The sequence below is a fragment of the Achromobacter sp. MUI-25009338 genome, from assembly GCF_057359325.1.
In genome coordinates this window covers 3,595,911-3,650,235 of record NZ_CM170627.1, presented here as the reverse complement: position 1 = coordinate 3,650,235, position 54,325 = coordinate 3,595,911, and the positions used below count along the sequence as shown (strand labels likewise).

Annotated in this window: 53 protein-coding genes (2 of these 53 only partly in view); 22 read left to right on the top strand and 31 right to left on the bottom strand. The window is 70.5% G+C overall.

The window, feature by feature from the left end:
• Positions 1-1,117: the 5' portion of a PepSY-associated TM helix domain-containing protein gene (locus tag AC1IQ6_RS17305; protein ID WP_111825472.1), read on the bottom strand. Its footprint begins 59 nt before the window's first position; only the first 1,117 of its 1,176 coding nucleotides appear in the window; it begins with the start codon at positions 1,115-1,117; the stop codon falls past the left edge of the window.
• 214 nt (positions 1,118-1,331) lie between these two features.
• Between AC1IQ6_RS17305 and AC1IQ6_RS17300 the strand changes: the two genes are divergently transcribed.
• Positions 1,332-2,033 carry a metallophosphoesterase gene (locus AC1IQ6_RS17300; RefSeq protein WP_111825578.1) on the top strand — a complete coding sequence of 234 codons (702 nt, stop codon included), beginning with the start codon at positions 1,332-1,334 and terminating at the stop codon, positions 2,031-2,033.
• 18 nt (positions 2,034-2,051) lie between these two features.
• Here AC1IQ6_RS17300 and AC1IQ6_RS17295 read toward each other — a convergent pair whose 3' ends face one another.
• Positions 2,052-4,655: a penicillin-binding protein 1A gene (locus AC1IQ6_RS17295; protein WP_485865021.1), complete on the bottom strand. Its 2,604-nt coding sequence runs from the start codon at positions 4,653-4,655 to the stop codon at positions 2,052-2,054.
• Between the two features lie 98 nt (positions 4,656-4,753).
• Entirely contained in the window at positions 4,754-5,560 is an 807-nt protein-coding gene (locus AC1IQ6_RS17290; protein ID WP_209164825.1) for an AraC family transcriptional regulator, read from the bottom strand.
• A gap of 167 nt (positions 5,561-5,727) precedes the next feature.
• On the opposite strand from AC1IQ6_RS17290, the gene AC1IQ6_RS17285 reads away from it, so the two are divergent.
• Entirely contained in the window at positions 5,728-6,966 is a 1,239-nt protein-coding gene (locus AC1IQ6_RS17285; protein WP_102771601.1) for an MFS transporter, read from the top strand.
• A 10-nt stretch (positions 6,967-6,976) separates the two neighbouring features.
• On the opposite strand, the gene pgaD is transcribed toward AC1IQ6_RS17285, so the two are convergent.
• The 4 genes from pgaD to pgaA are packed head-to-tail and all read right to left on the bottom strand — an operon-like array spanning position 6,977 to position 12,753.
• On the bottom strand, positions 6,977-7,420 hold the full coding sequence (gene pgaD / locus AC1IQ6_RS17280; RefSeq protein ID WP_102771600.1) for a poly-beta-1,6-N-acetyl-D-glucosamine biosynthesis protein PgaD: 444 nt from the start codon (positions 7,418-7,420) through the stop codon (positions 6,977-6,979).
• Positions 7,417-8,754, bottom strand: coding sequence for a poly-beta-1,6-N-acetyl-D-glucosamine synthase (gene pgaC / locus AC1IQ6_RS17275; protein ID WP_102771599.1), 1,338 nt, complete (start codon positions 8,752-8,754; stop codon positions 7,417-7,419). The genes pgaD and pgaC overlap by 4 nt, the downstream gene beginning before the upstream one ends.
• A complete protein-coding gene (pgaB, locus tag AC1IQ6_RS17270) occupies positions 8,751-10,787 on the bottom strand; it encodes a poly-beta-1,6-N-acetyl-D-glucosamine N-deacetylase PgaB (protein ID WP_485865020.1) in 2,037 nt (678 codons plus the stop codon). Before pgaB ends, pgaC begins: the two co-directional genes overlap by 4 nt.
• Before the next feature lie 10 nt (positions 10,788-10,797).
• Positions 10,798-12,753, bottom strand: a complete 1,956-nt coding sequence (gene pgaA / locus AC1IQ6_RS17265) for a poly-beta-1,6 N-acetyl-D-glucosamine export porin PgaA (protein ID WP_485866579.1) — start codon at positions 12,751-12,753, stop codon at positions 10,798-10,800.
• A gap of 970 nt (positions 12,754-13,723) precedes the next feature.
• Here pgaA and AC1IQ6_RS17260 point away from each other — a divergent pair.
• Positions 13,724-14,932: a GGDEF domain-containing protein gene (locus AC1IQ6_RS17260; RefSeq protein WP_485865019.1), complete on the top strand. Its 1,209-nt coding sequence runs from the start codon at positions 13,724-13,726 to the stop codon at positions 14,930-14,932.
• Here the strand turns inward: AC1IQ6_RS17260 and AC1IQ6_RS17255 are convergent.
• The 3 genes from AC1IQ6_RS17255 to AC1IQ6_RS17245 form a co-directional block, all read right to left on the bottom strand.
• Complete coding sequence (locus tag AC1IQ6_RS17255; protein WP_479730068.1) at positions 14,922-16,838, bottom strand: alpha/beta hydrolase family protein; 1,917 nt, start codon at positions 16,836-16,838, stop codon at positions 14,922-14,924. The two genes, AC1IQ6_RS17260 and AC1IQ6_RS17255, sit on opposite strands and share 11 nt — an antisense overlap.
• A 111-nt stretch (positions 16,839-16,949) precedes the next feature.
• Positions 16,950-17,915: a Bug family tripartite tricarboxylate transporter substrate binding protein gene (locus tag AC1IQ6_RS17250; RefSeq protein WP_485865018.1), complete on the bottom strand. Its 966-nt coding sequence runs from the start codon at positions 17,913-17,915 to the stop codon at positions 16,950-16,952.
• Positions 17,916-17,946: 31 nt separating this feature from the next.
• Positions 17,947-19,989 carry a metallophosphoesterase gene (locus tag AC1IQ6_RS17245; protein ID WP_485865017.1) on the bottom strand — a complete coding sequence of 681 codons (2,043 nt, stop codon included), beginning with the start codon at positions 19,987-19,989 and terminating at the stop codon, positions 17,947-17,949.
• A gap of 109 nt (positions 19,990-20,098) precedes the next feature.
• Here AC1IQ6_RS17245 and AC1IQ6_RS17240 point away from each other — a divergent pair, with 109 nt between their 5' ends.
• Together AC1IQ6_RS17240 and AC1IQ6_RS17235 are read left to right on the top strand one after the other, a co-directional pair.
• Positions 20,099-20,914: an IclR family transcriptional regulator gene (locus tag AC1IQ6_RS17240; RefSeq protein WP_102771592.1), complete on the top strand. Its 816-nt coding sequence runs from the start codon at positions 20,099-20,101 to the stop codon at positions 20,912-20,914.
• Between the two features lie 62 nt (positions 20,915-20,976).
• Positions 20,977-21,435, top strand: a complete 459-nt coding sequence (locus AC1IQ6_RS17235) for a BPTD_2524 family lipoprotein (protein WP_102771591.1) — start codon at positions 20,977-20,979, stop codon at positions 21,433-21,435.
• 9 nt (positions 21,436-21,444) lie between these two features.
• Here the strand turns inward: AC1IQ6_RS17235 and AC1IQ6_RS17230 are convergent, their stop codons facing one another.
• The gene (locus AC1IQ6_RS17230) at positions 21,445-21,867 is read right to left on the bottom strand and encodes a PaaI family thioesterase (protein ID WP_102771590.1); all 423 of its coding nucleotides are present in this window, start codon (positions 21,865-21,867) and stop codon (positions 21,445-21,447) included.
• Positions 21,868-21,970: 103 nt separating this feature from the next.
• Between AC1IQ6_RS17230 and dinB the strand changes: the two genes are divergently transcribed.
• Positions 21,971-23,017, top strand: a complete 1,047-nt coding sequence (dinB, locus tag AC1IQ6_RS17225; RefSeq protein ID WP_485866578.1) for a DNA polymerase IV — start codon at positions 21,971-21,973, stop codon at positions 23,015-23,017.
• A gap of 40 nt (positions 23,018-23,057) precedes the next feature.
• Here the strand turns inward: dinB and AC1IQ6_RS17220 are convergent, their stop codons facing one another.
• The 18 genes from AC1IQ6_RS17220 to AC1IQ6_RS17135 all read right to left on the bottom strand — a co-directional run bounded on the left by AC1IQ6_RS17220 (position 23,058) and on the right by AC1IQ6_RS17135 (position 38,329).
• On the bottom strand, positions 23,058-23,519 hold the full coding sequence (locus tag AC1IQ6_RS17220) for a GatB/YqeY domain-containing protein (RefSeq protein ID WP_102771588.1): 462 nt from the start codon (positions 23,517-23,519) through the stop codon (positions 23,058-23,060).
• A gap of 69 nt (positions 23,520-23,588) precedes the next feature.
• Positions 23,589-24,812: a beta-ketoacyl-ACP synthase gene (locus AC1IQ6_RS17215; protein ID WP_485865016.1), complete on the bottom strand. Its 1,224-nt coding sequence runs from the start codon at positions 24,810-24,812 to the stop codon at positions 23,589-23,591.
• Entirely contained in the window at positions 24,812-25,543 is a 732-nt protein-coding gene (fabG, locus tag AC1IQ6_RS17210; protein ID WP_111825462.1) for a 3-oxoacyl-ACP reductase FabG, read from the bottom strand. The genes AC1IQ6_RS17215 and fabG overlap by 1 nt, the downstream gene beginning before the upstream one ends.
• Complete coding sequence (locus AC1IQ6_RS17205) at positions 25,540-25,995, bottom strand: hotdog family protein (protein WP_102771585.1); 456 nt, start codon at positions 25,993-25,995, stop codon at positions 25,540-25,542. Before AC1IQ6_RS17205 ends, fabG begins: the two co-directional genes overlap by 4 nt.
• The gene (locus tag AC1IQ6_RS17200) at positions 25,992-27,191 is read right to left on the bottom strand and encodes a beta-ketoacyl-ACP synthase (protein ID WP_485865015.1); all 1,200 of its coding nucleotides are present in this window, start codon (positions 27,189-27,191) and stop codon (positions 25,992-25,994) included. Before AC1IQ6_RS17200 ends, AC1IQ6_RS17205 begins: the two co-directional genes overlap by 4 nt.
• The gene (locus AC1IQ6_RS17195; RefSeq protein WP_111825577.1) at positions 27,188-27,727 is read right to left on the bottom strand and encodes a hypothetical protein; all 540 of its coding nucleotides are present in this window, start codon (positions 27,725-27,727) and stop codon (positions 27,188-27,190) included. Before AC1IQ6_RS17195 ends, AC1IQ6_RS17200 begins: the two co-directional genes overlap by 4 nt.
• Positions 27,724-28,968, bottom strand: coding sequence for an NAD(P)/FAD-dependent oxidoreductase (locus AC1IQ6_RS17190; RefSeq protein WP_485865014.1), 1,245 nt, complete (start codon positions 28,966-28,968; stop codon positions 27,724-27,726). Before AC1IQ6_RS17190 ends, AC1IQ6_RS17195 begins: the two co-directional genes overlap by 4 nt.
• Before the next feature lie 13 nt (positions 28,969-28,981).
• On the bottom strand, positions 28,982-31,309 hold the full coding sequence (locus AC1IQ6_RS17185; RefSeq protein WP_485865013.1) for an MMPL family transporter: 2,328 nt from the start codon (positions 31,307-31,309) through the stop codon (positions 28,982-28,984).
• Positions 31,293-31,901 (bottom strand): outer membrane lipoprotein carrier protein LolA, encoded by a 609-nt coding sequence (locus AC1IQ6_RS17180; RefSeq protein ID WP_485865012.1) that lies wholly within the window; start codon positions 31,899-31,901, stop codon positions 31,293-31,295. The genes AC1IQ6_RS17185 and AC1IQ6_RS17180 overlap by 17 nt, the downstream gene beginning before the upstream one ends.
• Entirely contained in the window at positions 31,898-32,341 is a 444-nt protein-coding gene (locus AC1IQ6_RS17175) for an acyl-CoA thioesterase (RefSeq protein ID WP_102771580.1), read from the bottom strand. The genes AC1IQ6_RS17180 and AC1IQ6_RS17175 overlap by 4 nt, the downstream gene beginning before the upstream one ends.
• Positions 32,334-33,257 (bottom strand): lysophospholipid acyltransferase family protein, encoded by a 924-nt coding sequence (locus AC1IQ6_RS17170; protein ID WP_485865011.1) that lies wholly within the window; start codon positions 33,255-33,257, stop codon positions 32,334-32,336. The genes AC1IQ6_RS17175 and AC1IQ6_RS17170 overlap by 8 nt, the downstream gene beginning before the upstream one ends.
• Positions 33,254-34,006: a glycosyltransferase family 2 protein gene (locus AC1IQ6_RS17165; protein ID WP_102771578.1), complete on the bottom strand. Its 753-nt coding sequence runs from the start codon at positions 34,004-34,006 to the stop codon at positions 33,254-33,256. The genes AC1IQ6_RS17170 and AC1IQ6_RS17165 overlap by 4 nt, the downstream gene beginning before the upstream one ends.
• The gene (locus tag AC1IQ6_RS17160; RefSeq protein WP_485865010.1) at positions 34,003-35,682 is read right to left on the bottom strand and encodes an ApeI family dehydratase; all 1,680 of its coding nucleotides are present in this window, start codon (positions 35,680-35,682) and stop codon (positions 34,003-34,005) included. Before AC1IQ6_RS17160 ends, AC1IQ6_RS17165 begins: the two co-directional genes overlap by 4 nt.
• Before the next feature lie 3 nt (positions 35,683-35,685).
• The gene (locus AC1IQ6_RS17155) at positions 35,686-36,222 is read right to left on the bottom strand and encodes a COG4648 family protein (RefSeq protein ID WP_308810265.1); all 537 of its coding nucleotides are present in this window, start codon (positions 36,220-36,222) and stop codon (positions 35,686-35,688) included.
• A gap of 8 nt (positions 36,223-36,230) precedes the next feature.
• On the bottom strand, positions 36,231-36,485 hold the full coding sequence (locus tag AC1IQ6_RS17150; RefSeq protein ID WP_102771575.1) for an acyl carrier protein: 255 nt from the start codon (positions 36,483-36,485) through the stop codon (positions 36,231-36,233).
• 17 nt (positions 36,486-36,502) lie between these two features.
• On the bottom strand, positions 36,503-36,763 hold the full coding sequence (locus AC1IQ6_RS17145; RefSeq protein WP_102771574.1) for a phosphopantetheine-binding protein: 261 nt from the start codon (positions 36,761-36,763) through the stop codon (positions 36,503-36,505).
• Positions 36,744-37,625 carry a lysophospholipid acyltransferase family protein gene (locus AC1IQ6_RS17140; protein WP_485865009.1) on the bottom strand — a complete coding sequence of 294 codons (882 nt, stop codon included), beginning with the start codon at positions 37,623-37,625 and terminating at the stop codon, positions 36,744-36,746. The genes AC1IQ6_RS17145 and AC1IQ6_RS17140 overlap by 20 nt, the downstream gene beginning before the upstream one ends.
• The gene (locus AC1IQ6_RS17135) at positions 37,601-38,329 is read right to left on the bottom strand and encodes a beta-ketoacyl synthase chain length factor (protein ID WP_111825455.1); all 729 of its coding nucleotides are present in this window, start codon (positions 38,327-38,329) and stop codon (positions 37,601-37,603) included. The genes AC1IQ6_RS17140 and AC1IQ6_RS17135 overlap by 25 nt, the downstream gene beginning before the upstream one ends.
• 110 nt (positions 38,330-38,439) lie before the next feature.
• Between AC1IQ6_RS17135 and AC1IQ6_RS17130 the strand changes: the two genes are divergently transcribed.
• From AC1IQ6_RS17130 to AC1IQ6_RS17110, 5 genes are all read left to right on the top strand, one after another.
• Positions 38,440-39,108 (top strand): 4'-phosphopantetheinyl transferase family protein, encoded by a 669-nt coding sequence (locus AC1IQ6_RS17130; protein ID WP_485865008.1) that lies wholly within the window; start codon positions 38,440-38,442, stop codon positions 39,106-39,108.
• Between the two features lie 89 nt (positions 39,109-39,197).
• A complete protein-coding gene (gene hmpA, locus AC1IQ6_RS17125; protein ID WP_102771571.1) occupies positions 39,198-40,415 on the top strand; it encodes an NO-inducible flavohemoprotein in 1,218 nt (405 codons plus the stop codon).
• Positions 40,416-40,471: 56 nt separating this feature from the next.
• Positions 40,472-40,909 carry an Rrf2 family transcriptional regulator gene (locus tag AC1IQ6_RS17120; protein WP_102771570.1) on the top strand — a complete coding sequence of 146 codons (438 nt, stop codon included), beginning with the start codon at positions 40,472-40,474 and terminating at the stop codon, positions 40,907-40,909.
• 116 nt (positions 40,910-41,025) lie between these two features.
• Positions 41,026-42,276, top strand: coding sequence for a D-amino acid dehydrogenase (locus tag AC1IQ6_RS17115; protein ID WP_485865007.1), 1,251 nt, complete (start codon positions 41,026-41,028; stop codon positions 42,274-42,276).
• Positions 42,277-42,407: 131 nt separating this feature from the next.
• Positions 42,408-43,310, top strand: coding sequence for a DMT family transporter (locus tag AC1IQ6_RS17110; RefSeq protein WP_102771568.1), 903 nt, complete (start codon positions 42,408-42,410; stop codon positions 43,308-43,310).
• Here the strand turns inward: AC1IQ6_RS17110 and AC1IQ6_RS17105 are convergent.
• Complete coding sequence (locus tag AC1IQ6_RS17105) at positions 43,307-43,963, bottom strand: flavodoxin family protein (RefSeq protein ID WP_209164842.1); 657 nt, start codon at positions 43,961-43,963, stop codon at positions 43,307-43,309. The genes AC1IQ6_RS17110 and AC1IQ6_RS17105 overlap by 4 nt on opposite strands.
• A gap of 125 nt (positions 43,964-44,088) precedes the next feature.
• Between AC1IQ6_RS17105 and AC1IQ6_RS17100 the strand changes: the two genes are divergently transcribed.
• The 10 genes from AC1IQ6_RS17100 to AC1IQ6_RS17055 all read left to right on the top strand — a co-directional run bounded on the left by AC1IQ6_RS17100 (position 44,089) and on the right by AC1IQ6_RS17055 (position 52,835).
• Complete coding sequence (locus AC1IQ6_RS17100; protein ID WP_485865006.1) at positions 44,089-44,979, top strand: LysR substrate-binding domain-containing protein; 891 nt, start codon at positions 44,089-44,091, stop codon at positions 44,977-44,979.
• Positions 44,976-46,025 carry an AraC family transcriptional regulator gene (locus AC1IQ6_RS17095; RefSeq protein WP_485865005.1) on the top strand — a complete coding sequence of 350 codons (1,050 nt, stop codon included), beginning with the start codon at positions 44,976-44,978 and terminating at the stop codon, positions 46,023-46,025. The genes AC1IQ6_RS17100 and AC1IQ6_RS17095 overlap by 4 nt, the downstream gene beginning before the upstream one ends.
• An 89-nt stretch (positions 46,026-46,114) precedes the next feature.
• A complete protein-coding gene (locus AC1IQ6_RS17090) occupies positions 46,115-47,083 on the top strand; it encodes a tripartite tricarboxylate transporter substrate binding protein (RefSeq protein WP_102771564.1) in 969 nt (322 codons plus the stop codon).
• A gap of 110 nt (positions 47,084-47,193) precedes the next feature.
• Complete coding sequence (locus AC1IQ6_RS17085; protein ID WP_102771563.1) at positions 47,194-48,249, top strand: beta-keto acid cleavage family enzyme; 1,056 nt, start codon at positions 47,194-47,196, stop codon at positions 48,247-48,249.
• Between the two features lie 54 nt (positions 48,250-48,303).
• On the top strand, positions 48,304-49,290 hold the full coding sequence (locus AC1IQ6_RS17080) for a Bug family tripartite tricarboxylate transporter substrate binding protein (protein WP_485865004.1): 987 nt from the start codon (positions 48,304-48,306) through the stop codon (positions 49,288-49,290).
• A gap of 8 nt (positions 49,291-49,298) precedes the next feature.
• On the top strand, positions 49,299-49,757 hold the full coding sequence (locus AC1IQ6_RS17075; RefSeq protein ID WP_102771561.1) for a hypothetical protein: 459 nt from the start codon (positions 49,299-49,301) through the stop codon (positions 49,755-49,757).
• Positions 49,754-50,116, top strand: coding sequence for a hypothetical protein (locus AC1IQ6_RS17070; protein WP_485865003.1), 363 nt, complete (start codon positions 49,754-49,756; stop codon positions 50,114-50,116). The genes AC1IQ6_RS17075 and AC1IQ6_RS17070 overlap by 4 nt, the downstream gene beginning before the upstream one ends.
• Before the next feature lie 105 nt (positions 50,117-50,221).
• On the top strand, positions 50,222-51,109 hold the full coding sequence (locus tag AC1IQ6_RS17065) for a LysR family transcriptional regulator (protein ID WP_485866577.1): 888 nt from the start codon (positions 50,222-50,224) through the stop codon (positions 51,107-51,109).
• 107 nt (positions 51,110-51,216) lie between these two features.
• Positions 51,217-51,855, top strand: a complete 639-nt coding sequence (locus AC1IQ6_RS17060) for a glutathione S-transferase family protein (RefSeq protein ID WP_485865002.1) — start codon at positions 51,217-51,219, stop codon at positions 51,853-51,855.
• Positions 51,856-51,872: 17 nt separating this feature from the next.
• A complete protein-coding gene (locus AC1IQ6_RS17055) occupies positions 51,873-52,835 on the top strand; it encodes a pyridoxamine 5'-phosphate oxidase family protein (RefSeq protein ID WP_485865001.1) in 963 nt (320 codons plus the stop codon).
• Here AC1IQ6_RS17055 and AC1IQ6_RS17050 read toward each other — a convergent pair.
• Positions 52,832-53,281: a winged helix-turn-helix transcriptional regulator gene (locus tag AC1IQ6_RS17050; RefSeq protein ID WP_111825444.1), complete on the bottom strand. Its 450-nt coding sequence runs from the start codon at positions 53,279-53,281 to the stop codon at positions 52,832-52,834. The genes AC1IQ6_RS17055 and AC1IQ6_RS17050 overlap by 4 nt on opposite strands.
• 91 nt (positions 53,282-53,372) lie before the next feature.
• Between AC1IQ6_RS17050 and AC1IQ6_RS17045 the strand changes: the two genes are divergently transcribed.
• Positions 53,373-54,325, top strand: the 5' portion of a protein-coding gene (locus tag AC1IQ6_RS17045; RefSeq protein WP_485865000.1) for an MFS transporter. It continues 271 nt past the right edge of the window; the window shows 953 of its 1,224 coding nt (coding positions 1-953); it begins with the start codon at positions 53,373-53,375; its stop codon lies beyond the right edge, outside the window.

Genomic DNA, 54,325 nt, shown 5'->3' with positions numbered 1-54,325 from the left:
TGCGGGCTTCGGTGGCGCGGCGGCGCGCCAGCCAGAGGTAGAGGCCGCTGGCCAGCACGATGATGGTGATGACGTCCAGCAGCGCCCAGATGATCTTCAGCGGCAGGCCGGCGTAGTCGCCGAAGTGCAGCGGGCGCGACAGCTCCAGCGCGGTCAGGTACCAGGGCATGCGGGCCACGGTGGTGAGCTCGCCGCTGCGGCCGTCGACCAGCACCGGCGTGTTCAGGCGCGAGGTCAGCGGCGTGTCGCCGCGCATCCAGACGATGTAGTGGTGCGGGCTGCCGAAGGCGTTGCCGGGGAAGGCGATGAAACCGGCGATGGTGCCCGGCACGGCCTTGAGCGCGGTGTCGGCGGCGCCCTGGACCGAGGCCAGCTCGGTGGGCACGCCCGCGCCCTTGTAGGGCTCCAGGATGCGCGGCAATTCGGTGGACTGCCATAGCCGGAAGAGCGGCGTGGACAGTTCGTTGATCACGCCCGTCACGCCCACCACGAAGGCCCAGACCAGCGTCACGATGCCGAGCAGGTTGTGCAGGTCCAGCCACTTCAGGCGGGTCGAGCGGGCGGCGCGGACCGTGCCGAACTCCAGCTTTTTCATGAAGGGGCCGTAGAGCACCACGCCGGAGACGATGGCCACGCAGAAAAGCAGGCCCATGAAACCCAGGAACAGTTCGCCGGCCAGCCCCGCGAACAGGTCCACGTGCAGGGCCAGCATGATGTTCATGAAGGTGAAGCGATCGTCCACGTACGGCGGCCCGTCCAGCAGGACGTCGCCGGTGCGCCCGTCCATGCGCACGGCATGGCCCGACACCAGGGCGTCGCCGGGCTTCTTGGCCATGCCGACGTAGACCTGGGGTTCGTCGGGGTCGACGTAGACGTAGTCCACGACTTCGCCCGGGTACATGGCGCGGGCGGCGCCGACCAGCTTGTCCAGGCTGGCCGGCGGGGTGGAGGCCGGCACGTCCGACAGCGGCTTGGCGTCGTCCAGCCAGTGCTCGATCTCGTGATGGAACACCAGCGGCAGGCCGGTCAGGCAGATGATGAGCAGGAAGATCGTGCAGACCAGGCTGGTCCACTTATGGACCAGATACCAGGTTTTGATGGTGGACGCGGCTGTCATGGTGCGAGGCGCGGGCAGCGCAGTGAAAGCGGTGCGGGAGCGGTTTCCGGAGGGCGTATTAAGCCCTGGGTAAGAAACATGCAAAGTTATCACGAATAAGACTGATTCGCGTCATCTATTTTTTCAGGGCCGGATAAGAACTGTGCGCGGGGGCCGCGCCAAAGCGGGTTAAAAAGGAAAGGTCGTGTATCGATAAAGTGGTGGTTTGCAGGCCATGGAGCAGCGTTTTCTCAAAGTTCCGCGCAATACGCAGGGCCGCGATTTCGCGGTGGGCGATCTGCACGGGCATTTTTCGCGCCTGGAGGACAGCCTGGGCGAGCTGGGTTTCGAGCCGTCCCGGGACCGGCTGTTCTCGGTGGGCGACCTGGTGGATCGCGGCCCGGAAAACGAGGCGGTGCTGGACTGGCTGGCGCGGCCCTGGTTCTATGCGGTGCAGGGCAATCACGAGGACTACGCCATCCGCCACGTGCGCACGGGCCGGGTGGATGTGAAGAACTGGCGGGAATACGGCGGCGGCTGGTTCCTGGATCTGCCGCGCGAGCGGCAGGAGGCTTTTGCCGAGGCGTTCGAGCGGCTGCCGATCGCCATCGAGGTCGAGACCGAGGCCGGCACGGTGGGCCTGCTGCACGCCGATTGCCCGGTGCTGTTCTGGCCGCGGCTGGAGTCGGCGCTGCAGGACCGCTACCGGCGCACCGCCGAGACCTGCCAATGGTCGCGCGAGCGGCTGCGCCTGATGAACCGTAGCGGCATCCAGGGCGTGCGCGCGGTGGTGGCGGGCCACACCCCGGTCGCCGCGCCGCTGGCGCTGGGCAATGTCTACCACATCGACACCGAGGGCTGGCGCTCGGGCTACTTCACTTTCCTGGAGCTGGAGTCGCTGCAGGCCTGGCCGCGCGACGTGGTGACGGAGCTCTGATCCCGCGCGGCGCGGCGATTACAGCGGCCGCGCAGGCAGCGCGCCGGGGCCGCTGACGGCGCCGGCCTGGGCCTGGGCCGGGGCCTCGGCATCGACGCGCGGCACCGGGATGGGCGGGAAGGAGGCCGCGCCGGCCGGCGGCGCGCTGCGGGCCTGGGGCACCGGGATGGGCAGGGCCTGCGGCATCTGGATCGGCGCGTCGGCGCCGCCGCCCGGCGCCGGAGGAGGCGGCAGCGGCTTGACCGAGGTGTCCACGCCATCGGTGGAGCGGCGGTTGTTCAGGAAATCCGTCAGCTCGTCGCCGGACGACAGGTCCAGCGAGGCCACGGCCTGGCCCGGCGGGAATTCCGAGAAATAGTATTCGCCGTTGTCCACCAGCAGCCCGTCGGGCCGCGGCGCGGGCTTGCTTTCCGGCATGCCCTTGAGCGCCGGCTGCATGTAGTCCAGCCAGGTGGTCAGCGCCAGGCCGCTGCCGAATTCGTTGGTGCCCAGCGAGCGCGGCTGGTCGAAGCCCATCCAGACGGTGGTGGCCAGCTTGGGCGTGAAGCCGGAGAACCAGACGTCCACCGCCTCGTTGGTGGTGCCGGTCTTGCCGCCCACGTCGTTGCGCTTGAGCACCTGGTGCGCGCGGGCGCCGGTGCCGCTGACGGTCACGTCGCGCAGGATATCGTCCATCACCCAGGCGGTGCGCGGGTCGATGGCGCGCGCCTGCTCGTCGCCGGCGACCACGGGCTGGGCCTGCATCAGCACGTTGCCGGAACGGTCGGTGACGCGGTCGATCAGGTAGGGCGTGACGCGGTAGCCGCCGTTGGCGAACACGCTGTAGGCGTTGACCACCTGCAGCGGCGTGGCGCCGCCGGCGCCCAGCGCCAGCGGCAGCACGGCGGGCCAGCGCGCCTTGTCGAAGCCGAAGCGGGTCAGGTAGTCCTGCGCGTACTGCGGCGTGATGGCCTGCAGGATGCGGATCGACACCATGTTCTTGGAGCGCACCAGGCCCTGGCGCAGCGTCATCATGGGTTCGTACTTGTTGCCGTCGTTCTTGGGCTGCCAGGCCTTGGAGCCGGTCTGCTCGGCGGTCAGCATGAAGGGCTGGTCCGAGACCTGCGTGGCCGGAGTCAAGCCGCGCTCCAGCGCGGCCGCGTAGACGAAGGGCTTGATGTTGGAGCCGGGCTGGCGCCAGGCCTGCGTGACCCGGTTGAAGCCGCCGCGGTTGTAGTCGAAGCCGCCGATCATGGCGCGGATGGCGCCGTCCTCGGGCTGCATGGACACCAGCGCGGCCTGCAGCGCCGGCATGTTGATGATTTCCCAGTTGTCGCCGTTCTTGTGCAGGTACACGACCGAGCCGCGGCGCAGGCGCTGCTTGTCGCCGGCCTTGGGGTTGAGCGCGCGCGCCACGACCGCCAGCGCCTTCTTGTCGGAGATCGTGATGATCTCGCGGGCGCTGCGGGCCACGGTGACTTCCGTGGGGCTGGCGGCCAGCACCACGGCGGCCAGCAGGTCTTCGCTGTCGGGCGTTTTTTCCTGCACGCCGTCGAGGATTTCGTCGAGCGCGACCGGGTCCTGCTCGACGTTGGCGGGCAGGTCGATCTGGTCCTCGGGGCCGGGATAGGGGGCGCGGCGCGTATAGGCCAGCACGCCGTCGCGCACCGCGAGATAGGCGGCCTCCTGGTCCCTGGAATCGATGGTGGTGTAGACGTCGATGCCCTTGGAATAGGTCTGTTCCTGGAACACCCCGTACATCAGCTGGCGGGCCAGTTCGGCGGGATAGTCGCCGTGGATGGCGAAGCCGCGCGCGCTGGCGCCGTCAGCGCCGCGGACGGTCAGCTGCTGGTTGATGGCCTCGTCGGCCTGTTCCGGCGTCAGGTAGCCCAGGGTCTTCATGCGGCCCAGCACGTAGTGCTGGCGGATCTGGGCGCGCGCGAAATTGGTGATGGGGTTGTAGCGCGAGGGCGCCTTGGGGATGCCGGCCAGCATGGCGGCCTCGGCCGGGGTCACCTCGGACAGGGGCTTGCCGAAATAGGTGCGCGAGGCGGCGGCGAAGCCGTAGGCGCGGTGGCCCAGGTAGATCTGGTTCATGTAGAGCTCCAGGATCTGGTCCTTGGTGAGCTCGGATTCGATCTTGAAGGTCAGCAGCAGCTCATAGAACTTGCGCGAGTACGTCTTTTCCGACGACAGGTAGAAATTGCGCGCCACCTGCATGGTGATGGTGCTGCCGCCCTGGGTCTTGGACTGCTTGACGATATTGGTCAGCACCGCGCGCGCCACGCCCATCCAGTCCACGCCGCCGTGGCTGTAGAAACGGTCGTCCTCGGCGGCCAGCACCGCCTGGCGCATGACCGGCGGGATTTCGTCGATGCGCAGCACGTTGCGGTGTTCTTCGCCGTATTCGCCGATCAGCACCTTGTCGGCGGTATAGATGCGCAGCGGCACGCGCGGACGGTAGTCCGTCATGGCGTGCAGGTCGGGCAGGCTGGGCCAGGCCAGGGCCAGCGCCAGGCCGAGCGCGACGGCGCCGCACACGGCCACGCCGGCGGCGGCGATGCCCGCCTTGACGAGGTGTCGTTTCCAGGGGAAACCCGGTTTGCCGCCCGGGGTGGCGGGAGATTGCTGGGGGGTGCTCATTGCAGGCGATTCTAGGACATAACCGTATAGACCGCCCAGCGGGCAATAAGGTTTCGGTAACGAAAAATGTAACTCGGGCGGTGCCCGCCGGCCGGCTTTCAGCCCTGGGCGGCCGGGCGCAGGTAGCGCTGCGGCGGCGCGCCCAGCGCGCGGTGGAACATGGCGGAAAACGCGCTGGCGCTACGGTAGCCCAGATCGGAGGCGATGCGCGCGACCGGCTCGCCCTGGGCCAGGCGGCATACCGCGTCGGCCAGCCGCACCTGCTGCACCCACTGGCGGTAGTTCAGGCCCAGTTCGGCCTGGAACAGCCGGATCAGGGTGCGGGCGCTGGCGCCGACCTCGCTGCCCCAGTCCTCGATGCCGCGCTGCAGGCCGGGCCGGTCCAGGATGGCGGCGCAGATGGTCTGCAGGCGGCGGTCGCGCGGCCACGGGATCTGCAGGGGCGCTACGCGGGCGGCGGCCAGTTCGGACAGGGCCAGCGCGGCGATCTGCTCGGCCCGCCCGCCCAGCGGATAGTCGATGGGTTCGGCGGTGAGCGCCAGGATCAGCTCGCGCAGCAGCGCACTGACCTCGACCACCTGGCATTGCGGCCAGTAGCCGCGCGCGGCCTCGGCCTGCAGGTAGAGCGAGCGCATGGAGACCGCGCTCACCATGTCCACGCCGTGCGGCACCCCGGCGGGCACCCACAGCGCGCGCATCGGCGGCAGGGCCCACAGGCCGGTGGGCGTGGTCACACGCATGGTGCCGCCGACCGCGTACACCAGCTGGGCGCGCGGATGGGAGTGAGTGCCCGTGCGCGCGCCGGCCGGGAATTCCTTGGCCATGGCCGTGACCACGCGCGGGCGGTCCTGGTAGTCCTGGGCGTTGACGCTGCGGCCGGGATCGGGAAGGGTGCGGGTCAGCATGGCTGTCACTTCCGGCATGAGAATGAGTCAGGCGACAAAAGGATGATTCACGCATTTTGTCACTTTCAAGACGAAAAATGGCAGATCGGGACGGGACGCGCTTCCTACACTGGCTACAGGTCCCGGCATCGCGCCGGGAAAGCCGTCCCCTTTATTTCCCGAGATCCATGAACCCCGCCCAGAATCCCGCGGCCGCGATGGCCGACGCCCAACCCGCCGCGCCCGCCGCTTCAGACCCGTCCACCGCCTTCAAGGTGCTGGGCGCGATCAGCGTGGCGCACCTGATGAACGACATGATCCAGTCGATCCTGTTGGCCATCTACCCCATGCTGAAGGAGTCCTTCACGCTGTCGTTCGCGCAGATCGGGCTGATCACGCTGGTGTACCAGCTGGCGGCCTCGCTGCTGCAGCCGTTCATCGGCTTCTACACCGACCGCAATCCCAAGCCGTATTCGCTGCCGGTGGGCATGGGCTTCACCCTGGCGGGGCTGCTGATGCTGGCGATGGCGCCGTCGTTCGGCTGGCTGCTGGCGGCCGCGGTGCTGGTGGGCACGGGCTCGTCGGTGTTCCATCCGGAGTCGTCGCGCGTGGCGCGGATGGCCTCGGGCGGGCGCCACGGGCTGGCGCAGTCGCTGTTCCAGGTGGGCGGCAACGTGGGCTCGGCGCTCGGGCCGCTCGCCGCGGCGCTGTTCATCATTCCGCACGGGCAGCGCAGCGTGGCCTGGTTTTCGCTGGCGGCGCTGTTCGGCATCGTGGTGCTGACCGGCATCGGGCGCTGGTACAGCGCCAACCGCGAGCGCCTGAAGCCGCGGGCGCGCGGCGCGGCGGCCGGCAATGCGCTGTCGCGCCGGCAGGTGCTGGGCGCGCTGGCGGTGCTGGGCGTGCTGGTGTTCTCCAAGTATTTCTACCTGGCCAGCCTGAACAGCTATTTCACGTTCTACCTGATCGACAAGTTCGGCCTGTCGGTGCGCGAGGCGCAGCTGTACCTGTTCCTGTTCCTGGCCGCGGTGGCGGTGGGCACGGTGGTGGGCGGGCCGGTGGGCGACCGCATCGGCCGCAAGATCGTGATCTGGGTGTCCATCCTGGGCGTGGCGCCGTTCACGCTGCTGCTGCCGTACGCCAACCTGTTCTGGACCGGGGCGCTGGTGGTGGTGATCGGCGTGGTGCTGGCCTCGGCGTTCTCGGCCATCGTGGTCTATGCGCAGGAACTGGTGCCGGGCAAGGTCGGCATGATCGCCGGCCTGTTCTTCGGCTTTGCGTTCGGCATGGGCGGCCTGGGCGCGGCGGCGCTGGGCAAGCTGGCCGACGCGACCAGCATCGCCCATGTGTACCAGGTGTGCGCCTATCTGCCCCTGCTGGGGGTGGTGGCAGTCCTGCTGCCGGACGTGGAGAAGAAGAAGGCGTAGTAGCCCGCGGTCAACCCGTGTGCACCGCGGTAAGCAGCGGGCTGCGCGTCTCGATGCCGGTGATGCGTCCGTCCGGCCCGTGGTGGATGACGGCCGTGCGCGATGCGCGCAGCTCCGCCAGCTGCGCCGGCGTGAGCCCGAAGCTCATGGCCAGCCGGCGGTCGCCAAGCGGCTTGATCGGCTTGCGCCGGTCCTTGCCCGCGAAGCGCCGGTGGTTGTAGACCGCCCAGGCCACCAGCAGGGCGGCGTTGGCCAGCGCCAGCAGCGCATAGCCCGACAGGGTGCGCAGCGTGGGCACGAAAGCCGGCAGCGGCGACAGCCCCGGGCCCTGCGCGTCGCGCAGGATGGCCAGGATGCCGGCGCCGAACAGGTACACGAAGGCGAACCAGCCCAGGGCGGTCAGGACGAGGTCGAACAGATAGCCCGCGCGCGAGCGTTGCGTGGTGATGATCATGATGCGTCCGGTGATTTGATGCCCCGGTCCGGGCTGACCCAGCGCGCGCGCCGGGCCTGCTTGCGGAGCATGACCTTGGGAAAGCTGACCAGGGTGGTGAACAGGCTCACCATCCAGAAGGCCAGCGGATACCAGATGACCCAGTACAGCGCGCGCGGCAGGCCGGGCTCGTAGCGGCGGTCGATCAGGATGCTGACGACGAACTGCAGCAGGCACACCATGGCCAGCATCATGCCGGTGAAGGCCGGCGGCATCAGGCTGGCGATGTACATGTTGTTGGGCAGCGCCACGACCTGGCTGACGGCCCACAGCAGCACCGAGATGCCGAAGGCGAAGGCCCAGGCGGTGGACAGGCAGAATTCCGCCATCAGCGGCCACAGCCGGCGGTGGCGCCAGATCCAGATCGAGCGCAGGTTCTTCAGGAAGACCTCGGCGCCGCCCTGGGCCCAGCGCAGCCGCTGCTTCCACAGCCCGCGCAGGGTCTCGGGCATCAGGATCCAGCACAGGCCGCGCGGCTCGTAGAAGATGGACCAGTGGTCGCGCTGCAGCTTCCAGCTGATGTCGATGTCCTCGGTGATCATGTCCAGGCTCCAGTAGCCCACGCGGTCCAGCGCCGCGCGCCGGAACGCGGCGACCACGCCGGACACGGTGAACACCTGGCCGTAGACGCGCTGGGTGCGCTTGATCAGGCCGATGATGGAGGAGAACTCCCCGACCTGGATGCGGCCGATCATGGTCGAGCGGGTGCGGATGCGCGGGTTGCCTGTGACCGCGCCGACGCGCGGGTTCTGGATCAGCGGCGCCACCAGGTAGGCGGCGGCGTCCGGGTCCAGCGTGGCATCGCCGTCGATGCACACCAGGTACTCGCTGCGCGCGGCCAGCGCGCCCATGCGCAGCGCCATGGCCTTGCCCTGGTTCTGCGCCAGGTGCACCACGCGCAGCCGGTCGTGGCGCGCGGCCAGGCGGTCCAGCATGTCGGCGGTGCCGTCGCTGGAGCCGTCGTTGATGGCGATGACCTCGATGTGCGGATAGTTCTGCGCCAGCGCGGCCAGCAGGGTCTCTTCGCCGTGCTCGGCCTCGTTGAAACAGGGCACCAGGATGGACACCAGCGGATTGCCGGGCAGCGCCGGCGGCTGGCGGTCCTTGCCCCATTTCCAGTGCCGCTCCCAGTGCCACCAGAAATAGAGGCCGCCGCTCATCCACAGGCCGGACATGAAGAGCGGGTAGAAGAACACGAAGCCCAGCAGCGCCTCGCCGGTCAGCATCAGCGTGAAGCCGAACGGCACGCCGAGCATGGCGCAGAGTATGAGCAGAGCGATCAGGCGGTCTATCATCGGACGGGATACCAGGCTTCGGAGATGGCGGGCCGGATGTCTTGCAGCCGGGGCTGGTCTTGCGAGTAGTCGTCGGGGTAGTAGCCGAAGTTGCGGGCGCCGCGCAGCTGCAGCCGCTGCATCCAGCCGGCCAGCACGGCCGTGTCGATGGGCGTGGACTCGGGGCGGTCCGGGCCGGTGCGCCAGTCGCGCGCCTGCAGTTCGAACACGGTCCTGTCCAGCGCGCCGGGGCGGCGCGCCACCGCGTCGACCATGCTGTCCAGCCAGGCGTGCTCGCCGGCTTCGGGCACGTTCTCCATGCGCGGCATCGCCATCGGGGCGGTCCAGTCGTAGGCCTGCAGGAAGTCGTCCAGGTTCTGCGCGAACCAGGTTTCGCTGGCGGGGTTCAGGATGGGCTGGGCGTAGATGTTGCGGGCCGTCTTGATGTGCGGGCCGCGCACCGCGCGCACGCGCCGGGTCAGCTCGTCCGTGAAATCGACCAGCGCGCGGCTTTTCAGGCGGGTCCAGCGCTGCAGCGTGTCGGGATCGGCGCGCAGCTCGGCGATGGAGCCGGGCAGGCCGGCGCGGCGGTAGGCCGCCAGCGCGCCGGGGCTGGCGTCCTCGAAATCGCTGAGCACCGCGTCGTCATGGAACAGCACGCCGTCGAACAGGGTGTAGCGCGACAGGTCCTCGTACAGGTCGCCGATGCGCTGGCGCGCCACCGGATCGAAGGGCGAGAGGCGGCGGTACTGGTCGGGATCCGGCGCCGGGGCGGCCTCGGGATGCGCGGGGTCCCAGCGCGTCACGCGCGCGATGGACGGGTCCAGGTCGACCGCCAGCACCGGCATCCATGCGTAGACCGCCACGTGGGCGCGGTTCTGCAACTGCCAAGAGACGCGGTTGAACAGGTCGGCGCGCATGGGCAGCCAGCGGTTGGGAAAGTACACGGAGCGCACCAGGCCGTCGGCCTCGGGATCGGCAAAGGCCTGCAGGAACACCGTGTTGATCTGCATGTCGGCGATGCGCTGCACCAGTTCGCCCAGGTTGCGGTCGACCTGCGCCGGGTCGGGGTCGTAGATGTAGTCCAGGTCCACGTGCGCGACGCGCATGGTGGGCAGGGCTTCCATGCCGCCGATGCTGTCGGCGAACGGGCGCAGGTGCGGATCGTTGGCCAGCAGCAGGCGCGGCGCGGACATCAGGCGCGAGACCCTGCTGGGGCCGTCTTCCAGCGTCAGCGCCATGCGGTAGCCGTGCTCGCCGGCGATCTTCAGGGTGGAGCCGCCTTCGGCGCCGTAGGGCCAGACCCAGACGCGCGGCGCCTTGCCGGTGGCGCGGCGGATCTTCTCGCTGATGGCGGCGACGTCGCGCTGCATGCGGGCCTGGAACTGCGCCTCGGTTTCGTACTGGCCGGCGCCGGCGTCGTAGACGCGGATGGCGGCCGCCGGCTCGGTGTTGCCCTGCGGGTTGGCCAGGGCGCCGTAGTGCGAGGCGTTGGTGTGGGCGGCGATCTCCACCAGGCCGGAACGCGAGATCTCGCGCACCCCGTCCCAGTCCAGGAAGCGCTCGCGCGGCTGCGGGCTGCCGCCGAAATCCACCTTGCGGTCGGCCGGCGTGTCCATCCAGACGCCGACCGGCGCCAGCACGGCCGGCCAGCGGTAGGCTTCGAGGATGGGCAGCACGCGGGTCTGGAAGCTGCGGTAGCCGTCGTCGAAACTGAGCAGCACCGCGCGCTCGGGCAGGGGCTTGCCGCCTTCGCGCGCGGCCAGGATCTGGTCCACGGACACGGCCTGGTAGCCGTTCTCGCGCAGCCAGGCCAGCTGGTCGACCAGCCGGTCGGTGCGCACGCTGAGAAAGCCCTGGTCGGGGTCTTCGTCTTCCACGTCGTGATAGGCCAGGGCCAGGAACTGGCCGGACGGCCAGGGCCGGTCGGCCGGCGCGAGGCTGCGTTCGGCCGGCGGCGTGTAGACGGGAATGTCCTTGGCGCAGGCGGTCAGGAACAGGATCAGCAGCAGCAACAGGCCGGCCAGGAGGATGCGGGTATGGGTTCTAAGCATGGCGGCGGTCTCAGAAGCGGTAGGCGAGGTCGAACACGATGCGCAGTTCGCGCTCGCGGTCGCCGTCGTACGGGCGGCTGATGCCGGTGATCATGGCGCCCATGTCCAGCACGTCGTTGGCGCGGTAGCGCTGGCCGTAGCCCAGGGCGAACACGCCGCCGGTGCCGTAGCCCTGCTGCGTGTAGGCGCCGGCGCCGACGGTGCCGATCTGTTCCCACGCGGTTTCGTAGCGCCGGTACAGCGTGTGCGTCAGCCGCAGGCCGGGCACCAGCGTCAGGTCCGAGCGCGGGTTGAAATAGGGCACGTCGCTGCCGCCGCTGTTGTGCTGGGTGGAGATGTCGAATTCCAGGTCGGCCTTCAGGTGCGGGGCGGTGTAGACGCGTTCGCGTCCGATCAGGCCGAGCGACCAGCGGTTGTTGCCGTCGCTGAAGTGCGAGGGCGACAGCGCCAGGGTCCATTCGCGGCGCTCGTCGGCGCGCCAGCGCACGAAAGCGGACAGGCTGTTCGACGAGATGCCGCTGGCCAGCGCGCGCAGCGGCGTCTCGCGCGAGATCAGCTCGGCCGAGCCGCCGACCTGCCAGCGGTCGTCCAGGTCGTAGGCGGCGCTCAGGCGCAGGCCGGGCTTGACGCCGTCGCCGTAGTCGTGGGTGGAGACTTCGCCCTCGACGGTGAGGTCGCGGCCGCGCCATTCGACGCCGGCGCGCACCCACCGGTAGGTGCCGCGGCCTTCCTCGAAGTCGCCGGCCGCGTAGCCGCCGCCGCCGAACGCGCGCCAGTTGTAGTCCAGCGGCTTGGAGTACACCACCGCGTCGATGCCGAAGTCGCCGCTGCCCGAGACCGGGCTGTCCGAAGCCAGGCCGCGGTAGCCGGCGATGCGCAGCTCGGCCATGTTGTGCACCTGCCACTGGCGCGCCAGCCGGCGCGACACCAGGTCCTCGGGCGCGCGCGCCAGCGTGTCCTGGCTGAGCGCCTCGGCCTGGCGCCATTCCTGCAGGTCGAGCGCGGTGAATCCCTGGCCGTTCTCCACGCTCAGGCTGCGCGGCGACAGCGTCTCGGCCATTTTCAACGTGCGTTCCGAGGCGCGCGGCTGCGAGCGGGCGCGGTAGACGCCGGCAAGCTGGGCCTGCAGGCCGGAGTTGTTGGGCGCCTCGCGCACCATGTGTTCCAGGCTGCGCTGGGCGGCCGGGGTGTCGTCGGCCTGCAGGCTGGCGGCGGCCTCGGTCTGCATGCGCTCCAGGCGCAGGTCGTTGGGCAGGCGGCTGGGCTGGCCCTTGAGGTAGACCCAGTCCGGATAGTCCTGGCGGTTGGCGGCCAGGCTTTGCGAGGCCTGGTCGAATTGCTCGGCCTCGGCCAGGGAGTAGTACAGGCCGGTCTCGGTGTTCAGGCGGTCCTCGGGATCGTCGTTGCGGGCCGCGTCGTCGGCGGCGACCTGGCGGTAGATGTCGCGCGCCTTTTCCGGCTGGCGCAGGTACAGGTAGGCCGAGGCCACGTCGTTCAGCGCGTAGCGCGGCACCTGCGCGCCTTCGGCGCGCAGCGCCTCGTATTCGCGCACCAGGTCGGCCATGCGCGCGCGCGCATGCAGCGCGTGCAGGCGGTCGATGCGGGCGCGCAGCACGTCGTCGCGCGCGGCCTCGCCCAGCGCCTGCCAGGCCGGGATCAGTTCGTCGTAGCGGGCCAGGGCACGGTCGGCGACGACGTAGCGTTCGGCTTCGTTGCGCGCCGGCATGGAGGCCAGGCGCACCTGCTGGGCCACGGCGTCGGCCTCGAAGCGCCGCATCTGGGCGGCGTCGAACAGGCCGGGATGCTCGGACGCGCGCGCCAGCGCCGCGCCCGACATGCGGGCGCGGGACAGCGCCTGTATGTATTCGCGCTGCACGTAGGGCGTGTCGGGAGCGAGGGCCAGGGCGCGGTCGGCCTGGTAGAGCGCCTCGAAAGGGCGCCCCTGGCGGACGTGGACGTAGCCCAGCGCTCGCCGGCCTGGAGCGCGGCCTGCGTCTGGCCGGCGTCGGCCAGCGTCATGATTTCGCCGGCCTGGAAAGCCGTGTGCCGCGGATGGCGGCGCAGCCCCGCGCGGTAGGCGGCCAGCGCCTCGGGCCAGCGCTGCAGGTCGCGGTAGGCGCGCGCGGCGGCCAGCTGCACGTCGGCCGGCGGATTGGCGCCGGCCGGCAGCGTTTCGAAGGCGGCCGCCGCCTCGGCGGGCCGGCCGGCCCAGCCGGCGATGACGATGTGGTCGTAGATGGCGCGTGGCCCGGCGGCGGCGCCTTGCCGGCGCAGCATCTCCAGCGCGGGCTCGTAGTCGCCGGCGCGGGCCCGGGCGATCAGGCCGTCGTAATCCTCGGCGGGGGCGGCCAGCGCCAAGGCCGGCGCCAGGACCGCACAGGCGGCCAGCAGGCGCAGGCCCGCCGCGGCGTCAAGGCGCGATAGCGACCGGTTGGCGGTTTTTCCCGCAGGTTTTCCTTTGCATGGCATCTGTAGTACTTCCGCAGTTGCGACTCGGGACGTTCGCCGCCTCCGCCGGGCAGGCGCGCGCCGGCCGGACAGCCGGACGCCGCGCGGGCGCGCAGCGCCGGCGATGGAGGTGGGGAACATGGGTTCAGTTGCGCGGCGCCCGCTGCGGGGACCTTCGCACTCGCGCTATCGAAGTGCATGGCTAGTACGCGCCACGTCCGATGGACGTGGTTGCGGCACTCTGCGGCGCCGTCAACGGGATGCACTGTAGGACGTTTTGGATATTTCAACTGTCAAGTAGTGCAAAGGAGACGCGCACAGGGGCCGGCGCTGGCGTATTCTTCGTCGCTCGGGCCGGGGCGAGTGCCGACGAGGATAGCGCGCCGGCTCGTCCTGACTGTAACAAAAGACGTCAAAAATGCTAGGGTGTAACGCGGCGCGAGCGGTGCGCAGTGCGGCAATCCCAACGAGGGCGCGCGGCAGGAGCCATGACGATTTCCTTATTCTTCCTGATGTGGGGACTGGCCACGGCGCTGGCGCTGCCCTTGTTCGTGCTGTTCCATGCACGCGACCTGGGCGGCATCCGCGCGTTCACCGCGGCCAATGCGCTGGCCGTGGTGTCGTTGCTGGCGTATGCCTCGTCCGGCCTGCTGGCGCCGGGCCCGGCCGTGATGGTCTCGAACACCGCCTGGGTCGGTTCGCTCGGCCTGGTCCATGTCGGCGTACGGCGGTTCTTCGGGCTGCCGCCGCAGGCGCAGGCCACGGCGGCGCTGGGCGCGCTGTGCATCCTGGCGTTTGCGCTGCTGCTGTTTGCCGGCGGCGAGCTGCGCGCCCGCATCCTGTTGTTTTCGGCCATGACCTGCGTGGCCATGCTGGCCACGGGGCGGGTGATATTCCGCCAGCGCCGGCGCCTGCAGACCCGCGGCGTGATGGCGTACCTGATGCTGGCGATGTTCGGGCTGGCGGCCGTGCAGGGCCTGCGCCTGGCGGTCTATTCCATCGGCGGCGAGGCGCCCCATTCCTTGCTGGAACCGTCGGCCTGGGGGCTGTTCTTCATCGTCTGCGGAGCGGTCACGGTGCCGGCGCTGTTCCTGGCCCTGCTGTTGCTGGTGCAGACCAGCCTGTCCGAGCAGATGCAGGCGGCGCTGACCTTCGACAGCCTGACGCGGGCGCACTCGCGGCGCAGCATCCTCGACGAACTCGAACGCGAATTGCGCCGCTGCCATCGCGCCGGCGGCAAGCTGGCCGTGCTGCTGCTGGATATCGACCATTTCAAGTCCATCAACGACCGCTACGGGCATGCGGCCGGCGACGGCGCGCTGCGCCATTACGCGCAGGTGGTGCAGCGCGCGGTGCGGGCCAGCGACCGTCTCGGCAGGCTGGGCGGCGAGGAATTCGCGCTGCTGATGTATGACTGCGATCCGGCGCACGCGCTGGTGCAGGCGCAGCGGGTATGCGACGCGGTGCGCGACGCGCCGCTTGCCCTGCCGGACGCCGAGGTGCCCATGACCACCAGCGGCGGCCTGGCCCTGTACCAGCCGGGCGATACCGCCGACGGCATCCTGGCGCGCGCCGACGCGGCGCTCTACCGCGCCAAGCAGCAGGGCCGCGACCGCGTGGAGATGGCCTCGATCGGGCGGGCCGCGGGCCGCGCGCGCCCGGACGGCGCGGCAGCCGAGGCGCGGTCTACGGCTTGAGGTGTTCCTTCAGGAAGCGTTCCATGGCCTCGTAGAACTCGAACTTGTTCTCGTCGTTGTGAAAGCCGTGGCCTTCGTTGTCCTTGACCATGTATTCGACCTCCACGCCGCGCGCGCGCAGCGCCTTGACCATCTGGTCGCTCTCGTCCTTGTTCACGCGCGGGTCCTTGGCGCCCTGCGCCACGAACAGCGGCGTGACGATGCGGTCCGCGTGCAGCGCGGGCGAGGTCGCGGCCAGGCGTTCGCGGTCGCGTTCGGGGTCGCCCACCATGTCCTGCATCTTGGCCAGCATGGGCTTCCAGTACGGCGGGATCGACTGCATGAACGTGAACAGGTTGGACACGCCCACGTAGTCGACCGCCGCGGCGTAGAGCTCGGGCGTGAAGGCCACGCCGGCCAGCGTGGCGTAGCCGCCGTAGCTGGCGCCGTAGATGCCGATGCGCTTGGGATCGGCGATGCCTTGCTGCACCAGCCACTGGACGCCGTCGGTGATGTCATCCTGCATCTTCAGGCCCCATTGCCCGAAGCCGGCTTCCCAGAAGGCGCGGCCATAGCCGGTCGAGCCGCGGAAGTTCATCTGCAGCACGCAGAAGCCGCGGTTGGCCAGGAACTGCACCTCCGGGTTGTAGCCCCAGCCGTCGCGGGCCCACGGCCCGCCATGCGGATTGACGATGCAAGGCAGGCCGGACGGCGCGCGGCCGGCCGGCAGCGTCAGGTAGCCGTGCACGGTCAGGCCGTCGCGCGTCTGGTAGCTGATGGGCTGCACGCGCGACATGTCCGCCTCGGGAATGGCCGGGTTGATGTCGGCCAGCTTGGTCAGCGTGTCGGCGGCGGCGTCGTAGATGTAGCGCGAGCCGGGCGTGCGGTCGTTGTAGGCGGCGACGATGAATTTGTTTTCATCGCGGTCGTAGCCCTGGATGGCGAAATCGTAGCCCGCGAGCCGCGCCGACAGCGCCTTGAACAGCGCCTCGGTCTGCGCGTCGAAAAAGCGGTATTGCGGCTTGTCGGTCTGGTAGGCGGCCAGCGTCAGCACGCGGCGCTTGCGCGAGTACGCCGCGGCGTCCAGGTCCACGTCCTCGGGCGTGTAGATTTCCTCTTCGGCGTCGGGATTGGCCGGGTCGATGACGACCAGCGCCAGCTTGTCGCGGCCGCGGTTGGACAGGGCGTAGAACTTGCGGTCGTCGAAGGTGAAGAACGCCGGGCTGACGCTGGTGCGGTAGTCGGTGGTGATCAGCGGGCGGAATTCGGCGGCTTCGTCGTCGCGGTAGAGCAGGGTGGTGTTCAGGCCGTCGCTGGCGACGGCGGCGCGTACCTTGCCGGCGTGGTCGGTCTGCCAGCCGACGATGTTGCCGGGGTTCTGCGCCACCAGCACCGCCGCGCCGGTATGGACGTTGACGCGGTAGACGTCGAAGACTTCGGGGTCGCGCTGGTTGTGGCTGATGAGGACGTGGTCGGGGTCGTCCTCGAGGTCGTCCTCGATGCCGGCGCGCACGCCTTCGTAGGGAGTCAGGTCGGTGATCTGGCCGGTCTTGGCGTTGACCGCCAGCACGTGGAAATTCTCGTCGCCGCCGAAGTCCTTCTGGTAGAGCACCACGTCGGCGCCTTTCCAGAAGAAATTGCTGATGTCGCGCGCAGTCTCGCGCGTGAGCAGGCGCGGGTCGCCCACGGGCTTGCTGCCTTGCAGCGGCTGCACGTAGATGTTCATGCGGGCCGGGCTGCCGTCCACGCTGGTGGGCTGCATGAAGCCCAGGGTCTTGCCGTCGTCGGCCAGGCGGAAGAAGCCGCGGTCGGGGTTGCGGAAGAAATCCTTCAGGGGATAGGCGCGCGGCGGCTGGGCGGCGCTGGCGCCCAGCGATGCGCCGACGATGCTGGCGGCCAGGACGGTGCGCTTGAGGAACGAGAACAAGAGAGGACCTCCGGGGTTGCTGCGGCCGCGGGCTGGGCCGGCAGCCGCCTGGTCCACCGATGATGCCATAGCGCCGCCGGCGGTGTCGAACCGCCTTGCGCATCGTCCCCGCTATTGCGGCGTCACCCCGGCCGTCTTGACGATGCCGGCGTATTTGCTCATTTCGGCGGCGATGAAAGCCTTGAATTCCTGAGGCGGCTTGTACGCGACCGTCAGGCCCTGGCCTTCAAGCTTGGCGCGCACGTCGGCGTCCTGCAGCGCGCGGGCCACGTCCGCCGAGATGCGTCCGACCAGCGCCGGCGGCATGCCGGCCGGGCCGAACAGGCCGAACCAGTTGGACAGGTCGAAGTCGTCCAGCCCCACCTCGCGCGCCGTCGGCGTGTCCGGCAGCACGGCCTGGCGCTGCGGGCCGGCCACGAACAGCGGATGCAGGGTGCCGGCCTTGATGTGGCTGATGATGGCCGGCGCGGTGGCGAAGAAGACGTCGATCTGGCCGCCGACCAGGTCGGCCACAGCCAGCGACGTGCCGCGATAGGGCACGTGCATCAGGTTCATGCCCGAGCGCACGCGCAGCAGCTCGCCGGCCAGATGCTGCTGCCCGCCCGTGCCCGGCGAACCGAATACCGCCGAGCCCTGCGCCGTGCGCCGCTTCATGTCGGCATAGGTGGTCACCGGCAGCTTGGGGCCGCTGACCAGGATCAGCGGCGCATCGGCCACCAGCGCGATGGGCTGCAGGTCCTTCATGGGGTCGTAGCGCATCTGCTTGAACACGAGCTTGTTAATGGACACCTCGGGCGTGTAGGCCAGCAGCAGGGTATGGCCATCGGGCTTGGCGCCCACCACCTGCTCGGCGCCTATCATCCCGCTGGCGCCGGAGCGGTTCTCGACCACGACCTGCTGGCCCCATTGCGCCGTCAGCTTCGCGCCCAGCACGCGGGCGATCACATCGGTGGCGCCGCCGGGCGCGTAGGCCACGATCAGGCGCACCGGCCGGTCCGGAAAGGGTTCGGCGCGGGCCGTCAGCGCGAGGCCGGCGGCGGCCAGCGCCGCCGCGATTTTCATTCCGATTCGAAGCATGGGATGGCTCCTTGGGATAGGGGATTCGGGATCAGCCGCGCTCGATCAGCAGCAGCGCATGGCCCGGCCGATCGTGGCCGGCCGAGTCCACCGGCGTCTGCGGGCAGAGCAGGTCGATGACGCGCCCAGCGCCCGCGGCACGGCCGTGCACCGCGGCGGCGGGGCCGTAGGCCAGTTCGTAGCTGCGGCCGTGCGTAAGAAAGCGGCACAGGCGCGTGTGCGCCGGGCCGTCCAGCCGTTCGACCGAGGCCGGGCCGGGCCGGTCGAACACGGCGTTCAGCGCCGCCAGCGCCAGCGCCGCGGGCCGCGGATCGTAGCGCCGGTCGATCAGGCCATTGCGCGGGAAGTAGCCGCGGTCCACGTCCATGAAGGTGTCGAAGGCATAGCTCACCGCGTCGCCCGTGCGCGAGGCCAGGAAGGCTTCGGCCACCAGGGCGGCGATCGCGGCGTCGTCGGTGTTGGCCGCCGCCAGGCGGTCGGCCAGCTTCACCCCCACGTTCACGCACATGCCCCAGTCCTGCGCGCGCCGCGCCAGTTCGGCATGGGCGGCGATGAGATCGGCGCCCCAGTCCAGCCGCACGGTGATGCCGTCGATGTGCTTCTGTTCCAGCCGCGCCCGCAGCAGGGGCGCGGCGGCGTCCAGTTCGGCGGCGCGCAGCCCGGTGTTGACGAAATGGCTGTAGTGCTTGCCGTCGAAATGCGCGTCGTCCTCGCCGGTGCGGATCTTGCCGTAGATGAGCCGCGCGTCGGTGTGGCCGCGCAGCCTGGCGAGCGCGGGCCCCGCATCCTGCAAGGCCCGCGCGCTGAGGTTGATTTCGATGGCCGCGATGGGCACGCCGTGGGCGCGCGCCCGGTCCAGCAGGGCGGTGTCGGGCACGCCCAGCGAAGTCAGCACGAAGCGATGCCCGACGTCGACCATCAGGCGGGCGCGGCGCAGCGTCTGTTCGTCGTGCAGGTCCTGGGTGGGGATCTTGAGCGTGCGCAGCCCCATTTCCCACATGGCCATGAGCGGGTAGTCGTTGCGCGCCAGCTTGCGGCCGAATTCCTGCACGCCGCCGGTGCAGGGAATCTCGACGATCTCGGCCCACGGGTGGCGCAGTTCGACCGCGACGCCGTCGCTGACGGCGGTCTTGGTATGCACGGGGGGCAGGGCGCGCGCCGGAGGCTGGCCGCCGGCGGCTTCGCCGCGCATCGCGCCGTGGGTGCGGATCAGCTTGGCCACGTGGCCGCGCTCGTGCACGTCGACGACGAAGTAGCCGAATTTCTCGACGTCGCCGCGGCCGAACTCGTCGGCCGGCGGCACGCGGTAGAACTCGGAATAGTCGTGCCGCAGGAAAGCGGTGGAGGGCAGCATGTACAGTTCCGCGCCGCCGATCACGTCGTACCAGAAATTGTGGACGTGGCCCGCGAATACCGCCTCCACCTTGGGATTGCGCAGCCGCGACAGCAGCCAGCCGCGGCCGGGCTCGTCGATGTTGTCGTAGGAGCCGCGTTCGGCCGGATCGTGCAGGTAGGGCGGATAGTGCAGCGACACGAACACGCGCCCGGGCGCGCCGGCCAGTTGCCCGTCGATCCACTCGCGCTGGGCCGCGTCGGCGTCCAGCCCGGAGTTGAACAGCAGCGCGTTGACGAACAGGAAGCGGACCCCGCCGTGGTCCACGGCGTAGTAGTCGGGGCCGAAGATCCCGCGGTACTTGTCCAGATAGCCGTCGCAGACGACGTCGGCCGGCATCCAGTCGATGCGCTTGTCGCCCACGTCGTGGTTGCCGGGCACCAGGTGCAGCGGCATGTCGATCTGGCTGGCGATGGCCTTGAAGCGGCGCGCGGCTTCCTCGAAGGAGGGCAGGCCGGGGACCGGGTGGACGATGTCGCCGAGGTGGATGGCAAAGGCCGGCGCCGGGTCCAGGCGCGCGATGTCGGCGAAGACGTGGCGGGCCCGCGCGTTGGCGCGCGCGTTGGTGGCGAACGGCGAGGCGCAGGTGTCCTCGGATTCGTTCACGTGGGTGTCGGCGACGACGGCGAAGCTGAACAGGCGGGCGCCCAGGGGCTGGCGCGGAAACTGGGGTTCGGTCACGGCGGTCACACTCCAATTTCAATAAATGGAATTCAAATGTATTTATCGGTCGGATAGTTTGTATTTCGGCCGGCGATATACTGTCAATGCTCCGCAACCCTAGGCCCCTATGCACTCGAAAACGCCGCTTCACTACGAACTCGAATCCCGCGCCTCGCTCGAGGCGCACCCGCGTTTCGCCTCCACGCTGTCCAACGGGCTGGACGTGCTGAAGTGCTTTTCGGCGGCCGAGCCGCTGCTGGGCAACAAGGAGATTTCCGAGATGCTGGGGCTGACGCGCCCGACCGTATCGCGGCTGACGTTCACGCTGGTGGGGCTGGGCTATCTGCGGCGCGACGAGCGCACCGGCAAGTACTCACTGGGGCCGGCGGTGCTGACGCTGGGCTATCCGCTGCTGGTGCACCTGACCCTGCGCCAGCTGGCCGCGCACGACATGGTGGAACTGGCGCGCTACGCGCGCGGCCCGGTGTCGATGGCGATCCGCGACCGCCTGCAGGCGGTGTACGTGGAAACGGTGCAGGACGGCGCTTCCAACGCCTCGCGGCCGGACATCGGCTCGGCCCGCCCGCTGCTGCGCACCGCGACCGGACGCGCGCTGCTGTATGCCCAGACCGCGGCCGAGCGCGAGCTGATCTGCGGCCGGCTGGCCGAGGAATTCCCCGATGAGTGGGAGCGGTTCGGTCCGGCCCTGCCGGCGGCCTACGAGGAAATCGAGGAGCACGGCTTCTGCGTGGTCACCAAGGACTGGCGCGCCGAGCTCTGCGGCATCGCCACGCCGATGCGCTTTCGCTCCAACGACCTGCCGCTGGCCTTCAACGTGACCATCCCGGCCGACGGCCTGGACCGGCAGTACGTGTACGAAACGCTGGGCCCGCGCCTGCGCACCCTGGTCAAGAACCTCGAATACCGCATCGGCATCCTGTGACGCCCCGCGGCCGCGCCGGGCCGATATGCGGGATAATCGCGGGCACTGATCTGGAGATACACATGTACAGGAATCTGGCCGCGGCTGCGGCACTGGCCCTGGGCCTGGCGGGATGCTCGATGGGCATCTCGCAGGACGGTTCGTCGCCGCACAGCGAATTCAAGGCGCCGGTGGCATTCAAGGACGCCTATGCGGCGGCGATCCGCCAATCGCGCGATTGCCTGCGCAGCACCGACAACGCCTACCGCGTGGTGGCCGACATCGACGAGCCGGCGCAGTCCGGCGTGGTGCGCGTGCTGGCGCCCTACAGCGACAACGTGATGTCGCGGGTCGACCTGAAGGCGGCCGGCCCCAAGAGCACCGACGTGCGCGTCGCGATGTGGGGCCAGGGCACCTGGGACGCGGCGGCGATGCGCGCCATGCAGGACGCCGTCTATTACGGCCTGGTGTCGTGCAGCAGCTATATGCCGCTGGACCCGCGCCCGCAGGTCCAGCCCAAGCGCGACCTGCCCAGGGACTGAGCCGGCCGGTCAGTCGCCGCCCGGGCGGCGGCGGATGATGCGGAACGTGGCGGTGGCGCGCGCCACCAGTTCGCCGTCGGCGCGGCGCACGTCGCCTTCGCAGAAGGCGATGGAGGCGCCGCGGCGCAGGCAGCGCGCCTCGATCTTCAGGTCGCCCGTGCCGGGCGACAGGAACGAGGTGTTCATGTCGATGGTGGCCATGCCTTCTTCGCCGTCGGCCGAGCCGCGCGCGGCGGCGCTCAAGGTGAAGTCGAGCACGCTCATCAGCGTGCCGCCGTGTATGTCGCCGCGGCTGTTGGTGAGGTCGGCGCGCCAGGGCAGCGAGGTGCGGGCATAGCCCGGCTCGATGTGCTCGGGCACCAGGCCGACGAAATGCATGAAGGGAATGGTGAGGCCGAAGTAATCGGTTTGCGCGGTTGCGGGTGCGGTCATGGAACGGTGATGGCGGGATTGGATAGCGGGTCGCCGGTCATAATATATGCTTTTGCCACGGGATATCAGGGTGTCTGAGGGGCGCAAGATCGTGCATGTGGACATGGACGCGTTCTATGCGTCGGTGGAGCAGCGCGACAATCCGGAGTTGCGCGGCCGGCCGGTGGTGGTGGCCTGGACCGGGCCGCGCTCGGTGGTCTGCGCCGCCTCGTACGAGGCGCGCCGCTACGGCATCCATTCGGCCATGTCGGCGGCGCGCGCCGAGCGCCTCTGTCCGCACGCGGTCTACGTGCCGCCGGACTTCAACCGCTACCGCGAAGTGTCGCGCCAGGTGCGCCAGATCTTCGCGCGCCATACCGATCTGATCGAACCGCTGTCGCTGGACGAGGCCTACCTCGACGTGACCGTCAACAAGTGCGGCCTGCCTTCGGCCACCGAGGTAGCCCAGGTCATCCGCCGGCAGATCCGCGAGGAAACCGGCCTGACCGCCTCGGCCGGCGTGGCCCCCAACAAATTCCTGGCCAAGATCGCCTCCGACTGGAACAAGCCGGACGGCCTGTTCGTGGTGCCGCCAGCCAGGGTGCTGGCCTTCCTGGAGCCGCTGCCGGTGCGCAAGGTGCCGGGCGTGGGCAAGGTGACCCAGGCCCGCCTGGAGCAGCTGGGCATCCATACCGTGGGCGACCTGGCCACCCACGGCGCGCAGGAGCTGGAGCATTACTTCGGCCGCTACGGGCGGCGCCTGTACGAACTGGCGCGCGGCATCGACGAGCGCGCGGTGCAGACCGACGCGCCGCTGCAGCAGGTCTCGGCCGAGACCACGTTCTCGCAGGACGTGCGCCTGGAGGCGCTGGGCGAGGCCATCGAGCGCATGGCGCAGAAGGTGTGGGACCAGGCGCTGAAAAAGGGCGCGCTGGGGCGCACCGTGGTGCTCAAGCTCAAGACCGACCGCTTCCGCATCCTGACGCGCAGCCAGACCAGCGCCTATCCGCCGGGGTCCGCGGCCGAGCTGGCCGCGGTGGCGCGGCTGCTGTGCGAAAGAGTGGAACTGCCGCCGCACACGCTGTACCGGCTGGCGGGGGTGGGAATGAGCAATTTCGCCGAACCGGGCGAGCAGGCGCGCCAGCCGGATCTGTTCGGCGGGGTGTTCTGATTCGGTGCACGGCGGCCCGCCGCCGGCGGGCCGCGCGGGATCAGCCCAGGCGGGCCTTCACCTGCTGCGACAGCGCGCTCATGTCGGCGCGGCCGGCCAGCGACTGCTTCAGCAGCGCCATGACCTTGCCCATCGCGGGCGCGCCCGTCACGCCTTGCGCGGCCACTTCGGCCAGCGCCGCGTCGATGGCGGCGGCGACTTCCTCGGGCGTGGCGGCCTGCGGCAGGAATTCCTGCAGCACGGCCAGTTCGGCCTTTTCCTGCTCGGCGGTCTCGGTGCGGCCGGCCTGCTCGAAGGCGGCGATGGATTCGCGGCGCTGCTTGACCTGTTTTTCGATGATGGCGGTGATTTCGGCGTCGCTCAGGTCGCGGCGCTCGTCCACTTCTTTCTGCTTGACGGCGGCCAGCAGGAAGCGCAGCGTGGCCAGGCGTTCGGTGGCCTTGGCGCGCATGGCTTCCTTGACGGAGTCGGAGAGGCGGGTCTTGAGCGTAGCAGTGCTCATGGGGGAACCTTTTGAGGTGTTGCGGCAAACGGCTAGTTTAATCTCCCGGCCGCCGCCGCGGCGGCCGTTTCAGCGCCAGCGGCGGAAGATCAGCGAGGTGTTGATGCCGCCGAAGGCGAAGTTGTTGTTCATGACATATTCGTTGCTCATGCAGCGGCCCTCGGTCAGATAGTCCAGCTCGCCGCAGCGCGGATCGACGTGGTCCAGGTTCAGCGTGGGCGCGTACCAGTCGCGGTTGAGCATTTCGATGCTGAACCAGGATTCCAGCACGCCGCAGGCGCCCAGGGTATGGCCCAGGTAGCTTTTCTGCGAGCTGATCGGCATGCGGCTGCCGAACAGGCTGTGGGTGGCCTGGGTTTCGGCGATGTCGCCCTGCTCGGTGGCGGTGCCGTGGCCGTTGACGTAGCCGATGGCCTGCGGCGCCAGGCCGGCGTCGGCCAGCGCCATTTCCATGGCCACGCGCATGGTGCGGGCCTCCGGGCGGGTGATGTGGGCGCCGTCCGAGTTGCTGCCGAAACCCACGATTTCCGCATGGATGCGCGCGCCGCGCGCCAGCGCGTGGTCCAGCGATTCCAGCACCAGCATGCCGGCGCCTTCGCCGATCACCAGGCCGTCGCGGTCGCGGTCGTAGGGGCGCGGGGTGAGGCCGGGCGTATCGTTCTTCTGGCTGGTGGCGTAGAGCGCGTCGAACACCAGCGCCTCGCTGGCGCAGAGCTCTTCGGCGCCGCCGGCCAGCATCAGTTCCTGGCGTCCGTAGCGCACGGCCTCGTAGGCGTAGCCGATGCCCTGGCTGCCCGAGGTGCAGGCGCTGGACGTGGGGATGATGCGGCCCTTGAGTTCGAAAAAGATGCCGACGTTGGCCGCCGTGGTGTGCGGCATCATGCGCACGTAGGAATTGGCGTTCAGGTCGTCGGTGACGCCGTTGAGCAGCATATTGCCGAAGGCGCGGATTTCCGCCGTGCTGCCGATGGACGAGCCGCAGGCCACGCCCATGCGGCCGTCCTTGATGGCGGGGTCGTCCAGCAGCGCCGCGTCGGCCAGGGCCAGCTCGGCGGCGCGCACCGCCAGCTGCGAGACGCGGCCCATGCTGCGCAGCTGCTTGCGGGTCCAGTGCGCCGGCGGGCGGAAATCCTCGATGGGCCCGGCCAGCCGGGTGTTCAGTTCCGCGTAGCGCGACCATTCCGGCATGCAGCGGATGGCGCTGCGGCGCGCTTCCATCGCCGCGCGCACGCCGGCCCAGTTCGAACCCAGCGCGCTGATGCCGGCCATGCCGGTGACGACCACCCGCTTCATCAGCACAGCCCTCCGTTGACGCCGATGACCTGGCGCGTGATGTAGGCCGCGCCCGGCGACATCAGGAAGGCGACGGCGGCGGCCACTTCCTCGGGCCTTCCCATGCGCTGCGCCGGCACGGCCTTGAGGATCTCGTCGACCGGCACGTGCTCGTCCAGCATGTCGGTGTCGATCAGCCCGGGCGCCACGCAGTTCACGGTGATCTGGCGCTTGGCCAGTTCCACCGCCAGCGCCTTGGCCGCGCCGATCAGGCCGGCCTTGGAGGCGCTGTAATTGACCTGGCCGCGGTTGCCCACCACGCCGGAGACGGAGGCGATGCAGACGATGCGGCCCGGCGCGCGGCGGCGGATCATGGGCATGGCCAGCGGACCCAGCACGTTGTAGAAGCCGTCCAGGTTGGTGCGCAGCACCTCGTCCCAGTCGTCGCCGGTCAGGGCGGGAAAGGCGCCGTCGCGCGTCAGGCCGGCGTTGAGCACCACGCCGTAGTAGGCGCCGTGGGCGTCGACGTCGGCCTGCAGCGCGGCCGCGCATTGCTGGCGGTCGGCGACGTCGAACTGCAGCACGCGGGCCTGGCGGCCGCGCGCCTGGACTTCGGCCTGCACGGCCTCGGCCTGGCCGCGCTGCCGGCGGCAGTGCAGCACCAGATCGTGGCCGGCGTCGGCCAGGGCCAGCGCGATCGCGCGGCCGATGCCGCGGCTCGAACCGGTGACGAGGATGGGGGCTGCGCTCATTCGGGTGACTCTTCCTGGATAAAGGCGTTGGGGTCCTGCGGCTGGTAGACGTTCAGCCTGGCCTGCGCCAGCAGGCGCGCGCCGTCGTGCAGTTCGCATTCGAACACGCTGATGCCGCTGGCGTCGGCCAGGCCGCGGCGCACCTGGACCGTCAGGCGCGCGCCGGCCGGCAGCGCGTCGGCATGGCTTTCGTAGCGCCGCGTGCCCAGCAGAAAGCCCAGCTTGACGGGCTGGCCGGCCTCGCGCGCGCGGCAGCCGGCCCAGGCGCCCACGGCCTGGGCCATCAGCTCCATGCCCAGCCAGGGCGGCAGCGAACCGTCCGCCAGGCTATAGGGCCCGGGCTTGACGACGGCCAGCGCGCACAGGCTGTCCGCATCATAGCTGCGGATCTCGTCTATCAATATCATGTCGCCGGCGTGCGGCAGCAGGCTGGCGATGGGCCACGGGATCATGGCTGCGCTCCGAGGATCAGGCTGACGTTGTTGCCGCCGAACGCGAACGAATTGCTCATGGCCACGCGCGGGCGGCCCGGCGCGTAGCGGTGCGCCGGCGTGCTGAATTCCAGCGCCGGCAGCTGCGGGTCGGGCACGCCGTCCCAGACGTGGGGAATCAGGCGCGCGCCGGCATTGGAGGCCGACAGCGTGGCCCAGGCCAGCGCCGCCTCCAGCGCGCCGGCCGCGCCCAGGGCATGGCCGGTCAGCGCCTTGGTCGAACAGCACGGCACGCCCTGCGGGAACACGGCGTGCATGGCGTGGCTTTCCATCGCGTCGTTGTGCGGCGTGCCGGTGCCGTGCAGGTTGACCCAGCCGACGCTGGCCGCGTCCAGGCCGGCCGAGGCCAGGGCGGCCTGCATGGCCTGGCGCGCGCCGGCCCCGGTCGGCTCCGGCGCCGACATGTGCCAGGCGTCGGAACTGGCGCCTCCGCCGAGCAGGGCCACGCCGTCGGGCCCGGCCGCGTCGCGCGCCATCAGGAACAGCGCGCCGGCTTCGCCGATGTTGATGCCGCGGCGGTTGGCCGAGAACGGCAGGCACAGGCCGTCGTCGATGGCGCCGAGCGCGGCGAATCCGTTGATGGTCAGCCGGCACAGCGTGTCCGCGCCGCCGCAGATCACGGCGTCGCACAGGTCCAGTTCGAGCAGGCGGCGGGCCGACAGCAGGGCGCGCGCGCCCGAGGTGCAGGCCGTCGACAGCGTATAGGCCGGTCCGCTGACGCCCAGCCAGTCGGCGAAGAACGACGCAGGCGAGGACAGGGCCTGGCGGCGGTAGTCGTAGTCGGCCGGCCAGGCGCCGTGCGCGGCCAGGTGGCCGAAGGCGGGCGCGTTATCGTTCACGCCCGAGGTGCTGGTGCCCAGCACCACGGCCACGCGGCCCGGCCCGTAGCGCGCCACGGCGCCGCGCAATTGCGCTTCGATCTGCAGGGCCGCGGCCAGCAGCAACTGGTTGTTGCGGCTGCGGTGATGCGCCGGCAGGGCGTCGGGAATGGCCGGCAGCTCGCCGTCGTAGCCGCCCAGGGTCAGGGCGCGTCCGCGCACCCAGCCGGTGCGCGCGCGCATGCCGGACGTGTCGCCGGCCAGCGCGGCCGCGGCCACGGCGTCTATGCCCGCGCCCAGCGCGCAGACCACGCCGGGCTTGCCCAACCACGCGTTCATGGCTGCTCCTTCAGCGGCGAGATCCGCCAGTTCGTGCCGTCGGCGTCGACGATGGTGAAATCGCCGGCCCGGGCGGCGTCGGGCCAGCGCACGCTCCAGCGCGCGCGCCCCTGTTCCAGCAGGTCACGCTGCAGCGCCGCGCCCGTGCGGCGCGCCTGCCAGCGGCCCGGACCATAGGCGGCGTCCAGCTCGGCCTCGGGCGTCCAGGCGAACATCAGCGCGGCGAACAGGTCGCGCGCCTGGGGGTTGGGGCGCAGGAAGCCGTCGTTGCGCCACTGGCCGTGTTCGAGCATCTGGCGGGCCTGCGGCACGCCCACCAGGTCGAACAGCGACCAGCGCAGCGCGGCGCCTTCGCGCTGCACCACCAGCATCGCGTCCTGCGGCGGCTGGCCGGGCGCGGCCTGCACCACGTGCAGCTGCCGGGGCAGCGCGAACGCCGCCGTGCGCGCCGGCAGGGGCGGGGCGCCGGCGCAGCCGGCCAGCGCGGCCGCCAGCCAGGCCGCGCCGATGCAGCGGGCGAGCCTCGTTATCGTCATGCGGCCTCCGGCGGCGCGTCGCTGCCGCGGCACAGTTCGCTCAGCATGCGCAGGCGGCGCTGCGGGCTGGCGACGAAGGGGTTGGACAGATCCCAGGCGTAGCCCGCCAGGATCGAACTGATCATGCGGCGGATCTCGGGTTGCGCGTGTTCGTAGAAAACCACGTCCTGGAATTCGCCGCTGTACCAGCCCTGCACGTAGGCGCGGAACGTCTCTACGCCCACCATGAGCGGGTCGGCGAACGCCGTCTGCCAATCGACCTGCGCGCCGCCCAGCTGGCGGTGCAGCGCGTCGGCGGCCAGCTTGGACGAGCGCAGCGCGATGGTCACGCCCGATGAAAACACCGGGTCCAGGAATTCCGCGGCATTGCCCAGCAGCGCGTAGCCGGGGCCATGCAGCCGGCGCACGCTGGCCGAATAGCCGCCGATGGCGCCGGCCGGCGTGTCCCAGACGGCGTGCTTCAGAATGCGTTCCAGGTTGGGCGCGGCGCGCGCCATCGCGCGCAGGACGGCCATCGGATCGGCATCGGCGCCACCGAACCGTTCCTCGCCGCCCACCACGCCGAACGAGCTGCGGCCGTTGGAGAACGGGATCAGCCAGTACCAGATGCCGCGTTCCTCGGGATGCACGCTGATCAGGATTTTCTCGCGGTCGAAGCCGGGGTCGTCGATGCGGTCCTCGATGTGGGTGTAGATGGCCTTGCGCGGCGGCATCGACGAGGGGATTTCCAGGTCCAGCAGGCGCGCCAGCACCCGCCCGTAGCCGCTGGCGTCGAGCACGAAGCGGGCCTGCACGCGGTAGCTGGCGCCGTCGGCGCTGCGCACCGCCAGCGTCGGCTCGCCATCGAAGTCGGCCGCGGTCACTTCCTGCCGGTAGCGCAACTCCACGCCCTGGCGCACCGCCTCGTCGGCCAGCACCTGGTCGAAGCGCGCGCGCTGCACCTGGAAGGTGGTGCCCGGACCGGGGGTGAACTTGTCGCGGAAGTCGAAATAGCTGTAGCGCTCGCCGCAGGCGAAGGCCGCGCCGTTCTTGACCTGGAAGCCCGCGGCCCGGACCGCCGGCAGCATGCCCGCTTCCTCCACGAATTCCAGGCAATGGGCCAGCAGGCTTTCGCCGATGGAAAAGCGCGGAAACTGCTGGCGCTCCAGCACCAGCACGTCATGCCCCTGCCGCTTGAGCAGCGCCGCGGCGACCGCGCCGGCCGGGCCCGCGCCGATGATCACGACTTCGCGTTGTTCCATCTCCGACCTTCTCCTATTCAGTTTGCGGCGCGGCCGGCCGGACCCAGGGCGCCCACAGCAGCGAGAAGGCCACGCCCAGCGCCACCGCCAGCCCGAAGTTGGCCAGCGCCGGGGTGCGGCTGAAGGCCAGCAGCCCGAAGGACAGCAGGGTGGTGGACGCGCTCAGCGCGATGCCGACGAGGCTGGCGGGCGCGCCCGCGATGCGCTCGTACATGAAGATCGCGTAATCCACCCCGATGGCCGACACCAGCAGCAGCCCGAACAGGCTGAACAGCGTGAGCGGCTGGCCCAGGTAGCCCAGCGCGGCCAGGCTGCATGCCGTGGCGGCGACCGGCACGGTCAGGATACGCCAGGCGGCCGCGCGCCCCAGCGTCAGCAGCAGCAGGGCGGTGGCCACGGCGTAGGACAGCAGCTTGAGTTCGGCGGCCTCGATGCGGGTGTCGGCGAACATGCGGTTCAGTTCGCCGCTGCGGTCCACCAGCGTCGCGCCCGGCACGGTTTCGGCGATGCCGGCGAGCGCGGCGGCGTCGCGCAGGCCCAGCAGGGTCACCATGCCCGCGACCTGCCCATCGCGCTCGCCCAGCCACAGGCCGCGCCAGCGTTCGGCCTGCTGGCCTTGCAGCGCCGCGGCGATGGTGACGGGCGGCAGGGCGGCGAGCGACCGCAGTTCCTCCTGCAAGGCTTCATAGGGAATGCCCAGGGCCGTAAGCGGGGCCCAGCGTTCGGGCTGCGCGGCCGCCGCGGCCAGGCTGCGGCCCAGCGCCTGCTGTTCGGCCACGGGCGCGACCAGCTGGCTCAAGGCGTTGTAGGCGGCGAGGTCGCCGCGTTCGACCAGGGCGTCCAGCGCCCGCGCCACGCGCGCCTGCCGGCGCAGCAGCTCGTCGGCGTCGGGCGCGCGCAGCAGGAAGAACTGGCTGGTCGGCACGAAGCCGGTGATCTCGCCGATCTGGCGCGCCTGCTGCAGCAGCGGCGCGGGCAGGCTCAGCCACTGCCGCAGGTCGTCCTGGACGCCGAGCCGGGCGATGCCGCCGGCGGCGCCCGCGGCCAGCGCGAGCGCGCCTATCCAGAACGCGCCGCGGCGGGCGTGCAGGCGTTCACGCGCATCCAGCGCCGCCGTCGACAGGCGCAGCAGCGGCTGCCAGGGACGCGGACGCCAGCCCTCCATCCAGGCCGGCAGCTGGCACACCGTGCAGGCGTAGGCGCCCAGCAGGCCGGCCGCCGAAAACACCGCCGTCTGCGTGAGCGCCGGAAACGGCGTGAACGCCAGCGCCACATATCCCACCAGGGTGGCGGCCAGGCTGATGGTCAGCCCCGGCAGCACGCGCCGCAGCGCGGGCCAGCTGCGCCAGTCGGCCATGCCGTAGCTCTTGCCCAGCCAGTGCAGCGGAAAATCCACCGCCACCCCGATCAGGCTGGCGCCGATGACCAGGGTGAGCAGATGAATGGAGCCGAACACCGCCACGCAGGCCACCGCGCCGGTCACCAGGCCCACGGCCACCGGCGCGAAGGCCAGCAGGGCGCGCGCGCGGCGCAGCGCCAGCAGCAGCACCGCGACGATGCCCAGCGTGGCGCCGGCGCCGATCCAGCTGCTTTCGGCCACGGCCTGCGCGCGGCCGGCGGCCGCGTACAGCGGGCCGCCGGCCACCAGCAGTTCGGCGCCTTCGGCGTCCAGCACCGTGCGGTCCTGCTCCAGCTGCGCCGCGATGCGCTGGGGCGTGGCCGAGTCGAAGGCGTCGTCGCGGGTTTCGGCGCGCACCAGGATCCAGCGCTTGCCCGCATGCTCGGCCTGCAGGGTGCCGCTGCGTATGTCGTACTGCACCGCGCCGCCCGGATGCAGGGCTTCCTCGGCGCGGCGGGTCAGGCCGAGCCAGTCCTGGTCCGCCGGCACCAGCCCCGAGGATGAAAACGGATCCGACAGTTCGCGCGCGCGGCGCGCGGCGTAGGCGGCGGGATCGGTCTGCAGCTGGCGCCGGTCGGCCGCCGGCGGCATGGCCAGCCGGCCGGCCAGAAGCTGCCGGCGCAGCGCCGCCAGGTCCACGTCCAGCTCCACCTGCACGCGCGAAAACAGGCCACTGTCGGTCCAGCGCTGCGCCAGCCGGCGCGCGGGCGCGGCGGGGTCGGCGCCGGCCGACACCAGCGCGATCAGCTGGCGCGACAGCGGCTCCTGGATGCGGGCCTCGGCAAGCTGGCGCGTGGCGTCGCTGCCGGCGCGCGGCACCAGCTCCATCAGGTCGGCCGACACCGGCCAGCCGTTGCGGCACAGCCAGGCGCCCAGGCAGAGGACCAGCAGCAGCCCCAGCTTGAACAGCCGGGGCAGCCAGCGTTCAATCGGCAAACGCACGTTGCTCCTCGGCGGTGAGGGCCTGGGCGGCGGCCGCGTCCTGCATCTGCAGCACAGTGCGGTCGCCCTGCGTCTCGCGCAGTTCGATGCGCTGGACCAGCGCCGCGCCGTCGATCCGGATGCCGTCGAAGATCTGGCGCAGCAGCGCCGACCTGGGCGTGAGCACGAGCCGCCAGGCCTGGGCCGTGCCGCTGAGCGCAAGATCGAAGTTCTCGCGCAGGCCGCTGGTGTCGCCCGCCAGCACGGACAGGAACAGCTGGTTTTCGTGGCTGGCGCCTGCGCGCTGCGGCAGGGCCTGCCATTTGCCGTCGTCGCCGCGGCGCGAGATGCCGCGCGCGTCGATGCGCAGGTCCTGGGCCACGGGGGTGCGCAGCAGCCACAGCAGCCCCTTGCCGGCGGCCAGCGTGAAGTCGCCGCGGCTGGTGAGCGGCTGCGGCAGCGAGCGCAGGAATTTCTGCTGCACGAAGTGGCCGCGCACCACGGGCGCGGCGCGCAGCTGCGCCTGCAGGTCGGCCAGTTCGAAGGCCTGCGCGCTCCAGGACGGCAGGGCCAGCGCCATCAGCGCGGCGCGCAGCAGCACGCGCCGCTTCATGCCGGCGCTTCCATGGCTTGCAGGCGGCGCCGCACGGCCTCGGTCAGCGCGGCCGGCGAGGCCAGCTGCATTTCGCCGGTCTCGATGCGGACCGCGACCTGCTCGGTGCTGGCCCGGGTCAGGCGCTGGCCGGTCTGCGCGTCCAGGATCAGGTAATGGATCTTCAAGCGATGCTCCCATTCCACCAGTTCGGCCCGCACGACCAGGCGCTGGCCGAACTGCGCCGGCTGCGCATAGCGCAGGTGCAGGTCGATCACGGGCCAGGCATAGCCGCTGGCCCGCATGGCGCAGTAGTTATAGCCCAGCGCGTCGAGCAGCTCGCAGCGCGCCTGTTCCAGGTACTTCACATAGTGGCCGTGCCAGACCACGTGGATCGAGTCGACGTCGAAGAATGGCACCCGGATTTCGACTTCAGCGCTGATCACGCCTCTTTTACGCATCGTCTTTCCAGAAAGGGTAGAAGTTGAACCATTGCAGCGGCGCCTGGCGGCAGTGCGCGGCCAGGCGGTCGGCGTAGCCCTGGGCCAGTTCCGCGATGCGCGCCTGGCGCGTGGCCCGCGTCCATTGCACGCGCTCGCGCAGGCGCTCCAGGCTCACGCGGTAGCGCGCGCCGTGGCGCGTGCAGAACAGCAGGTTGACCGGGCAGCCCAGCAGGCCGGCCAGCAGCCAGGGGCCCTGGGGCAGCAGGGCGGTGTCGCCCAGGAACTGCACCGGCGTGGTCCGGTCGCCCCGCAGCGGCACCCGGTCGCCGGCGATGGCCAGCCACTCGCCGCGCTCCAGCCGTTCGGCCAGGTCCAGCATGACGCCGGCGTCCAGCTCGCTGACCTGGATCATGCGCAGGCCGCCGCCGGCCTCGCCGAGCAGGCGGTTGAAGCGCGCCGCGTGCTTGTCGTGGACCAGCACGTTGAGCTTGAGCGTGCCCGCCTGTTGCGCCAGCGCGCGGCAGATTTCGATATTGCCCAGGTGCGAGCCGACCAGGATCTGGCCGCGGCCCCGGCCCATCTGCGCGTGCAGGCGGTCGGGATCGGCGATGTCCAGGCTGGCCGGCGTGATGCGGCCGCGCCAGGCGTCGAACTTGTCCAGGATGGCGTGCGCGAAGGCGAGGTACTGGCGGTAGACCGGCAGCGTGCGCGGCAGCGGCGCAGCCAGGCCGCCCGCCTGCGTCAGCCTGCGCTGGTAGGCGGCGATGGCGCGGCGCGCGCGGGCGCCGGAGACGTAGAAATACAGCACCACCAGCCAGACCACCGGCGCGATGGCGCGCCGGCCCAGCCTGCGCGCGGCCCAGACCGTCAGGCGCATGAGCGCCAGGCTGCCGCGTTCGGGCTGCTCGGCCCAGTGTCCGTCGGCCGCGCTCATGTCCGCGCTCCTCGCGCCAGCCGGCGCCACAGCAGCGCCGGCGCGCGCACCAGCATGCCGAAGAACAGGCGCGCGTGCATGCGGCTGATCAGCGCGTTGTCGCGCACGCCCTTGAAATGCGAGACGCCGTCTCGCGGGTAGGCCACGCGCGTCGGCAGCCAGATCATGGGTGCGCCGCGCCAGTGCAGCCGGACCAGCACCGCGATGTCGAAATCCATGCGCTGGCCGACCCGCGCGCCGTCGATCACCGGCAGCGCCAGCGACAGGGGATAGACGCGGAATCCGCACATGGCGTCGGGAATGTCGGCCGACAGCGTATTGATCCAGACCCAGACGCGGGTCAGCCAGCGGCCGTACAGGCGGCTGCGCGGCACGTCGTCGCCATATACCGGCCGGCCGCAGACCAGGGCTTGCGGATGCTCGCGCGAGGCGCGCGCGAACGCAGCGGCGTCCGCCAGGGCATGCTGCCCGTCGGCGTCGACCTGCAGCGCATGGGTGTAGCCCAGCGCCGCCGCCGCCCGCAGCCCGTCCTGCACCGCCGCGCCCTTGCCGCCGTTGGCCGGGCGCCGCAGCAGATGCGTGCCGGGCCGCGCGGCCAGCGCGTCCAGCACCGCGGCGCAGCCGGGCTCGGAGCCGTCGTCCACCAGCACGCAGGGCAGGCCTTGCGCGGCCAGTTGCGCCTGCACGGCGCCGACGGTGGCGCCGTGGTTGTACACGGGGATGAGCGCGCACAGGCGATAGCCGCTCATGGCGCGCCGTCCTCCAGGATGCGGCCCGACGAGCAGGGCTGGCCGTCCACCGTATAGGCGAAATGCAGCTTGCGTTTGGCGGCGTCCCATTTCAGCGTCAGCGTCGCCGGGTCGCCGGGCCGGAGCAGGCGCTGGAACTTCAGGACCTCCATGCCGCCAAAGCGCAGGCCGGGCCGCAGGTCGCGCCGAGCCAGCGACATGGCCCAGCCGATCTGCGCCACGCCCGGCACCACCGGCACGGCCGGGAAGTGGCCGCTGAAATGGATCAGGTCGCAGGGGATCTCCATGGCGTAGCGGCGTTCGCCGTCGGCCCCGGCGGGCAGCGCCACGGCCTGCGGCGCCAGCGGGCGCGGACCGGCCGCGGCCTCGAAATCCTGCGGCAGCAGCTTGCCCTGCGCGTTGCAGGGCAGTTGCGTCATCAGGCGCCAGGCGCGCGGGATGGCCAGCGATTCGAAGCCGGCGGCCAGGTGCCCGCGCAGCTCGGCCAGGAGCGCCTTGCGCCCGCCGTTGCGCAGGGCGTGCAGGCCCCGGGCTGACAGCGCGACCAGCGCGACCAGCCGCGGCGCGCCGGCCAGCGTGCCCAGGCGCGCCTGCGCGACATAGCGGTGCTGCGCCAGCGCCTGCTCCAGCATGGGCAGCGAGATGCGCTTTTCTTCGATCTTGACGATGCGGTCCAGGCGGCCGAGCAGCCGGAATCCGCGTCCGCTCAGTTCGACGGCGTCGGCGGTCTGTTCCTCGGCCGCGCCGACCCAGGGCGACTGCACGCGCAGCGCGCCCTCGGCGTTGCGGCTCACGGCCACGCCGGGCAGCGGCCGCCAGTCCTGCGCGCCTTCGCGCCAGGCCACGGCGCCGGTTTCGGTGCTGCCGTAGATCTCGATGGGCCGCAGCCCGAGGTTGCGCGCGATGTGGTCGGACGCGTCGGCCGGCAGTTCGCCGCCGGCGGAATCGATGCGCAGCAGCCGCCCGCGCAACGCCGCCCAGTCCAGCCGCTGGCCCAGGCGGCGCAGCAGCGCCGGGCTGGCGATCCAGGCGAACTCGGGGTGGCGCAGGCTGGCGCGCTGCAGGTCTTCGGGATAGATGCGCTGGAACCTGTCCAGCAGCCGGCCCGCGCACAGCGGCCACAGCACCCGGAAGGGCAGGCCGTACATATGCTGGGCCGATACGCTGCCCAGCACGGGCGCGCGCATGCCGGGCCATTGCCGTTCCAGCGCGTCGACCTCGTCCATCAGTTGCCGCCAGGTCTTGGCGATGTGCTTGGACTGGCCGCTGGAGCCGGAGGTGCACAGCACCAGGCCCAGCGCGGGATCGAGTTCGGCGGGCGCCAGCGGCGCGCCCCGCAGGTCCGCCAGCCGCCATTGCCGCGGCGCCGGCAGCGGCACGGGCGCGTCGACGAGCCAGCCGTCCACGGTGCAATCCAGCGCCGCGCAGGTATGCGGCTGGACGTCGCCCGGCAGCACGGCCGTCGCGCCGGCCCGCCAGCAGGCCAGCAGCGCGACCGCCAGCATGGCCGCGTCTTCGAACCACAGCGCCACGCGGCGCAGCCGCAGCGCCTGCAGCGCGCCGGCCGCCGACAGGCAGGCCTGCGCGAAATCGGCGCGCGTGAGCAGCGGCTCGTCGGCGACCGCCAGCGCGGGCGCGCCCGGCTGCAGGAGTTGCGTCAGCGGCGTCCAGGACATGGCTCAGGCCGCTTTGGCCGCGGCCGGACGCAGCAGCCACTCGCCGGCCAGCAGCAGCCCCATCAGCCCGTAGCTGATGGCGCCGTTATAGGCCAGCCACCAGTCCCACGGCGCCCAGGCGGCCAGGGCCGCGGCGGTGGCGCCGTTCAGGACGAAGAAGGCGCACCACACCAGCGTGACCTTGCGCGTGTAGCGCACGCCGGCCGGCGGCAGGTCGGGATGGCGCAGGCGCGCCAGGCGTTCGATCACCGGCGGGCCGAATTTCAGGCTGGCGCCGAAGACCGCCAGCATCATGGCGTTGACCATGACCGGATACCAGCGCAGGCCGGCTTGCGAATCCGTGGCGGCCAGGACCAGGCAGAACACGACCGCGACGGCCGGCAGCGCGCGCGAGCCGGGCTGCGCCGCGCCCGCGGTCAGGCCGCGCGCCAGCCACAGCAGCGCCAGCGGCAGCGCGATCCAGGCCGTGCTCACGCGTCCCAGCGCCGCATAGACGGCGAAGGGATACGCGATGCCGGCCACGGTCAGCGCGGCTGCCACGCCCCGTCTCATGCGGCCGGGTCCTGCTTCTGCCACATGGCTTCGACCACGTCCTCGATGGTGCGCACCGCACGGAAGTCGTTGGCGTCGAGCTTGCGGCCGGTCTGGCGGCGCACCTGGTCGATCAGATCGATGGCGTCGATGCTGTCGATTTCCAGGTCGGTGTACAGGTTCGCCGCGGGCGTGATGCGTTCCGGTTCGATCTCGAACAGTTCGATCAGCACGCTGCGCAGCGTATCGAAGATTTCTTCGCGGGTTTGCATCGTGGACTCCGTCTGCATTAGTCGTGGCGCTGGGCGTTCACGAAGGCTGCCAGCGTGGCGATGCTGGTGAAATGTTCGCGCATGTTCCGGGTTTCGGGATCGATGGTGATGCCGTAGCGCTTCTGCAGGGCCAGGCCCAGCTCCAGCGCGTCCACGGAGTCCAGCCCCAGGCCGTCGCCGAACAGCTGGGCGTCGCTGTCGATATCCTCGGGCGTGATGTCCTCCAGCCCCAGGGATTCGATGACGAAGGTTTTCAGTTCAAGTTCCAGTTGATTCATCCAGCTTGGACTCCGGGTTCGCCGCGATGGGCGATGGTTGGTTCGGCGCAGCGCGGGCGGGCGCGGCGCGCGCCAGCTCGGCTTCGAAATAGGCATGCAGGTAATCGTTCATCCGGCGTCCGGCGATGGGCAGCGGATGCGCGGCCAGCCAGGCGGCGGGATCGACGTCCTCGCCGACGTGGATGACATAGCGCATCCGGCTGGGCGGAATCCGGTACCAGGGCTCGCCCTTGGTCAGGCTGCGCGGATTCATGCTGATCACCACGGGCGTCACCACGCGCGCGCCGCGCAGCGCGATGGCGCAGGCGCCGCGATGAAAGCGCGGCGACGAATCGCGCGGCGTGCGGGTGCCTTCGGGAAAGACGATCAGCGTCTCGCCGTTGCGCAGCACCTCGGCGGCGCGGTCGAACATGTCGAAGCTCTCGTCGTTGGTGATGTAGCCGCAGCCGGCGATCGGCCCGCGCGTGAACGGGTTGGACGCCAGGCCGTGCTTGACGATGCAGTTGGCGTTGTCGACGTGGCCGACCAGGAACACCACGTCCAGCAGCGAGGGATGATTGGCCAGGATCATCTGCCCCGGCTGCCCCAGGCGCTCGGCGCCGCGGAAATCGATGGTCAGGATGCCGGTGCGCACCATGAAGCGGATGAAGATGCGGAACGTCCAGCTCAGGGTCCGGCGCGCCCGGCGCTGGCGCTCGCACAGCCCGCCCGGCAGCAGGCGCTGCGCCGGGAATACCAGCACGCGCAGCAGCACGCCGCCCACGCCGAACAGCGTGAACGCCATGCCCGTGGCGACGAGCCGCCAGAGCCACCAGTCCTGCCGCGGCGCCGAGGTCGTCATGCCGCCCGCGTCCAGGTCCACTGGCGCGCGCGGTTCGCGTGCCGCCAGGCAGCGCCGCCCAGGCACAGTTGGCGCAGCAGGTTCAGGGGATTGGGCCACAGCTGCGGCGGCGTACAGGCCGGCTCGGCCGGGCGCGGCGCCATGGCCAGCGTCCAGTCGGCGCCGGGGCGCAGGTGCAGGGCGACGGCGTAGGAATACGGCACGTCCTGCACCCAGGGCGAATAGGGCGCCGGCGGCGATTCTTCGGCCAGCACCACCAGCACGTCGTCGTGGCCCTGGCCGAACAGCATGGCGGCTTCGACGATGGCGTGCTCCAGGCCGTCGTCCTCCACCGACAGGGCCACCGATTCGGCGGTTTCGCGGCGTATGATCGACCACTGGGCGGCGATGGCGTTGTGCACCGACAGGCCGAACGCCGTGGGCGAGAGCGGTTCGCCGGCGGCCAGCGCCTGCAGCAGCCCGAAGTTGCGGCTGGTCTCGCCGTGGCGCGAGGCGTAGACCAGCGGCATGCCGGGTCGGGCCTGGGCCATCGGCCACGCGCAGTCGAACACCCCGCGGGCCAGTGCGCTCAGGCGGCGGCGCTGCAGGGCGGGCAAGAAGTCCAGCCGGGCCGCATCCTGATTTCCGACGGGGCAGAACGGGTGTCGCGCCCAATCCAGCCAGCCTTCGGGGCTATCGATGCCAGGCGCCCAACCTCGCCATTGCGCGATCGAAAACGTCAACATAGCGCGCGATTCTACTACGGTGCTTTTGGCTGATTTTGATGAAAAAAGTTACCTGGGGCGCATCTTGTTGCGCGCTCTTCCGACCCTTTTAATGCAGGTTACCTTTTAACTTGGATACCCCTGAAATCCTGCTCTGGTGGGCCGACGGCCACGCGGCGCAAGCCTATTCGGAGGACCGGCTCTCGGCCGGCGACGCGGCGCGCGCGCGCACCGTGCGCGGGCCCCGGGCGCAGGCCGACTGGCGCGCCAGCCGCGCCCTGCTGCAGGACGTGCGCACGGCGCTGGCCGAAGGCGCAACGACCTCGCTCAGCCATAGCGCCGGCCATGCGCTGTGTGCCTCGGGGCCGGCGGGGCTGCCGCTGGGCGCCGACCTGGAGCGGATACGTCCCCGCGACGTGCCGCGCCTGGCGCGATGGGTCTGCGCGCCGCAGGAACAGGCCGCGCTGGCGCGGCTGGACGGCGCGGCGCGGCTGGAACGCTTCTACCTGCTATGGACGCTCAAGGAAGCCTTCGTGAAGGCGGCGCGGCTGGATTTTCCGGCGGACATGGCCGCGGTCGGCCTGGCGGGCGATCCGGACGCGGACTGGGCCGGATGGCGGCTGCGGGCGCCGCCGGGAGCGTGGCGGGCGGCGGCTTACCGTCTGGGCGGGGAGTGGGTGGCGTCGGCGGTCTGGCGCGCCGCGGCCGGGACGCCGGTGCACCCCGCGTGGCGCGCTGCAACCAATTGTGTGTTGCCGCCGGTTGCGATTTTGGGCGAGTGGGAGGTGTCGGCGGGCTGAAGCGGATGCGGGTTTACCATTAGATTGTTAAAGATGTATTATGAATATATGTTTAACGGCGAACCCGATCGCACCACAAGGAGCAGTAGATGTTGAGTCCCGAAATCCGCGCCCTGGTCAAGAGCACCGCCCCCGTCCTGAAGACGCATGGCGTTGCGCTGACCCGGCATTTTTATGCCCGCATGTTCCAGCACAACCCTGAGCTCAAGCAGGTCTTCAACCAGGGCCACCAGGAAGGCGGTCAACAGCAGCAGGCGCTGGCCGGCGCGGTCGCGGCGTATGCCGAACACATCGACGATCCTTCGGTGCTGATGCCGGTGGTGACGCGCATCGTGCACAAGCACGTGAGCCTGGGCATCCGCCCCGAGCACTACCCCATCGTGGGCAAGCACCTGCTGGCCTCGATCCGCGAAGTGCTGGGCGAGGCGGCCACCGACGAACTGGTGGACGCCTGGGCCGCCGCCTACGGCCAGCTGGCCGATCTGCTGATCGCCGAAGAGGCGCGGCTGTACGGCGAATCGGCCGCCAAGCCCGGCGGCTGGACCGGCTGGCGCGGGTTCCGCGTGGTCGGCAAGCAGCGCGAAAGCGCCGAGATCACCTCGTTCTACCTGGCGCCTGCCGACGGCGGCAAGGTGCCCCCGTACCAGCCCGGCCAATACGTTTCGGTGCGCCTGTACGTGCCCGAACTGGGCCTGATGCAGCCGCGCCAGTACAGCCTGTCCGACGCGCCCGGCCAGGACCGCCTGCGCATCTCGGTCAAGCGCGAAACCGGCAGCGCGCAGGCGCCGGCCGGCCGCGTCTCCAACGCCCTGCACGACCGCCTGCAGGAGGGCGACGTGCTGGACGTGGCGCCGCCGCAGGGCGATTTCCATCTGCGTCCCGAAGGCAACGCGCCCGTGGTGCTGCTGAGCGGCGGCGTGGGCCTGACGCCCATGGTGTCCATCCTGAACCACCTGGTGGGCCTGAACGACGACCGCCAGATCCGCTTCGTGCACGGCTGCCGCAACGGCTCGGTGCACGCCATGAAAGAGCACGTCAACAGCATCGCCGCCGAGCGCCCCAACGTGCGCAAGGCCGTGTTCTACGAGGAAGTCGGCAACGGCGACCAGCGCGGCCGCGACTACGACCACGCCGGCCGCGTGGACCTGCTCGCCATCCAGGACGACGCCATCGTGCCGGGCGCCGACTACTATCTGTGCGGCCCCGCCGGCTTCATGCGCGCGCAGCGCCAGGCCCTGACCAGCCTGGGCGTGCCCGAAGACCGCATCCATGCCGAGGCCTTCGGTAGCGGCGGCGCGCCGGCCTGAGCGGTGTATCCTGGCGGCCTGTCTCCCCGGCCGCCGGGGACCTTCCCGACCTTGCCATGCAACTGACCCGATTCACCGACTTCGGCCTGCGCGTGCTGATGTACCTGACGCAATGCCGCGACCGGCCTACCGCCGTCACCATCCCGGAGATCGCCGACCGCTTCAGCCTGTCGCGCAATCACCTGGTCAAGGTGGCGCACTTCATGGCGCAGCGCGGATGGATCGACACCTCGCGCGGCAAGGGCGGCGGCCTGCGCCTGGCGCGCCCGGCCGCCGAGTACCGGCTGGGCGACCTGATCCGCGAGCTGGAGCAGCAGGGCCCGCTGATCGACTGCCGCGAGCCGCCTTGCGCGCTGGACGGCGTCTGCCATCTTTCCGGCGTGCTGGCGCGCACCCTGCAGGCCTTCTACGACGCGCTCAACGGCTACACGCTGGCCGACCTGGTGCGCGATCCGACCGCCGCCGCCATCATCCGCCTGCACCGCGCCGCCTGAGGCGCGCATTCCCTTTTGCGCATTCCCTTTTGTTATGGACCCTGCGGCATTTGGCATTTGCCGCAGGCGCCGCGCGCGCCCGAGAATAGGCGATTCCCAGTCATTTGGATTCAGGCATGCGCGTTTGCGTCATCGGTGCCGGCGTCGTGGGCGTCACGTCGGCGTATTTTCTGGCGCGCCAGGGCCACGACGTGGTTCTGGTCGACAGCCAGCCCCGTCCGGCGGAAGTGTCCAGCTACGCCAACGGCGGACAGCTCAGCTACAGCTACGTGGCGCCGCTGGCCGGCCCCGGCGTGCTGCCCAGCGTGCCGGGCTGGCTGCTGCGGGCCGATTCGCCGCTGCGGTTCAGGCCGCGGCTGGACCCGCACCAGTGGCGCTGGTGCCTGCAATTCGCGCTGGCGTGCCGCGCCTCGGTGGCGCGCGAATCGACCGCCCAGCTCTCCGGCCTGTCCTATCTCAGCCGCGACGTGATGCATGCCCTGCTGGAGCAGGAGAACCTGGATTTTGGCCACCTGAAGAACGGCAAGCTGATCGCCTACCGCAGCCCCGAGCTGCTGGAGAAAGCGCGCGCGCTGGTCGCCTACCAGGCCGCGCACGGGGCCGAGCAGCAGGTGCTGGACGCCGCCCAGACCCTGGCGCTGGAACCCGCGCTGGCCGGCATGGGCGGCAGCCTGGCCGGCGCCATTTACACGCCGAGCGAAGAGGCGGGCGATTGCCGCCAGTTCACCGAGGCGCTGTTCGAGCGCCTGCAGTCGCTGGGCAACGTGGAATGCGTCATGTCCAATCCGGTTTCCGGACTGCAGCGCGAAGGCCGCCGCATCGTGGCGGTGAATACGCGCCAGGGCGACATCGGCGCCGACGCCATCGTGCTGGCCACCGGCATCGGCACGCGCGCGCTGCTCGGTCCGCTGGGCCATGACGTCCCGTTGTATCCGCTCAAGGGCTACAGCCTGAGCGTGCCGCTGGCCGACGGCGATGATTCCGTGGCCCCGCGCATCAGCGTGACCGACTACGAACGGCGCATCGTCTACGCCCGCGTGGGCGGCATGCTGCGGATCGCGGCCATGGTGGACATCGGCAGCGCCGACGCCGACATCGACCCGGCGCGCATCGCGCTGCTCAAGCGCCAGGTGCGCGAGGCCTTCCCGGCGCTGGACCTGCGCCAGGCGGTGCCGTGGGCGGGCCTGCGCCCGGCCACGCCCACCGGCAAGCCCCTGATCGGGCGCAGCCCTGCGGCCGACAATCTGTGGCTCAACGTCGGCCAGGGCGCGTTGGGCTTCACGCTGGCCTGCGGCAGCGCGGCGCTGCTGACCGCCCAGATGGCGGACGTGGCCTTGCCCCTGGACCCCGCGCCGTTTCGCCCCTGAACCGGCCCATGTCCATTTCCAGATAGTCCCTGCCATTTCGTCGGCAGACGGACTGTCCCGCGCTCCCTAGGATAGGCATCCGCGCGCCGCTTCGCGGCCGCGTCCATCCTAATCCTGTGAGCGCAATCATCATGTCCTATCTGTACCCGTTGTTCGCCATCCTGTTCTGGGCGGGCAACGTCATCGTCTCCAAGATGGCGGCCAGCGCCATCTCGCCCACGGCCATCACCTTCTACCGGCTGGTGCTGGCGCTGTTCCTCATGGGCCTGTTCACCGCGCGCCCGGCCTGGCGCAACCGCAAGCTCATCCTGCGCCACTGGCCCAAGCTGGCCCTGTACGGCGCGCTGTCCTCGGCGCTGTTCCAGGCGCTGTCGTACCGCGCCGCCGAAACCACCACGGCCACCAACATGGCCATTCTGACCGCGCTGATCCCCTTGCTCAGCATGCTGCTCAGCGTGCTGATCCTGCGCGACCCCCTGACCCTGGGCATGGCCGCGGGCGGGGCGCTTTCGTTCATCGGCCTGCTGTACCTGGTGGGGCAGGGCGACATGCTGAGCGTGTTCCAGCAAGGCATCCACGCGGGCGACGGCCTGATGCTGCTGGCGGCCCTGTCGTACGCGCTGTACGGCGTGCTGCTGCGCCACTGGAAGGTGCCGCTGCCGGCCTGGCAGTCGACCTTCGTGCAGTCGATCTTCGCGCTGCTCTACATGCTGCCGCTGTACCTGCGCGTGCCGGCGGCGCAGGCCGCGCTGGACGCGGACACCATTCCGCTGATTCTTTACGCGGGCATTTTCTCGTCGGTGCTGCTGTCGTTCCTGTGGATCGAGGGCGTGCAGCGGCTGGGCCCCAACCGTTGCAGCATCTTCATCAACCTGCTGCCGCTGTTCACCGCGCTGGCCGCCTTCGCGCTGCTGCGCGAGCAGCTGCATGGTTACCACCTGCTGGGCGGCGCGGTGACATTGGCCGGCGTGCTGCTGGCGCAGACCGTGCAGCGGCCGCTGTTCGGCCGCGCCCGCGGGCTGGCGCTGGACTAGTCCGCGCCTGCGCCCGCGGGTTCGTCCCACACATTGCGCGCGCGCGGCGTCTCGATCCGGTAGTCGGAATATTTGCGGACGAAGAATTCCGCGCCCAGCGCGGCCGCGGCGTCCAGCGGCCGGCGCGGGTCGGCGGCGATCTCGCCGCGCAGATTGCCCGCGCCGTGCACATAGCCGATGAAATCCGAGTGCGTGTAGCGCGCGTATTCCTGGACCTGGTGCACGATGCCCAGCGCGGCGCCGGGATAGGTCTCCTCGGAAGCCACGGCCAGGCCCAGGCGCTTGCCGGCCATGCGGGCCTTGACCCGCTCGGGCTCGGGGCCGGCCCCGGCGTAGTGCGCGAACGAACGGTCGAAGAAGGCCTTGGCCTGGGCCGACATGCCGTACCACCAGATGGGGGTGCACAGCAGCATGCCGTCGGCCGGCAGGAAATGCTCCAGGAACAGTTCCGCGTAGCGGTCCGTGGGCGCAGGCGCGCGCCGCAGGTCGGGCAGAAAGCCGTGGATGTAATCGTCCAGGAACAGCAGGCTGGCGCGCACGCCCGCGGTTTCGGCGCCGCGCAGCGCGGCCGCGCCCAGCGCCGCGCTGTTGCCGTCGCGCCGCGGGCTGCCCACCAGGATGAGCAGGCTTTTTTCGGCTTGATGTGAATTCATGTGAGGTTTCCCGTTCTTGCAGGCGATATGCCATGCGTCAGGCAGAATTTAGGTTCATCGCCGGGCGGCGACAAATGAGCATTCCTGAACTAAGATGAATCAAATTCATCCCGGGCCCGCCATCCATGTTCGCCACGCTACCCGTCACGGCGCTGCGCACCTTCGAGGCCGCCGCCAGGCTGCGCAGTTTCAAGCTGGCCGCGGTCGAGCTTGCCGTCACCGCGACGGCGGTTTCGCACCAGGTCAAGGCGCTGGAACGCCATGTGGGCGTGGCGCTGTTCGAACGCGTGCCGCGCGGGGTGCGCCTGACGGACGCCGGCGGCCGATTGTTCGCGCGCGTGCACGGCGCGCTGCTGGACGTGGCCCAGACGCTGGACGACTTGCGGCCGGCGCCGGCCTCGGGCGCGCTGACGGTATCGACCACGCATTCGTTCGCGGCCTTGTGGCTGGTGCCGCGGCTGGGACGTTTCTACGAGGCCCATCCGCAATATCAGCTGCGCCTGAACGCCAGCGCCGAGCCGGTGGATCTGCTGCAGGACGCCAGCGTGGACGTGGCGGTGCGCTACAGCCGCCGGCAGTATCCGGGCCTGCATGCCGCCTGCACGCTGCAGGAGTGGTTCGGCGTCTATGGCGCGCCGGCCCTGGTGGCGCGGCAGGGCAGGCGCGCGCCGGCGCTGGTGACCGTGCGCTGGCGCGACTCGCTGTTGTACGAACAGGGCTGGCGGGACTGGTGCGAGGCGGCCGGGCTGCCGGCCTGGCGCCGGCCGGCGGCCGAACACGCCTATGACGAGGAACACTATGCGCTGCAGGCCGCCATCGCCGGGCAGGGCCTGGTGCTGGCCAGCTCGGTGATGGTGTCCGACAGCGTGGACGCGGGCACCCTGGTGGCCTGCCGTCCGCAGGTGCGGGTGGCGGGCGCGGCCTATACGGCGCTGTGCGCGCCGGGGCGCGAACGGCATCCGCCGGTCAAGGCGTTCCTGGCGTGGCTGGGCCGGGAATTCGAGGCCCAGGCATGAGACACGCCCCGCAGCTGATGCGCAGCGGCAGCCTCAGCGGCTACGTCGAACTGGTGCAATCGCTGGGCCGCGACCCTTACGCCTTCATGAAGGCGGTGGGCCTGCAGGCGAAGTTCCTGGACGATCGGGAGATGCTGATTTCGCGGGACGCCGTGCGCGAACTGCTGGAGATCACCGCGCGCGCCACGCGCACGGAAGACCTGGCGCTGCGCCTGGCCGCAAGGCGCAAGCTGTCCGCGCTCGGCCCCATCAGCCTGGTGCTCAGGCAAGCGCCCACGCCGCGCGCCGCCATCGACACCCTGTGCCGCTATCTGCGGCTGGTGAACGCCTCGCTGATCATCCGCGTCGAAGACGCGGGCAACGTGATCGTGCTGCGCGAGGATCTGCTGCCCACGCCCGGACTGGCGATGCGCCAGTCGGTAGAGCTGGCCGTGGGCACGCTGTTTCGCATCCTCAGCGAACTGATCGGGCCGCGCTGGCAGCCGCTGGACGTCTGTTTCACGCATCGTCCGCCCAAGGACGTCGCCGCGCATCGCGCCTATTTCCGCCGCGCCGTCAAATTCAACCAGGACTTCAACGGGCTGGTGTGCCTGGCCAGCGACCTGTCCCGCCCGCGCGAGCCGGGAGACCAGGTCGCCGCCGACCTGGCGCGCAAATACCTGGAAGCGGCGCTGACCGATCGCGGCGAGAGCGCCCAGGAGACCTGCCGCCGGGTCATATTGGCGCTGTTGCCCAGCGGCGCGTGCAGCGCGCAGGAAGTGGCGCGCTTCCTGCACGTCGACCGCCGCACGCTGCACCGCCGGCTCGACGCGGAAGGGCTGAGCTTCAGCCGGCTGCTCGACCAGGTGCGCTCGGACCTGGCCAGGCACCATCTGCGCGAGAGCGACCTGCCGCTGGGCGAGGTGGCGGAGCTGCTGGGTTTCGCCCGCGCCAGCAGCTTCAGCCACTGGTTCCGCGGCCTGTTCGGCTGCAGCGCCACCGAGTGGAGCAAGCAGGCCGGGTCCATGTCCCAAAAAAGCAAACTTGTGTCCCAGAAAAGCAAGTGAGCGCGCAGCGTCCGGCAGATACTTATGCCCACAGGACAGGCATTGCGCAGCGCGCATCCGTCCGACATAAGAAAGCACAGGAGACGGACATGAGACTGCAGCGATTTGCACGGCCCGCCGTGGCCTTGATCGGATGGTCGCTGGCGTTCAGCGCCTGGGCGCTGGGCGGCAAGCCCTTGCGGGTCATCGTCCCGGGACAGCCGGGCGGCACGATAGACATCGCCGCCCGCGTGATCGGGCAGCAGATGTCCGCGGACACCGGCCGGCCCGTGGTCATCGAGAACCGTCCCGGCGCGACCGGCTCGATAGGCCTGAGCGCCATGCTGAAGGCCGATCCCGACGGCGACACCATCGCGCTCGGGCCGAACAACATGCTGGTCGAGGCGCCGCAGGTGATGAAGGTGCCTTACGACCCGCTGGGCGATATCGTCACCATCGCCCGGGTGGCGTTCACCAGCTATGCGCTGGTGAGTTCGGCGGACTATCCGGCCAAGGATTTCCCGAGCCTGGTCGAGCACCTGAAGACGCGCAAGGGCAAGTCTTCTTTCGCCAGCTACGGCACGGGCACGGTGTCGCAGTACTCCGGGCTGATCTTCAGCAGCCAGGCCGGGCTGGACATGCAGCACGTGGCCTACCTGGGATCGCCGCAGGCCCTGCAGGACGTGATCGGCGGGCAGGTCGACGTGATGTTCGACGGCATGGTGACGTCCCTGCCGCTGATCAAGAGCGGCCGGCTGCGCGCCTATGCCGTCGCCGGAAAGAATCGGTCCAGGTATTTTCCCGAGGTGCCGACGATGAGCGAGCTGGGCTACCCCGAAATCCAGTTCCAGGGCCAGGTTTGCTTCTACGGTTCCAGCAAGCTGCCGCCCGAGGTGCTGGCCAGGCTCCAGGCCATCGTCAGCAAGGCGGCCAGCGCGCCCACGGTGCAGCAGAAGCTCGGCGACGTGGGCCTGGAGCCCGACGTGAGCACCGATACGGCCGCGCTGCTGGCCGAAAACCGGCAGCTGTTCCAGCGCAACGCCGCCATCGTCAAGAAGTTCGACATCCGGGCGAACTGACCCGCCCGCACCGTTTCCCACGCGACACGGGCGCGCCTGCGCGCGCCGGCACGGCCGCGCACGCCCGGCGCCGCAACCCTTCCATTTCCACCCCAGCGGAGCATCCAGCCATGAATTTCCTAGACGGCCATCTGTATCCCGAAAACCAGCAGCCCCTGATCATCACCGCCGCGCCTTACGCGCCGGGCTGGATTCCTTCGGACTTCCCCGAAGACATTCCGGTCACGATGGAAGAGCAGATCCAGAAGGCGGTGGACTGCTACGAAGCCGGCGCCACCGTGCTGCACCTGCACGTGCGCGAAGCCAACGGCAAGGGCAGCAAGCGCCTGTCCATGTTCAACGAACTGATCGCCGGCGTGCGCGAGGCCGTGCCCGAGATGATCATCCAGGTCGGCGGCTCCATCAGCTTCGCGCCCGAGGAAGGGCAGGCGGCCAAGTGGCTCAGCGACGACACCCGCCACATGCTGGCCGAACTCGATCCCAGGCCCGACCAGGTCACGGTGACCGTCAACACCACGCAGATGAACGTCACCGAGCATGCCGGCGTCGATGACTTCCGGGGCGTTTCGCGCGGCTTTCCGGAGCTGTATTCGACCTACAAGGACATGATCGTGCCTTCCAATCCCAGCTGGGCCGAGGAGCACATCCGGCGCCTGACGGCGGCGGGCATCCAGAGCGAGTTCCAGGTCTACAACATCAACAGCTTCGAGACGATCGAGCGCATGATCCGCCGCGGCGTCTACAAGGGTCCGCTGGTGATGAACTGGGTCGCCATCAGCGGCGGCATGGACCAGGCCAACATCTACAACCTGGCCAACATGCTGCGCGCCGTGCCCGACGGCGCGGTGGTCACGGTGGAGAGCTCGGTGCTGAACGTGCTGCCCATCAACATGATCGGCATCGCGCTGGGCCTGCACGTGCGCTGCGGCATCGAGGACGTGCTGTGGAACCAGACGCGCACGGGCAAGATGAGCTCGGTCGAGCAGATCAGGCAGCTGGTCCGCATCTCCGGCGAATTCGGCCGCCCCATCGCGACCGCGCAGCAGGCGCGCGAGATCATGAAGATCGGCGTGTTCTACGAGACTGCCGACGAGACGCTGCGGGCCAACGGCTTCGCGCCCAACCGCAACGGCGGCAACCAGGGCTTCCTGCGCAAGCCGGACTGAAACCGGGCGGCCGGCCGGTCCGGCCGCGAACCTGAACCACGGGATGGATGAATCATGGCATCGTTGACTCGCAGGCTACTCATACTCGGCGCGACGGCGGCGCTGGCGGCCGGCCTGGTCCGCGCCCAGGGCGCCGGCGAATGGCCCGCGCGGCCGGTCAAGGTAATCGTCCCCGGCGGGCCGGGCGGCGTGCTGGACACGCTGGCGCGCCAGCTCTACGCCCGGCTGCAGGACGCGCTGGGCCAGCCTTTCGTGGTCGAGAACCGGCCCGGCGCGAACGGGCTGATCGGTTCGGCCGCGGTCAAGAACGCGGCGCCGGACGGCTACACGATCCTGCACAGCACGGCCTCGTCCATGGTGATGGCCGAGGCCCTGAATCCCGCCATATCGATCCGGACCTTGCGCGACCTGGAGCCGGTGGCGCTGTCCTCCGTGGGCGGGGTGCTGCTGGTGGTGCATCCGTCGGTGCCGGCCAGGACGCTGCCCGAACTGGTGGCGCTGCTGCGCAGCGATCCCGACAAGTACCCTTCGTACGGAAGCTGGGGCGTGGGCTCGAACGGCCACCTGACGATGGAGTGGCTCAAGCAGCGGGCCGGCCTGCGCATCAATCACGTTCCGTACAAGACTTCGCCTTCCTTGCTCACCAACATCGTGTCGGGCGAGCTGCCGATAGGCTGGGTCGACGTCGTGGCGCCGCTGGGCTTCATCGAGCAGGGCAAGCTGCGGCCCATCGCCCTGACCGGCACGGTGCGCAGCCCCCGGCTGCCCGAGGTGCCGGTGTTGTCCGAGCAGGGCTATCCCTTCACCGCCGCGGGCTGGCAAGGCATTTTCGCGCCCAAGGGCACGCCGCCGGAAATCGTGGAGCGCCTGCACGCCGTCATCAACCGCGAACAGGTGCAGCCGGCGTTCAGGCAGGCGCTGCTGCAGGCCAACGTGCCGCCGGCGCAGGCCGTCAGCCGCGAGGCGTTCGTGCAGACGATAAAGGACGACCTGGCGGCCTGGCGCAAGGTCGTGGTCGACGGCAACATCCAGGCGGATTGAGACAGGCCATGAAGATCGCTTCCCATGCCGAAAAGATCGGCCGCCTGCTGCGGCTGCGCGCCAGGCTCGACCCCCTGGAGGATTTCGAGCTGTGGTACTGGACCGGCCTGACGGCCGGAACCAATATCTGGAACGCCGCGCTGCACGCGGTGGGGCTGACCAGCGAGGACCGTGTTTTCTCGACCATTCCAGGCGTGCACGTGGTGCCGCAGCCCGACGGCGGCTGGCGGCGCGAACTGCGCGGCCCGGGCGACGTCAGCCATGTCGGCTGGCCGGCGATTCCAGGGGAAATGCCCGAGCCCGTGCAGCGCCTGGAAGCCGCGCTGCACGAACTGGAAACCTATCGCGATCCCTGCCTGCGGGGCGACCGCGTTCCGACGCAGGCCATAGTCGATGCCTGCGACGGTGCGCTGTCGGAAGCCATCGCAGTCTATGACGCGCTGGTCCTTCCGGAGGCGCGCAGATGATTCCTGACCATCATCGCGCCAAGGCGCGGCGGATCGAGCGCTCGCTCGCCAAGCTCACCGACGCGGATTGGGAGATCCGCATCGAGGCGGCGATGCTGGCGGCCACGCACTGGGTCAATTACACGCTGCACAGGACTGGCGTCAGCGACGAGTCCGAAGACATGGTGCACGCGTCCATGTGCATGGTGAGCGTGCTGCGCAAGTACCGGCTGGCCGAACCGCTGCTGATCGCGCAGCTCGAAGCGATCGAGGAGCTGCGCCCCTTGCACGTGCGCGGCGACATGGAAGGCGGCGCCGGCGCCGCGGCCAGGGCGCTGAAACTGCTCGACGCGATAGGAACGCGGGCGCGCGCGCTGTGATCCGGCGCCGGATTGACGGGTCCGGGAGCCGCTTCTAATATCGTCCGACATTGCGCGGCGGCCTCGCCGCGACCCTGGCGGCGCACCGTGAACCGATTCCATGAAATGACCGTATTCCTGGCGGTGGCCGAGGCGCAGAGTTTCGCCGCCGCCGCCCGGCGCCTGGAGATGTCGGCGCCCAGCGTCACGCGCAGCGTGGCGGCGCTGGAGCGGCGGCTGGGCGCCTTGCTGCTGGTGCGCACCACGCGCAGCCTGCGCCTGACCGAGGCTGGCCAGCGCTATGCCGCCGACTGCCGCCGCATCCTCGAAGAAGTCGAGCAGGCCGATGACGCCGCGGCCGGCGCCATGGCCGCCCCGCGCGGCGCGCTCAGCATCACCGCGCCGGCCCTGTTCGGCGAGCTGCACGTGATGCCGGCGGTGCTGGGCTATCTGCGTGTGCACCGCGCAGTCTCGGTGCGCACGCTGCTGGTGGACCGCGTGGTCAATCTGCTCGACGAAGGCGTGGACGTGGCGGTGCGCATCGGCGCCTTGCCCGATTCGTCGCTGACCGCCGTGCAGGTGGGGCAGGTGCGCCGCGTGGTGTGCGCCGCGCCCGCGTTCCTGCGCGAACATGGCGCGCCGCGCGATCCGGACGAGCTGCAGCGCTATTGCACCATCACCGCGGCGATGGAAGGGCGCGGGCCGCAATGGCGCTTCCTGCAGGACGGCCAGCCCAGGCGCGTGCGGGTCGATTCGCAGCTGACGGTCACCTCGTTCCAGGCCGCGGTGCTGGCGGCCCGCGAGGGCTGGGGCCTGACGCAGGTGGTGTCCTACCAGGTCGCACGTCACCTGGCCAGCGGCGAACTGGAAGTGGTGCTGCGCGACTTCGAACTGCCGCCCTTGCCGGTGCACGTGGTGTATCCGGAAGGCCGCAAGAGTTCGGCCAAGGTGCGCAGCTTCGTCGATTTCTGCGTCGAGGCCCTGCGCCGCGACCTGGCCGCGCTGCCGGCCTAGCCGCATTCTTTCACCGCCTGCAAGAGTGTCTTGCCGCGGCCGGCCGTTCCCCCGCGGCCGGCGCGGGGCCAAGATGGGCCTGTCTCCAGCCCCATTGAAGAAACCTCATGCAGACCGCCCAGCCTTCCATCCTGACGTTCTACAGCTTTCCGCTGTCCGGCCATGCCCATCGCGTGGCGCTCATGCTGTCCCTGCTCGATGTGCCGCACCGGACGGTCGACGTGGACCTGCGCGGCGGCGAACACAAGCGCCCCGCGTTCCTGGCGCTCAATCCGTTCGGCCAGGTGCCGGTGATCGATGACGGCGGCGTGGTGGTGGCGGACTCCACCGCGATCCTGGTCTACCTGGCCAGGCGCTACGGCGGCCAGGCCTGGCTGCCCGAGGACGCCGCCGGCGCGGCCGCGGTGCAGCGCTGGCTGTCGGTGGCTTCCGGGCCGCTGGCCGCCGGTCCCGCCGCAGCGCGCCTGGTGACGCTGTTCGGTGCGCCCTACGACGTGGACAGCACGCTGGCGCGCGCCCATGCCTTGCTGGCGGTCATGGACCGCGAGCTGGCCGGCCGCGACTTTCTGGCCGGCGCGACGCCCTCGATCGCGGACGTCGCCTGCTATGCCTATGTGGCGCATGCGCCCGAGGGCAATGTGTCGCTGGACGGCTATGCGGCGCTGCGGGCCTGGCTGCGCCGCATCGAAGGCCTGCCGCGCTTCGTGCCCATGGCTTGCTCGCCGGTGGGCCTGCTGGCCGCGTGATGGCAGGGAGCGCAATCATGTCCATCGCTTCGACGCCTGCCGCAACGCCGTCGCCCTGGCATGCCGGCGAAACCCTGCTGCAACGCCACGCCGGCGTGGCCGAACGCATGCAGCAGACCGGGCCCAAGGTCATCCGCGACTACATGCCGGACCAGCATCGCGAATTCTTCGCGCAGCTGCCGTTCCTGGTGGCCGGCGCGGTGGACGGGCAGGGCGATCCCTGGGCCGGCGTGCTGGAGGGGCCGCCCGGCTTCGCGGTTTCGCCCGATCCGCGCGTGCTGCGCGTCTGCGCCACGCCCGACGCCGACGATCCGCTGCTGGCCGGCCTGGGACCGGACCGGCCGGTGGGCGTGCTGGGCATCGAGCTGCACACGCGCCGGCGCAACCGGGTCAACGGCCGCATTTCGGCCTGGGACGGCAAGCGTTTCGAGATCGCGGTGGCGCAGTCCTTCGGCAACTGTCCCAAGTACATACAGGCCCGCGATTTCCATTTCTCGCGTTCGCCGGCGCTGCGTTTCGCCGGCGCGCCGCGCGAGCGCGACGGGCTGGACGCCGCCGCCCGCGCGCTGATCGCGCGGTCCGACACCCTGTTCGTGGCCAGCTACGCCGACGCCGGCGAGCGCGCCGTGGACGTGTCGCACCGCGGCGGCAAGCCGGGCTTCGTGCGGGTGGAGGGCAATGTGCTGACCATTCCGGATTTCTCGGGCAACCGCTACTTCAACACCTTGGGCAACATGGTGCTGAACCCGCGCGCCGGGCTGCTGTTCATCGACTTCGAGCGCGGCGACGTGCTGCAGCTGGCCGGGCGTGCGGAAGTGATCCTGGACAGCCCCGAGATCGCGCGGTTCGAGGGCGCCGAACGGCTGTGGCGGGTGCACGCGCGCCGCGTGGCGTTCCGTCCGGGCGCGCTGGCGCTGCGCTGGCGTTTCGAGGCCTATTCGCCGGCCTCTCTGGCGACCGGGCAGTGGGCCGGATCCTAGGGGTCCGTCTTCTGCACCACGGTGTCTTCCGGGCCGACCGGGCGGCCGTCCTGCGCGCGCACTTCCAGCCGGCGCACGGGCTGGCCGCGCTTGCGGTCGATCAGCAGCGAGTGGGGCTCGGCGGGGCCGTAATAGTGGTCTTCGCCCCATTGGCGCAGGCCGACGATCACCGGGAACAGCGCACGGCCCTTTTCCGTGAGCACGTATTCCTGGTAGGCGCTGCCGTCGGAGGCGGGGGCCGCGGCCAGGATGCCGTGCGCGGTCAGCGTGCGCAGGCGGTCGCTGAGGATGTTCTTGGCCACGCCCAGGCTTTTCTGGAATTCGCCGAAGCGGCGCAGCCCGTCGAAGGCGTCGCGCACGATCAATAGCGACCACCAGTCGCCGATGGCGTCCAGGGAGCGCGCCACCGGGCAGGCGGCGCCTTCGAAACTCGTGCGTTTGACCATGCCGATTCCTCGCGCAGGAAAAATAATGGTTGCATTATAAAACCTTGAATCCTAGTATTTTGGTTTTGTAATGAAACCAAAAGGAATCGCCATGTCCGACGACTCTCCCATGCCGCGTTCGCTGGTGCTGCTGCTTGCGGTGGCCTGCGCCCTGAGCGTGGCCAACGTGTATTACGCGCAGCCGCTGCTGGACGCCATCGGCCGCGAGTTCGGCCTGTCCGAGGCGGCGGTGGGCGTGGTGGTGACGGCCACGCAGCTGGGCTGCGCGCTGGCGCTGCTGTTCGTGGTGCCGCTGGGCGACCTGCTGGACCGCCGTCGCCTGATGATCGGCCAGCTCGGGCTGCTGGTGCTGGCGCTGGCGGCCGTGGCGGTCGCGCCCGCCGCGCCCTGGCTGCTGGCCGGCATGGTCGCGCTGGGCCTGCTGGGCACGGCGATGACGCAGGGCCTGCTGGCGCTGTCGGCGGCGCTGGCCGCGCCGGGCGAACGCGGCCGCGTGGTCGGGGCCGCGCAGGGCGGCGTGGTGACCGGGCTGTTGCTGGCCCGGGTGCTGGCCGGCGTGGTGGCCGACGCCTGGGGCTGGCGCGCGGTGTACCTGGTGTCGGCCGCGCTGGCGGCGGCGCTTGCGGTGGTGCTGGCCTATCGCCTGCCGCGCCGCCGCCTGCCCACGGTGGACCTGGGCTACTGGGCGCTGCTGCGTTCGCTCTACGACTTGCTCGCGTCAGAGCGCGTGCTGCGCGTGCGCGGCACGATCGCGATGCTGATGTTCGCCGCCTTCAGCGCGTTCTGGACCGCGCTGGTGCTGCCCTTGAGCGCGCCGCCCCATTCGCTGACGCATACGGCGGTGGGCGCCTTCGGGCTGGTGGGCGCGGTCGGCGTGCTGATGGCCGCCGGCGCCGGCCGGCTGGCCGATCGCGGGCTGGGCGAGCGCACCACGGCGGCGGGCCTGGCGCTGTTGTGCCTGTCGTGGGCGCCGATCGCATTGCTGGAACACAGCCTGTGGCTGCTGGCGCTGGGCGTGCTGGTCCTGGACGTGGCCTTGCAGGC

Excerpts from the sequence above, each read along its gene's own strand:
- AC1IQ6_RS17175 (WP_102771580.1), bottom strand. The coding sequence starts at position 32,341 with ATGCGTAAAAGAGGCGTGATCAGCGCTGAAGTCGAAATCCGGGTGCCA.
- AC1IQ6_RS17150 (WP_102771575.1), bottom strand. The coding sequence starts at position 36,485 with ATGCAAACCCGCGAAGAAATCTTCGATACGCTGCGCAGCGTGCTGATC.
- AC1IQ6_RS17180 (WP_485865012.1), bottom strand. The coding sequence starts at position 31,901 with ATGAAGCGGCGCGTGCTGCTGCGCGCCGCGCTGATGGCGCTGGCCCTG.
- AC1IQ6_RS17075 (WP_102771561.1), top strand. The coding sequence starts at position 49,299 with ATGAAGATCGCTTCCCATGCCGAAAAGATCGGCCGCCTGCTGCGGCTG.
- dinB (WP_485866578.1), top strand. The coding sequence starts at position 21,971 with ATGGACGCGTTCTATGCGTCGGTGGAGCAGCGCGACAATCCGGAGTTG.
- AC1IQ6_RS17120 (WP_102771570.1), top strand. The coding sequence starts at position 40,472 with ATGCAACTGACCCGATTCACCGACTTCGGCCTGCGCGTGCTGATGTAC.
- AC1IQ6_RS17065 (WP_485866577.1), top strand. The coding sequence starts at position 50,222 with ATGACCGTATTCCTGGCGGTGGCCGAGGCGCAGAGTTTCGCCGCCGCC.
- AC1IQ6_RS17100 (WP_485865006.1), top strand. The coding sequence starts at position 44,089 with ATGTTCGCCACGCTACCCGTCACGGCGCTGCGCACCTTCGAGGCCGCC.
- fabG (WP_111825462.1), bottom strand. The coding sequence starts at position 25,543 with ATGAGCGCAGCCCCCATCCTCGTCACCGGTTCGAGCCGCGGCATCGGC.
- pgaB (WP_485865020.1), bottom strand. The coding sequence starts at position 10,787 with ATGCTTAGAACCCATACCCGCATCCTCCTGGCCGGCCTGTTGCTGCTG.
- AC1IQ6_RS17090 (WP_102771564.1), top strand. The coding sequence starts at position 46,115 with ATGAGACTGCAGCGATTTGCACGGCCCGCCGTGGCCTTGATCGGATGG.
- AC1IQ6_RS17240 (WP_102771592.1), top strand. The coding sequence starts at position 20,099 with ATGCACTCGAAAACGCCGCTTCACTACGAACTCGAATCCCGCGCCTCG.
- AC1IQ6_RS17080 (WP_485865004.1), top strand. The coding sequence starts at position 48,304 with ATGGCATCGTTGACTCGCAGGCTACTCATACTCGGCGCGACGGCGGCG.
- AC1IQ6_RS17250 (WP_485865018.1), bottom strand. The coding sequence starts at position 17,915 with ATGCTTCGAATCGGAATGAAAATCGCGGCGGCGCTGGCCGCCGCCGGC.
- AC1IQ6_RS17230 (WP_102771590.1), bottom strand. The coding sequence starts at position 21,867 with ATGACCGCACCCGCAACCGCGCAAACCGATTACTTCGGCCTCACCATT.
- pgaD (WP_102771600.1), bottom strand. The coding sequence starts at position 7,420 with ATGATCATCACCACGCAACGCTCGCGCGCGGGCTATCTGTTCGACCTC.
- AC1IQ6_RS17300 (WP_111825578.1), top strand. The coding sequence starts at position 1,332 with ATGGAGCAGCGTTTTCTCAAAGTTCCGCGCAATACGCAGGGCCGCGAT.
- AC1IQ6_RS17105 (WP_209164842.1), bottom strand. The coding sequence starts at position 43,963 with ATGAATTCACATCAAGCCGAAAAAAGCCTGCTCATCCTGGTGGGCAGC.
- AC1IQ6_RS17295 (WP_485865021.1), bottom strand. The coding sequence starts at position 4,655 with ATGAGCACCCCCCAGCAATCTCCCGCCACCCCGGGCGGCAAACCGGGT.
- AC1IQ6_RS17135 (WP_111825455.1), bottom strand. The coding sequence starts at position 38,329 with ATGTTGACGTTTTCGATCGCGCAATGGCGAGGTTGGGCGCCTGGCATC.
- AC1IQ6_RS17070 (WP_485865003.1), top strand. The coding sequence starts at position 49,754 with ATGATTCCTGACCATCATCGCGCCAAGGCGCGGCGGATCGAGCGCTCG.
- hmpA (WP_102771571.1), top strand. The coding sequence starts at position 39,198 with ATGTTGAGTCCCGAAATCCGCGCCCTGGTCAAGAGCACCGCCCCCGTC.
- AC1IQ6_RS17200 (WP_485865015.1), bottom strand. The coding sequence starts at position 27,191 with ATGAACGCGTGGTTGGGCAAGCCCGGCGTGGTCTGCGCGCTGGGCGCG.
- AC1IQ6_RS17220 (WP_102771588.1), bottom strand. The coding sequence starts at position 23,519 with ATGAGCACTGCTACGCTCAAGACCCGCCTCTCCGACTCCGTCAAGGAA.
- AC1IQ6_RS17165 (WP_102771578.1), bottom strand. The coding sequence starts at position 34,006 with ATGAGCGGCTATCGCCTGTGCGCGCTCATCCCCGTGTACAACCACGGC.
- AC1IQ6_RS17160 (WP_485865010.1), bottom strand. The coding sequence starts at position 35,682 with ATGTCCTGGACGCCGCTGACGCAACTCCTGCAGCCGGGCGCGCCCGCG.
- AC1IQ6_RS17290 (WP_209164825.1), bottom strand. The coding sequence starts at position 5,560 with ATGCTGACCCGCACCCTTCCCGATCCCGGCCGCAGCGTCAACGCCCAG.
- pgaC (WP_102771599.1), bottom strand. The coding sequence starts at position 8,754 with ATGATAGACCGCCTGATCGCTCTGCTCATACTCTGCGCCATGCTCGGC.
- AC1IQ6_RS17145 (WP_102771574.1), bottom strand. The coding sequence starts at position 36,763 with ATGAATCAACTGGAACTTGAACTGAAAACCTTCGTCATCGAATCCCTG.
- AC1IQ6_RS17170 (WP_485865011.1), bottom strand. The coding sequence starts at position 33,257 with ATGAGCGCGGCCGACGGACACTGGGCCGAGCAGCCCGAACGCGGCAGC.
- AC1IQ6_RS17195 (WP_111825577.1), bottom strand. The coding sequence starts at position 27,727 with ATGACGATAACGAGGCTCGCCCGCTGCATCGGCGCGGCCTGGCTGGCG.
- AC1IQ6_RS17205 (WP_102771585.1), bottom strand. The coding sequence starts at position 25,995 with ATGATCCCGTGGCCCATCGCCAGCCTGCTGCCGCACGCCGGCGACATG.
- AC1IQ6_RS17215 (WP_485865016.1), bottom strand. The coding sequence starts at position 24,812 with ATGAAGCGGGTGGTCGTCACCGGCATGGCCGGCATCAGCGCGCTGGGT.
- AC1IQ6_RS17115 (WP_485865007.1), top strand. The coding sequence starts at position 41,026 with ATGCGCGTTTGCGTCATCGGTGCCGGCGTCGTGGGCGTCACGTCGGCG.
- AC1IQ6_RS17110 (WP_102771568.1), top strand. The coding sequence starts at position 42,408 with ATGTCCTATCTGTACCCGTTGTTCGCCATCCTGTTCTGGGCGGGCAAC.
- AC1IQ6_RS17260 (WP_485865019.1), top strand. The coding sequence starts at position 13,724 with ATGACGATTTCCTTATTCTTCCTGATGTGGGGACTGGCCACGGCGCTG.
- AC1IQ6_RS17235 (WP_102771591.1), top strand. The coding sequence starts at position 20,977 with ATGTACAGGAATCTGGCCGCGGCTGCGGCACTGGCCCTGGGCCTGGCG.
- AC1IQ6_RS17055 (WP_485865001.1), top strand. The coding sequence starts at position 51,873 with ATGTCCATCGCTTCGACGCCTGCCGCAACGCCGTCGCCCTGGCATGCC.
- AC1IQ6_RS17050 (WP_111825444.1), bottom strand. The coding sequence starts at position 53,281 with ATGGTCAAACGCACGAGTTTCGAAGGCGCCGCCTGCCCGGTGGCGCGC.
- AC1IQ6_RS17095 (WP_485865005.1), top strand. The coding sequence starts at position 44,976 with ATGAGACACGCCCCGCAGCTGATGCGCAGCGGCAGCCTCAGCGGCTAC.
- AC1IQ6_RS17285 (WP_102771601.1), top strand. The coding sequence starts at position 5,728 with ATGAACCCCGCCCAGAATCCCGCGGCCGCGATGGCCGACGCCCAACCC.
- AC1IQ6_RS17085 (WP_102771563.1), top strand. The coding sequence starts at position 47,194 with ATGAATTTCCTAGACGGCCATCTGTATCCCGAAAACCAGCAGCCCCTG.
- AC1IQ6_RS17060 (WP_485865002.1), top strand. The coding sequence starts at position 51,217 with ATGCAGACCGCCCAGCCTTCCATCCTGACGTTCTACAGCTTTCCGCTG.
- AC1IQ6_RS17190 (WP_485865014.1), bottom strand. The coding sequence starts at position 28,968 with ATGGAACAACGCGAAGTCGTGATCATCGGCGCGGGCCCGGCCGGCGCG.